Source organism: Microvirga aerophila (genome assembly GCF_003332305.1).
In the GTDB taxonomy this organism is placed as follows: Bacteria; Pseudomonadota; Alphaproteobacteria; order Rhizobiales; family Beijerinckiaceae; genus Microvirga; species Microvirga aerophila.
Genome location: NZ_QOIO01000016.1, coordinates 56,321 through 111,882 on the forward strand (window position 1 = coordinate 56,321; position 55,562 = coordinate 111,882).

Here is a 55,562-nt window from a genome sequence, read left to right on the forward strand (position 1 = left end):
CCTCCATGGTGTGACCCACCACATCGCCCGTCGCGTGAATGGCGGCCGTGGGAGCAAGTTCCGTCAAGGCCACCTGCTCGTCTTCGGTGGTGCCCTTTACGCCGGTCGCACCGGAAATCACCACATCGGGCTTCGCGCCCAGCTTCTCGGCCTGCGCCCGAAGGGCTTTGGCGATGCTGCCGGGCTCGCGGCGGCTGCGGTCGGACGCAACCCCCGCGATGGTGGCGAGGGACTTCGCGCCGCGCGCGGCCGCATGCTCGCGGGATTCCAGAACCAGGAAGCACGCGCCGCTGCCGAGGATCATGCCGCCGCCCTCCGGAATCCGTTCGCGCACGGGCCGGTAGGGCTTCTTCCAGAGGAAGCCGCCCATCTCATAGATGAGCAGCACGTCCGGGCGCTCGGCGTTGTAGGCGCCGCCCACCAGGAAGATGTCGTTCTGGCCCGAGGCGATGCGGCTCTGGGCCACGCGGAGCGCGTCGACACCGCTCGATTCCTCACCCATGAAGGTGCGGGATGCGCCGGTGACCCCGTGCACGATGGAGATGTTGCCCGCGAGCAGGTTGGAGAGCTGGGCAAGAAAGAGCGTCGGGCGGAGGTCGCCCATGAGGCGCTCATTGAGGAAGACGCCCGGGTTCTCGGCTTGGCGCAGGCCGGTGAGGATCTGCCCGTCGACCGCGTAGTCCCGCTCGCCGCCGCCGGCCGCGACGATGAGGTGCATCTGGCCTTTCAGGGCCGCATCATCCTTGACGCCGGCCGCCTCCAGGGCGAGGCCGGCCGCATAGACGCCGAGCTTCTGCCAGGCTTCCATCTGACGCTGGTCGGACTTCTTGGCGATCTGCTTGTCCCAGTCAAGCGCCACCGCCGGATGCACCGGATAGGGCGCGAAGGTCTCGCCATCGGTCTTCGGCGCAGCGCTACCCGATAGGGCCGCCAGATGGGCCTCGACACCCTCGCCCGCGCTCGACACGAGGCCGATGCCGGTAATCACCACGTCACGCATCAGGCCGTCTCCACCAGGAGGCCGATGCGGCGCGCCTGCGCCCGCATCTGGGCATCCATGCCTTCAGGAAACGGCATGATCCTGAACCGCAGTTCCGCATCGCAAATGGCCTTGCCGTCGACGGCGATCCTGGCCTTTGTGACCGCATAGCCCGAGCCCTCGTGCTCCAGCTGCGCCGAGACAGCGAGCACTGTGCCGGGGCCCACGAAGGTGCGAAAGCGCGCCTTGTCGACCGCCATCAGGAACGGCATGTGGGTGAAGTCCATGAGACCCAGCACCAGATAGCCGGAGGCCTGGGCCATGGTCTCGGTCAGCAGAACGCCGGGCACCAGGGGATGGCCTGGGAAGTGACCCTCGAAGACCGGGCTTTCCATGGGCACGGTGGACCGGACCTCGATCCGCTTTGCATCGCGGTCGAGGTGCGTCACCTCGTCGATCATTTCAAAGTATTCGAGGCGCATCCGGGGTTCCGAACCATTCCGACATTCGTCCGGCCGGGCAGAGGGAGGGAGGAAATCCGTCGAGGGCCAGGCTCTTGGCGGATCGCCTCTCCGAACCGGCCCGAAAAGGCCAGCCCGCCGGGAAGCTTTGAGTTTTAGGCGTTCTTTGCAGCCACTAGGCCGTCGATGCGGGCTACCAGGTTCTTGAGCACGAAGTATTCCTCGGCCGGAGCCTTGCCCTCGTTCACTTCCTGGGTCCACTGCTCGAGCGGCAGCTTGATGCCGAAGGCCTTGTCGATCGCGAACGCGATATCCAGGAAGGCGAGCGAGTCGATGCCCAGATCCTCGATGGCGTGGCTTTCCGGCGTGATCTGGTCGCGCGGGATGTCGGCGGTTTCGGAAATGATGCCCGCGACGGTCTCGTAGGTGGACGACATGCGCCGCTCTCCTGAAGTGCTTGGTCCCAACGATGTGGCGCCGCCGGGCCCCTGGCCCGATCCTCAGCCGCTGTTGTCGTCAAGGAGGTTGTATCGAAACGCACCCCTTACACGACCGGCAGCGGGGCGGCAACCGATAGGATTCTTCTGGTTGCGTCTTCCTTAACGTTAGGCTTCCTCGAGGGCGCCTCCTGCCTTGCGGCGGCCGGGCTGCGTCAGCGCGTGCCCCCCGGGAATGTTGATTCTTCGGCCCCGTTCAACCATAAGGGCGGACCGGAAGCCCGCTTTTCCTCCCCATGACCCTATAACTGGACCGACGTGATCAACAGGTTCCTCAAGCCTGAAGTCCGCTATGCGCGGCGCATGGCCCGCATCGCCCGCTGGGACAGGCCCGTCGAGAACGGGGTCGGCCGCCTGCGCGCCTGGGCGCACATGCTCCTGGCCGATCACGGGGTTTTCCGTCTCGTCTATCTCAACAAGCATCGGGTGTCGGAGCGGCTCTGGCGCTCGGCGCAGCCGGCCCCGCACCAGATCGCCCGCCTGAGGGCCGAGGGCGTGCGCACCATCATCAACCTGCGCGGCGGCCGGGAGCACGGCTCCTGGCAGCTCCAGAAGGAGACCTGCGAGCGGCTCGGCATCCATCTGACCGAGTTCATCGTGCGCTCACGAGGCGCGCCCGATCGCGAGACCCTGCTCAACGCCAAGGCGTTCTTCGATCAGGTTGAATTTCCGGCCGTCATGCACTGCAAGTCCGGGGCCGACCGGGCCGGGTTCGTAGCGGCCCTGTACCTCATCGTCCACGAGGGCAAGACCGTGGACGAGGCCCTGCGGCAGCTCTCGGTGCGCTTCGGACACTTCCGCTTCTCAAAGACGGGCATTTTGGACGCGTTCTTCGACCTCTACCGCCGCGAGGGCGAGGCCAAGGGCATCCCGTTCCTCGACTGGGTCGAGCACCACTACGATGCGGAGGCCCTGGAGCGGGACTTCAAGCCGGGCTTCTGGTCCAACATCCTGGTCGACCGGATCATGCGGCGGGAGTAGCGGTCTCGGCATCGTCCGACAGCTGCAGCCGGTGCAGGCGGGCATAGGCGCCCGCCTTGGCGATCAGAGCCTCGTGCGACCCTGTCTCCACGATCCGCCCGGCTTCCATGACGACGATCTTGTCCGCATCGCGCACGGTCGAGAGCCGATGGGCGATGACAAGGGTGGTGCGCCCCTGCATGAGCCGCCTGATGGCGTCCTGCACCAGACGCTCGGATTCCGAATCGAGCGCGCTCGTCGCCTCGTCGAGGAGCAGGATCGGGGCGTCTTTGAGGAACGCGCGGGCCAGCGACACCCGCTGACGCTCGCCACCGGAGAGCCGTCCGCCCCCCGTGCCCACCATCGTGTCGTAGCCCTCGGGCATCCGCATGATGAAGTCGTGCGCAGCGGCCGCCTTGGCGGCGGCGGTGATTTCCTCGTCGGTCGCATCGGGCCGGCCGAACGCAATGTTGGCCCGCACCGTATCGTCGAACAGCACCACGTCCTGGCTCACCACCGCGATGGCGGCGCGCAGGGATGTCAGGGTGACATCGCGCACGTTCTGGCCATCGATCAGAACGGCCCCGCGGGTCACGTCGTAGAGGCGCGGCACCAGGGACATCAGCGTCGATTTGCCCGAGCCCGAGCGTCCGACGAGCGCCGTGGTGCGCCCGGCTTCCGCCACGAGATCGATGTGGTCGAGCGCCACCAGATTCTGGCCGTAGGAAAAGCCGAGATCCTGGAACCGGACTTCGCCGCCTTTGACCGCGAGCGGGAGCGCGTTGGGCCTGTCCTTGATCTGTGGGGCTTCATCCATGACCGCGAAGGTGCGCTGCAAGGCGGCCGCCGCTTCCTGAACGATGGCGTTGAGGTTGCCCAAGGCCCGGATCGGCTGGGCCGCGAGAATGAGCGCGCTGACGAAGCCGGTAAAATCGCCCACCGTGCTGCCCCCGGACACGATGCGCTGGCCGATGAGCACCAGCACGGCCGCCACCGCAAAGCCGCCGCCTGCCTCGAGCAGCGGGTCGAGCCGCCCGCGCGCGTTGGCGGCCTTCATCTTGAGCCGGCGGATCTCGTCGAAGGTGTGGGCTGCCTTGGCCTTGAGGTAGCCCTCCAGATTATATGTCTTGGCGATGCGGGTGCCGGCTAGGCTCTCGGTGATAAGGCTCGCCATCCGGCCGGTCTGCTCCTGGGTCGAGATCGCCACCCGGCGAAGCTTCCGGCCGATCTTCTCGATCGGATAGGCGATGAACGGCACGGTGAGCCCCGCCACGACGGTCAGGACCGGGTCGATCCAGATCATCGCCGCCACAAGGGCGACGATCGTCGTGACCTCGCGCAGGAAGACCGTAGAGAGGCGGGTCAGCGCCTCCTTGATGAACAGGAAGTCGGTGGTGAAGCGCTGCGTCAGGGCAGCCGGGCTTTCACGCCCGATCTGGGCAAGATCGGCGTCGATCAGGTGGCCGTAGAGGGCCGTCTGCATGTCGGCCTCGATCTTGGTCACCACCCGGTTGGTGAGGATCGTCAGGGCCAGCAGGGAGAAGCCTTTCACGGACGTGACCGCGATGACGAAAATCGGACCCAGGTAGATGGCCGTCTGGTCCTTGGCCGAGAAGGCGTCGAAGGCGGCCTTGATCAGCACCGGATAGAGGCCGGTCGCGCCCGACACCAGGACGACGAGAACGAGCACCAGCGCCAGCGCCCGGGCATGCGGACGCATCCAGTCCCGCCACAGGCGGCGGATCAGCGGAGTGGTATCGCCTCTCGACAGGAGGCTCTTGCGGGCCATGGTGCGCTCCAGGATCAGGCGTCCGGGTAGCATGAGGAAGAGAGAGCAGCAAACCACGCAAGCGTAGTGTTACGGTTGCTATATACTATAACAAACTCCACTGAGGTGGTTGAAATGAAGGCTCTGCCCAAGAAGTGGCGTGTTCATCAGGGTCGCGACCCTGAAGCGGAACTGCACAACCTAAAACGACGGTTCCAAGCCGTGTCGGGTCGTTTTCACCGTACGGTGAGACTTCGCCGGATGTATCGGTTGCTCAAAATGGCGGGGATCGCTGCAGTAGCGTCCTTTGCCATCACCTGGATTTCGATGAGCTTCAGCCCGTGGCCTCTGCTCACGACGCTCAGGCACTTAGCAGCTTTTCCCCACTGCAATGCCGCCCGTGCCGTTGATCTAGCCCCGGCAAACAGAGGCGAACCCGGCTATTGGCAACACCACGATAGGGATAAGGACGGCAAGTCCTGCGAGCCATGGACGATGCCTTGAGTTTGACGAGACCCTCGAGCCCCAAACAGCAAAAAGCCGCCCGAAGGCGGCTTTTGCAGATCCAGCGTAATGCTTGGAAATTGGAGCGGGCGAAGGGATTCGAACCCTCGACCCCAACCTTGGCAAGGTTGTGCTCTACCCCTGAGCTACACCCGCGCTCCGCGACGCCGGGGCGTCGTTGCGAGGCCGCTGATGTGCCCCAAAACGATTCGTATTGCAAGCGCTTTTCGCCAGAAGTTTCACCAGAACCGCTTGAGCCCTGCGGGCACGGCCGCTAGAACCCGGACACGATTGGAGTTTTTGAAGAAGCCGTGTCCCATCTCTCTCCGCAAGCACTCCTGGATCATCTGACAAGCCTCGGCATCAGGGCCGAAACCGTCGAGCACGAGCCGGTGTTCACCGTGGCCGAATCGCAGCACGTGAAGGCGAGGATCCCCGGGGCGCACTCGAAAAACCTGTTCCTCAAGGACAAGAAGGGCCGCCTGTTTCTGATCACGGCGAAATCCGAGACGCCGATCGACCTGAAGCGCGCCCACGAGGCGGTCGGCGCCTCGGGCCGCCTGTCCTTCGGGTCCGCTGATCAGCTGCGCATGGTGCTGGGCGTCGAGCCGGGCTCCGTGACGCCCTTTGCGGTGGCCAATGACAAGGCGCGCCAAGTCACCATGATTCTCGACGCCAACCTGATGGAGCACGAACGGGTGAATTTCCATCCGCTCGTCAACTCCATGACCACAGGCGTCTCTCGGGAAGACCTGTTAAAGTTCTTGCGCTTTACCGGTCACGAGCCCCTCATCCTTCGCCTGCCCGAGCCGCCCCAGGAATTGCCAGACGCCTCTGCCAATCCCATGTGATGAGGGACATTCCCTCCCACGCTTTCTTTCGAGGATCGCATGCTTTCCGACACCCCCTCCCCGGCCAATCCGCCCGACGACCTCGTGAAGGACACCACCACCGCAAGCTTCCGCCAGGACGTGCTGGCCGAGTCGATGCAGCAGCCCGTGCTGGTCGATTTCTGGGCTCCTTGGTGCGGACCCTGCAAGCAGCTCACGCCGATCTTGGAAAAGGCCGTGCGCGCCGCCGGCGGCAAGGTGAAGCTCGTCAAGATGAACATCGACGAGCATCCGCAGATCGCAGGCCAGCTCGGGGTGCAATCGATTCCGGCGGTGTTCGCGTTCCAGCGCGGGCAGCCCGTCGACGGCTTCATGGGGGCGCTGCCCGAGGGCCAGATCAAGAGCTTCATCGAGCGCCTCGTCGGGCCTCTGGGTCCCAGCCAGACCGACGAGATTCTGGCCGAGGCCGACCGCTTGGCCGCCGAGGGCGACGCCGGCGGCGCGGCCGAGCTCTATGCGGCCGTCCTGTCGCAGGACCCCGAAAACATTGCGGCGCTGGCCGCCCTGGCCAAGCTCCATGTGGATCTCGGAGACCTGGAGAACGCCCGGCGCCTGCTTGAAATGGCCCCGCCCGCCAAGGCCAACGATCCGGCGATCCTCGGGGCCCGCGCGGCCATCGAGCTCGCCGAGCAGGCCGGCTCCCTTGGCGACGTCGCCGATCTCCAGCGCAAGGTGGAGGCCGACCCGCAGGACCATCAGGCCCGCTTCGATCTCGCCATCGCGTTGAACGCGCGCAACCGGCGTCAAGAAGCTGCGGACCAGCTCCTTGAAATCGTCCGCCGGGACCGCAATTGGAACGAGGACGGCGCACGCAAGCAGCTTGTCCAATTCTTCGAGGCCTGGGGTCCGATGGATGAGATGACCCTCGCGGGACGGCGGAAGCTTTCCTCGATTCTGTTTGCTTGACGCCGCTCCACCGTTGGGAGATCGGCATGGGAATGAACGCGGTTTACCGAGGGCCTGGGGATTGTCCCACGGTCATCCCGGTCTTTCCGCTTCCCGGAGCTCTTCTCCTGCCCCGGGGCCAGATGCCCCTCAACATCTTCGAGCCACGCTATCTGGCCATGGTGGACGAGGCCCTTAAGAGCGACCGCGTCATCGGCATGATCCAGCCGGATGCGGATGGCGGCGGCACCCGCACGGCCCCCAAGCTCTACGAGGTGGGCTGCGCGGGCCGCATCACGCAATTCGCCGAGACGGGAGACGGGCGCTACCTGGTCACCCTGGTGGGCATCGCCCGATTCCGGGTCGAGGAGGAGCTGTCCACCACGACGCCGTATCGCCAGTGCCGAGTCGATTTCGAACCCTATGAGGTCGATTTCACGGCGCGGGCCGGCGAGAATGAGGTCGACCGGGCCGGCGTCGTGCAGGCCCTGCGCGACTTCGTCAAAGCCGCCGACGTGCGGGTCGACTGGCAGGGCATCGAGCAGGCACCCAATGAGGCCCTGGTCAACGCGCTTTGCATGATGAGCCCCTTCGGCGTGCGCGAGAAGCAGGCTCTCTTGGAAGCGTCCGACCTCAAGACCCGCGCCGAGGCCCTGATCGCCCTCACCGAGATCGAACTCGCCCGCGGCGGGACAAGCTCGGATTCCACACTCCAATAGGCACGTTCCATGACCGAAGACACGCCCCAGCCCGTCGAGGCGACCCGGATCGACCCCAAGCTGCTCGAACTGCTGGTCTGCCCCCTGACGAAGGAATCCCTCGACTACGACCCGGTGCGCCAGGAGCTGATCAGCCGGCAGGCGAAACTCGCCTATCCGATCCGCGACGGCATTCCGATCATGCTGCCCGAGGAGGCGCGGCCATTGGGTGATTGAGGCAGTTGGTCGGAGTGAAAGTTTCAACGTGGGAGCGCTGCTGCCAATGGCTGAAGCACGCCGCAGCTCCCGCTTTCGCCTCTCCATGAGGGAAAGTTTGCGCGGAGCACGGGTGTATGCTCGTACCGCACGTGCCGCCGCTGCTCTCCTCCCCCTTGCGGGGAGGAGGTGGAGGTGGGGGTCGGACAGTCAGAGCGCCGTGCTCGACTGTTGAAGCGCGAGGCGGCTACAGCCTAACCTCCCGATCTCTCACCCGGTCGCACCACCCCCACCCGGCTGCTGACGCAGCCACCCTCCCCGCAAGGGGGAGGGAACCCGCGTGGCGCATCGTCAGGCATTGTGCCCGCTCCTCCGGTCGCACTGCCCCTCACCCGGACCTTCGGCCCGATCTCTCCCACCGGAGGTGGAGGACGCGCGTGACTATTCCCGCTCCGCAATTGCCTCCGCCAACGCCACCACACGTTTCGCCATCTCCGCATGCAGCCGCTCGACCATGCGGCCGTTGAGGGGAATGACGCCCTTGTGGGCATTCTCGGGCCGTTCGAACGCCGCGACGATGGCACGGGCGGCCTCCAGTTCGTCCGAGGTCGGCCCGAAGACCTCGTTGGCGGCGGAGATCTGGCTAGGGTGGATCAGGCTCTTGCCGTCGAAACCGCAATCGCGTCCCTGTTCGCACTCGGCCCTAAAGCCCGCCTCGTCGGAGAGGTTGTTGTAGACGCCGTCCAAGATGTCGATCCCATAGGCCCGCGCGGCCGCCACCGCGTTCATGAGCCAGGGGAGCATCGCGGCCCGTCCAGGCAGTAGGCGCGCGCGGGTTTCCTTCGCGAGATCGTTCGTTCCCATGACGAAGCAGGAGAGCCTCGTGTCCACGTCGTAGGCGGCGCTGGCGATGGCCGAGAGGTCGAGCAGCGCGAAAGGAGTCTCGATCATGGCCCAGACCCGGGTTCGCTCCGGCGCGCCGTGCCGCCGCAGGCGCAGGCCCACGGCCGCCAGGGTCTCGGCGGACGAAACCTTCGGGATCAGGACCGCGTCCGGCGCGGCGCCAGCCACCGCCGCGAGATCGTTCTCGCCCCAGGGCGTATCGAGCGCGTTGATGCGGATCACCACCTCGCGGGAGCCATAGCGGCCCTCCCGCACGGCAGCGCAGACCTGGTCGCGCGCAACCGACTTGGCGTCGGGCGCAACCGCATCCTCCAAGTCGAGGATCAGCACATCGGCCGCCAAGGCTTTGGCTTTTTCGAGCGCTCGGGCGTTCGAGCCCGGCATGTAGAGGGCGCTGCGGCGCGGGCGGATGGTGCTCATGGTCTTTCTCATTCTCTGCACGACTTGTAATAGGGCAGCGCTGGCGGCGCTATTCGCAAATGCAGGAGAAGGCGCGTCGTGTGGGTTGCGGGGGTGGATGGTTGCCCGGCGGGGTGGATCGCGGTGCTGATGCGCCGGGACGATCCGCTTGTTCATCACGTGCGTGTTGTTCCGCGTTTCACGGATATCGTCGACGGGACTGAACAGCCTGCTTTCCTTGCCGTCGACATGCCAATCGGTCTGCCCGATCACACGGAGGGCTCGGGCCTGCTGCCTGAAAAACTCGTTCGCTCGCTTCTCGGAGCCCGCCAGTCCTCGGTGTTCGCGATTCCCTCCCGGGCTGCGGTTCATGCGCAAAGCTATGAAGACGCCTGTGCGCTTGCCGCCTCCACGTCCGATCCTCCGCGCAAGGTCTCGCGTCAGGGCTTCAACATCTTTCCGAAGATCGTGGAATTGGATGCGCTTCTGCGCCGGCGGCCCGAGCTCGCGCCGAGGCTGTACGAGGTTCATCCGGAGGTGGCCTTCTGGTCCCTCAACGGCGAGAGCCCCCTTGCCGAACCCAAGAAGGTGAAGAGCCGCCCCTATGAGCCAGGGCTCGCCCTGCGCCGGGATCTCCTGCGACGGGCCGGCCTTCCCGCCGCGCTGATCGATGCCCGTCCGCCTCGGGGCGCGGCGGCGGACGACCTTCTGGATGCTCTGGCGGGGTTGACGGTGGCCCTGGATATCGCGACAGGTGGGGGGCGATCCTTTCCCGAACCGCCCGGTCGTGACGCGCATGGCCTGCCGGTCGCAATCTGGACCTTACGCCGCCGATGACCATCACCCGCGCCGCCATCGAGGCCGCTTACGCCCGCATCGCCCCTTATATCCGCCGCACGCCCTCATGGACCCTGCCCGGCGCCTTCGGGCATGACGGGCCGGTGAGCCTGAAGCTCGAATTCCTGCAACATGCAGGCTCTTTCAAGACCCGGGGCGCCTTCAACACGCTGCTGTCGCATCCCACGCCGCAGGCTGGCGTCGCAGCGGCGTCCGGCGGCAACCACGGGGCGGCAGTGGCCTACGCGGCCAGGCAGCTTGGCGTGAGGGCCCGCATCTTCGTGCCGGAAATCTCGAGCCCGGCTAAGATCGCCGTGATCCGCTCCCATGGAGCCGAAGTGGTGATCGGCGGCGAGCGTTATGCGGACGCGCAGGAGGCCTGCGACCTTTATGTGGCCGAGAGCGGCGCGCTGCGGGTCCATCCCTTCGGGGCCGACACCACGATCATCGGCCAGGGCACCGTCGGCCTCGAATGGGAGCAGGACGCCCCCGCCCTTGATACGGTGCTGGTGGCGGTGGGCGGCGGCGGCCTCATCAGCGGCATCGCGAGCTGGTGGCGGGACCGGGTGAAGGTGGTGGGCGTGGAGCCCGAGGGATCGCGGGCTCTGCACGCGGCGTTGGAAGCGGGCGGCCCGGTGGACGTGATGGTCCATTCGGTGGCGGCCGACTCCCTGGGCGCGCGCAACACGGGCGATCTCGTCTATGCGACCTGCCGGGACGCGGTGGACCACGTGGCGCTCGTCGAGGACGAGGCAATCCAGCACGCGCAGGCGCTGCTCTGGCGCGACTGGCGCATGGCAACTGAGCCCGGCGGCGCGGCGGCTCTAGCCGCGCTCGTGTCGGGAGCCTATAAAGCCCGGCCGGGCGAACGGATCGGCGTGCTCCTGTGCGGAGCCAATGTAGACCTGACCAAGCTGGCTGAGCTTGGCTCCCATGAGTGAAGGGAAAACCATGTTTCCATCGCGTCTGACCGAAGGTTATCGGGCATTTCTGGATGAGCGCTTTGCGCGCGAAAAGACCCGGTACGAAGCGCTGGCCGAACAGGGCCAGTCGCCGGAAGTCATGGTGATCAGCTGCTGCGACAGCCGGGTCTCGCCGGAGGTGATCTTCGACGCCAGCCCAGGCGAGCTTTTCGTGGTGCGCAACGTGGCGAACCTCGTGCCGCCCTACGAGACGGGCGGCGAGTATCACGGCACCTCGGCGGCCCTCGAATTCGCCGTGCAGGCCCTTCGCGTGAAACACATCGTGGTGCTGGGCCATGCGCGCTGCGGCGGCGTGCGGGCCTTCGCGGACGACACCGCGCCCCTGTCGCCGGGCGACTTCATCGGCCGCTGGATGACCCTGATCGCCCCTGCGGCGGAGCGTCTCGGGCCGCGCCAGGGGAGCCTCGACGAGTACGTGGCCAAGCTTGAACTCGCCGCTATCGAGAACAGCCTCAGGAACCTGATGACCTTCCCCTGCGTGCGTATCCTGGTGGAGCGCGGCAAGCTCCAGCTCCACGGAGCCTTTTTTGGGGTGGCATCGGGCGTGCTGATGGTGCGCAATCCGGAGACCGGAGACTTCGAGCCGGCCGTTGCGGAAATGCCGGAGAAGATTTCGCAGCTGCGTTGCAGCTAAGCTTCGAGCATGAAAGGTCGCGTCCTTGCGGCAGATTATGGTCGCAAGGAGAAATGCGGAACGCGCTCTTTTATTGGGTCGTTCGGTTAACTTGCATTTCGAAAAGCGGCGTTTACATCGAGGCAGGCTTTTGACCAATCCGGGTCCATCAATAGCGATTGATTGTAACTAGATAATGTTACATTTTGCCCCTTACTTAAGGTGAAGGGGGCTAACCAATGGCACAATATGTAACAACGCACGTGACAGACGCGGTCGTGGTCGATACGAACACCGCAGTCGATCCGCAGATCATCGTTACAAGCAGCGGATCTATCACCGTCAACGAAGATGCCGCCATCTATCTCCTTGGAAGCAGCGCCGTCTACGCCACGGTCGACGGGACAGTTTACTCCAACAATGTCGGCATTCAGTTCAACGCACTTGAGAGCGCGGTCACACTTTCTGCGTCCGGCATCGTCCATGATTACACTACCGGCGTAGATTTCGGCGAAGGCGCAAATACCCTCAGGAATGCCGGGGAGATCCGATCAGCTCAGACCGGAGATACGTCGGTATTCATTAATTCGGGCGTGCTTCTGGGAGGCACGGACAACTACATCCTGAACACCGGATCCATTTCCGGCTTCTTCGGGATTCGAGCAGAAAACGAAGGGTACAAGAACCAGATCATCAACAAAGGAACCATCTCCGGGACTCATACGGCCATCACGTTGAACCTGGTAGGAACCTTTACCGGCTCCGACCTAGGCGCCTTGGCTCTCGATCCGTCCCGTTATGGCGTCTTCAACGATGGTGAAATTATTGGTGGCACCATCGGCATTGACGGACGAGGTCCGGTGCGGGTTGTGAATACCGGTCTGATCCAGGCCGCCGATGAGGGCGTTTCCCTGGACAGCAGAACCGGCGAATCATCGAGCCTGACCAATTCCGGAATGATTATTTGCGCTCTCGCCTTTGCCGGCGGAAGAGGAAACGACACCGTCCGTAATATAGGGCATATGCAGGGCGATCTTCGATTCGGCACTGGAACCGATCTCTATGATGGGCGCGGCGGCATCGTCACCGGCAGCGTGGATTTGGGAGGAGGAGACGATACGGCCCACGGCGGCAGTGGGATCGACATCTTCAGCGGCGGCAACGATGCCGATGAACTCTTCGGCCACAGCGGCGATGACAGCCTCGACGGAGGCAGCGGCAACGACACGCTGGGCGGAGGCGCTGGTGCCGACGTTCTGATCGGTGGCGCGGACGACGATATGTATGTTGTGGACGATGTCGACGACACTGTCCAAGAGGAAGCCAATCGCGAGGATTATACCGGCGGCACCGATACCGTCAGGGCATCTATCTCCTACGCGCTTGGGGCGAATGTCGAAGACCTCGTCCTGACGGGCGATGCGGATCTCGCCGGCACCGGCAACGAGCTCGTCAACGTCATCACGGGCAATGACGGCGACAACCTGCTCGACGGCGGCAGCAATGCGGACGTTCTGCTGGGCGGCAAGGGCGACGATATCTACATTGTCGACAACACGGCCGACGCGGTAATGGAGAGCGCCGAGGAGGGAACGGATACGGTCCGGGCATCCGCCACGCACTCTCTGTCGCGGAACGTCGAAAACCTCGTTCTGGTCGGTGGAAACAGCATTGACGGCACCGGCAACGAGGTGGCCAACACGATCACGGGCAATGCCGGCAACAACGTGCTTGACGGAGGTGAAGGCGCCGACATCCTGCGCGGCGGCGACGGCCACGACATCTACGTGGTCGATCACCTGGGTGATACGGTGCTCGAGGCCTATGGCCAAGGCGAAGACACCGTTCAGTCATCGGTCGATTTCACCCTGGGAGCCGATCTGGAAAGCCTCGTTCTCACAGGTGCCGCCAACATCAACGGTACCGGCAACACCCTCGCCAATTCGGTCATTGGCAATGACGGGGACAACATTCTCGACGGTGACGCGGGCGCGGACAACCTGCGCGGCGGTATCGGCCACGATACCTATGTGGTGGACGATGCAAATGACACGGTCATGGAAGCCTCCGACGAGGGCACCGATACCGTTCGGGCCTCCATCTCCTACGCGCTGACGAACGATGTGGAGCATCTCGTCCTCACCGGTACGGGAGATCTCAGCGGCACAGGCAATGCGCTTGCCAATGCCATCACGGGCAACAGCGGCGGCAACGTGCTTGTCGGCGGCCAGGGCAACGACACGCTCGACGGTGGAGCCGGTCGCGACACGGCGCGATTTGCCGGAAACAAGCAGAACTACACCATAGTGGAGCAGCCGGACGGCAGCTTCATCGTCACCGACAATGTAGGCGACGATGGCGTGGACGTCGTGCAGAACGTGGAAGTCCTACAGTTCAGGGATCAGTCGGTTTCGCTCACCAACAAGGCACCCACGAAGCCCGTGGTGCAGGGCAGCGTGATCCCAGTCGACGAGAATGCCGCGCCCCATCGGGTCGTCGCCACTGTGCTGTCCACGGATTCGGAAGGTGATGCCCTCACCTATGCCTTCGTGACCAATCCGGGCAACAAGTTCGCCATCGACCCAACGAACGGCGTGATCACCCTGATCGGCACGGTGAACTACGAGGCGACGAGCACCGAGGATCCGGACCTCGAGACCGAAACCGCCGGCTCCCTGGCCGGGCAGAAATTCTACCGCCTCGTCGTCAAGGCGACGGAAACCGTCAGCGGCGTTTCGTCCGGCGAGACGGAGCTGAAGGTCTATGTCAGCGACGTGAACGAGGCGCCGACCGGCCTTTCGTTCTCAGGGGGCGGGATCACGGCGACTATCAGCGAGAACGCGAATGATGGCGATCTCGTTGGTGTCGGCACGCTCCATGCTTTGGATCCGGAAGGGCTCAACCAATTCATCTACGCTTTTGACACAAGCGGAAACGGCGGCTCCAGCGGCAGCGGCAATGCGGGCGGACGCTTCAAGATCGAGGGCGGGCAGCTCAAGGTCGCGGCCCTCACCGACATCACCCATCGTGAGACCTACACGGTCACCATCAAGGTCACGGACCGCAATGGCGGCCCCGGCGCCGTCTCCACCTATCAGGACTTCCTGATCACCGTAAATCCGGTCGATACGGGCAATACAGCCCCGACCAACGTGCGTTTGGCCTCGGGCGGCACGGTGGCGGAAAAATCCGGCTTCAACGCGACTGTCGGTACCGTGACGGCGACGGACAATGGTGGCGCGGCCAACCTTCGCTACGCCATCGCGGATAATGCGGAGTTCGACATCGACGCCGCGACGGGCCGCATCTTCGTCAAAGACGGCGCAATGCTCGACTATGAGGGCGCCCGCACCTACACGGTTCAGGTCACGGCCACCGACACGAACGGCACCGGCCTGTCTTCGGACCCGCAGGACATCGTCATCACCCTATCGGACGTCAACGAAGCCGCAACGGGCCTGGACTTCACCGGTGGCACGACCCTTCGGGCGGGCGCAGGGCTGGGCGCGGCCGTGGCCGTGGCCGCGGCGGTCGATCCGGATACCGGCACCGCCGCGTTCCGCAACAACAAGTACCGGTTCGCCAACGGCACCCTTGAGGACGGGCTATTCCGGATCAACGCTGATACGGGCGCGATCACGACGGCCAGGGCCGTCACGGCCGATGATGTCGGCGAAAAGACCCTCACGGTCGTGGCCCATGACGGCACGCTGGTAGGGCCGGCGGTGACATACACCTTCGAGATCCTCCCGGCGCTCCCGAACGCCGCTCCGACGGCCCCGGTGGTGCAGAGCAGCGTCTCGGCCATCGATGAGAACTCGGCTCCGCATAAGGTCATTGCAACCGTCAAGGCCACAGACGCGGAAGGCGATGCCTTCACGTACGCGCTGGCCGTCAATCCAGGCAACAAGTTCGCCATCAATGCCGCCACGGGCGTAATTACCCTGGTGGGTGCGGTGAACTACGAGCAGGACCCCAATCTCCAGGTCGAGGACGAGGGCACTCCCCTGGAACGGAAGTTCTACGAACTCGTGGTCAAGGCAACGCAGACCTCCGGCAATGCTTCGTCCGGCGAGACCACTGTCAGGATCTACGTCAACGACGTGAACGAGGCGCCAACCAACCTGTCCTTCGTGAATAACGCGACGACCGCTGCCATCAGCGAGGCGGATGCGGTCGACGGCTACGAAATCGGCACTCTCCAAGCCTTCGACCCCGAGGGAGACGCCAATCTCATCTACGCCTTTGATACGAGCGGCCGTGGCGGCTCCAGCGGCAGCGGAAACGCGGGCGGGCGGTTCAAGATCGAAGACGGCAAGCTCAAGATCGCGGCGTTTTCCGACATCACGAAGGCCGAGACGTACACCGTCACCATTAAAGTTACGGACCAAAACGGCGATGAAGGATCGACCTCTACCTACCGCGACTTCCTGATCCGCGTGATCCCGGCAACGGAGACCCCCACCCCGGCTCTGTCGATCGCAGCGACAGCTTCATCGACCCAGGCGGAGGGTGATGACGGTTTCAAGGAATTCGTCTTCATGGTGAGCCGGACGAATGCTTCCGGCGACACTCAAGCGGATTGGAGGATTACTGGAACCGGCATCACCGATGCGGACTTCGAGGCTCTGACAGGGACTGTGAGTTTCACAGGCGGCCAGACTACGCAGGAGATCCGGGTCAAGGTCCGTGGCGACACCAGCTTCGAGTCCAACGAGACCTTCACCATCACGCTTTCGAACGCGACCAATGGCCAGATCGTCGGCTCAAGCGCGACGGGTCGGATCGACAATGACGACCCGGCGCCGGCGGTCCCGACCGTGCAGTTCGACACCGCCAATCCGGTGGTGGAGCACGCCGAGGGCGCGGCCGGCACAACGGTGACATACACCTATACGCTCACCCGCGACAGCGATGTGGGTCGGTCGTGGCCTGGGCAGTGACGGGCAGCGGGGTCACTGAGGCCGACTTTGGCGGCACGCTGCCGAATGGCACGGCGACATTCGAGGCGGGCGAGACCAGCACAATGTTCACCGTGACGGTGTCGGGCGATGCTGAATTTGAACCCACGGAAGGTTTCGTCGTGACGCTGTCGCAGGCGGCTAACGGCAACGCCGCAATCGGCCCCAACCGCACCGCCACCGGCACCATTACCAACGACGATGCCGAGCCGATCCCACAGGCGAACCGCGCGCCGGACAACATAGCCCCGAACACCTTCCTGGTTCAGGAGTTGGCGGGCGCGGGGACGAAGGTGGGCAGCGTCAGCACAACCGATCCGGACGGCGACCAGCTCTCCTACGAGCTGATCGGCAATGCCGAGGGCCGGTTCAAGCTGGTCGGCACCGACCTGCTGGTCGATGACGGCTTCCGCCTCGATCACGAGCAAGCCAGTTCGCATCAGGTCACAGTCCGGGTGCGGGACACGGCTGGACACGTGGTGGATCAGACCCTCACGGTCGGCGTCACGGACTGGGTCAGCGAGAGCACGGGTGGCAGCGTGGCCAATGACGTGTTCAAGGGCGGGCGCGGCAACGACCTGCTCTCGGGCGGTCTCGGCAACGATCGCCTCTTCGGCGGGATCGACAACGACACGCTGCGGGGTGACGCCGGCAACGACATCATCGGCGGCGGCGAGGGCAAGGACAAGCTCTATGGGCTGAAGGGCGCAGCGAGCAAGGATGCGTTCCTGTTCGACACCAAGCTCACCAGCAAGTCTGTCGCCAACAAGCACAAGGACACGGTGTACGACTTCGGCTCGAAGTACGACTCGATCTACCTGGATGACGCGGCCTTCACCAACACGACCATCGCTAGGTACCTCAAGAACAAGGGCGCGTCGCTGGACAAAGCGATCAAGATGAAGGCCGGCTTCTTCAAGGTCGGCACCAAGGCCACCGATAAGGATGACTTCTTCATCTACAACGACAAAAGCAAGAAGCTGTACTGGGACGTGGACGGCTCCGGCTCCAAGGCCATGGTCGAGATTGCTAGCCTCAGGTTCCAGAAGGGCGAGGGCACCACTCTCACCCACAAGGACTTCTTCTTCGTCTAAGCTGTCGACAAACGTGGTGAATGCAAAAGGGGATGCGGCATTGCCGCATCCCCTTTTCGTTTCAAGCCATCTGTTCTGAGGGTCTGCCGATATATCCGGCCTCATCCCGAGGAGCCACGCAGTGGCGCCTCGAAGGAGGCTCACGACAACACTGGAGACGCTTCCTTATGAGCGCGTCTTTCAGGCCGCCTGCTTCTTCGAGTTCAGCAAACCCCGGTTCACCAGCGCCTCGGCGATCTGAATGGCATTCAGCGCCGCGCCCTTGCGCAGGTTGTCCGACACGCACCAGAACGACAGACCGTTCTCAACCGTAATGTCCTCGCGGATGCGGGAGATGTAGGTGGCGTCTTCGCCAGCTGCTTCGTGCGGCGTGATGTAGCCGCCGGGCTCGCGCTTATCGATCACCATGACGCCGGGAGCGGAGCGCAGGATGGCTTGCGCCTCCTCGGCCGAGATCGGCTTCTCGAACTCCACGTTCACGGCTTCCGAGTGGCCGATGAAGACCGGCACGCGCACGCAAGTGGCCGTGAGCTTGATCTTGGGATCCAGGATCTTCTTGGTCTCCGCCATCATCTTCCACTCTTCCTTCGTGAACCCGTCCTCCATGAACACGTCGATCTGGGGGATCAGGTTGAAGGCGATGCGCTTGGGAAACTTCTTTTCCTGCACGTCCTGCAGCGAATAGAGCGCCTTGGTCTGGCGGTCGAGCTCGTCCATGCCGTCCTTGCCGGCGCCGGATACCGACTGGTAGGTGGCAACAACGACGCGCTTGATGGTGGCATGGTCATGAAGGGGCTTGAGGGCCACCACGAGCTGCGCCGTGGAGCAGTTCGGGTTGGCGATGATGCCCTTCTTCATCTCGCGGACGGCGTCCGCGTTGACCTCGGGCACCACCAGCGGCACATCCTGGTCGTAGCGCCAAGCCGAGGAGTTGTCGATCACGATGGCGCCTTGCGCTGCGATCTTGGGGGCCCACTCCTTCGAGATGTCACCACCGGCCGACATGAGGACCAGATCGACGTCCGAGAAATCGTAGGTGTCGAGGGTCTTGGCCTTCAGCGTCTTATCGCCGTAGGAAATCTCCGTTCCCTGGCTGCGGCGGGAGGCCAAAGCCACCACCTCATCGGCCGGGAAGGCCCGCTCGGCGAGGATGTCGAGGAGCTCGCGCCCCACATTGCCTGTCGCGCCCACGACGGCGACCTTGTAACCCATTGAACTTCTCCTGTTGTGGCTCTCCCCGGAAATCTTAAAACCCTTTTCGGGTGTCGCCTCTCACCCCGACGGGAGAGAGGACCGGGGACGACGAGGCTACTCGGCCGTTTTCACGGCCGTCGTGACGGTTTTCGTTTTGCTCGTCGTCAGGGTGAGCATCGTCATGCCATCGTCCACTCAAGAGCCCGTTTCGGACTCATGCGCTCAGCAACACACCAAAGGTGCCGCCGCGTCAAGGGATCTGTTGGCCAAAAAGGCGTTTCAGGCCCCGGTCAGCGTGCTGCCGGAAAGGCTGAAGCGGTAGAAGACCTTGTCGGCCCGATCGGCCCCGAGGCGTTCGTAGAAGGCCCGGGCTTCCGCGTTACCGCTGTCGGTCGTGAGATCGATGCGGGTGAGCCCGAGCGACCGGGCGTGGGCAGCGAGCCAGACCATGAGAGCTTCTCCCACGGCTTGGCCGCGAGCGTGCTTTTCGACGAAGAGTTCTTTCAGGAACACGAGGCCCGTCAAGGAAAAGCCGGGCCTCAGGATGGCGAAGCACGTCAGGCCGACCGGCTCGCCCTCCATGAACGCAAGGGCGTAGCGCGTTCCCTCCTGCGAAGTCATGGAGGCTTCGACCATGGCGATGGCGTCCGTGAGCGGGGCCACCTCGCCGTCCGGGGCGTAATGACGTTCCAAGGCGCAGACCAGGGCCGCGATGGCGGGCGCGTCCGGCAGATCGGCAAGACGGATGGTGGGTTGTTCATGCACGTGGAATCGCTCCGGCAAGTCTTACGGCAGGTAAGCTTCTGTTAACGTTGCTTAGCGAAACCTTTCGATGGATCGCAAGTGATACGGTAGAACATCTTGGTCAGGGCAGATCAGCTGACGAAGATGAGCGATGCCAGAGCCTGTTTTCGACGATCATGACGCGGACGATGCGGCGGACCTGTGGGACGGGCGGCCCCATGCACGCGTGCGCGGCAGGCCCCTGCCCTGGCTGCGGATGGCCGCTCTTTCGTGCGCGATCGTGGCAGGCCTCGCCTATCTGGCCCAGCACGCCGAGACCGAAGCGCCTTCGGACGATCCCAAAGCCATCCCGGCCTCCGTGCTGGTCGCGCCTGCTCCCGTGTGGAAGTCTGTCGCGTCCTCCCGTCCTCTCTTCGGCATCGAGAAAAGCACCGCGCCAGTTGCCTCGGAGGCGCGCGAGCATGCCAGCGGTGGGCGCGAGGACACGCTGGTTCTGGGCTCGTTCGGCCGGCCGGGGCACGGCCGGATCAGCCTGATCCAGGGCTTCACCGAGCCGGTTCGTACCTTTTATGTGGATCTCGTGCGGAGGGCGGCGGCGGCGGGCCTGTCGGTCAACCGCACGAGCCAGAGCCAGCTTCTGCGCACGAAGTTCGGTCCGGTGGAAGCCGCCGCCGTTACCCTTGCGGGAGCCGCGGAACAGAACTGCCTGGCGTTTCGCTTCGAGGATCCTCAGGCGAGCTTCGGGTTCCAGGGCTGGCTCTGCGGGCTCAGCCCTCAGGCGGTGGATGAGACTCAGGCCGCCTGCCTCATCGAGCGCATCGCCCTCGTGAGCGAGGATAATCCCTCCGTCAGCGCGGTCTTCGCCCGGGCCGAGCGCAACCGGACGGAGGCCTGCTCCCCGGGAGCCCGCACGGCCTCGATCAGCCTCAGGTCTCCCGACCGACCGTGACCGCTATGCGGTGCATGACGTTGCAGCCGTAGCCGTTGGGATTCCAGGAGGCGGCGCGGAAGGGTTGAGCGCGGCCCTGTCCATCGATCGCCCGGGCGAAAATTTCGTAAGCGCCGTCTCCGGGCACGGACAGAACGGCGCGCCAGCGCACCCAATCGTACCGATTGCGCGGCTGCGTCAGCGCCGCCGGAACCCAGGTCGCGCCTCCATCGAGGGTCAGGTCCACCGACGCCACAGCGTCGTCGCCCGCCCAGGCCGCGCCCCGAACGTCGATTTCCCTCGTGCCCGCGGGCAAGCGGCTCTCGTCGGCCGGATTCGAGATGATGCTGCGCACCGGCATCGATTCGAGGATGCGGGTCTCGGCCCGCTCCAGCGTCGCCCCGGGGGCGATGGGAGTGATCGGAACCCGGTAGGAGATGCCCGTCATGCCCGGGCCGTCATGCTCCCGGTCGCGGATCCAGATTCGGGTCAGCCATTTCTGACTCAAGGATCCAGGCCAGCCCGGAACGACGAGGCGAAGCGGCCAGCCATGGAGGAAGGGCAGTGGCTCCCCGTTCATGGCCCAAACCAGGAGCGTGTGATCCTCGAGCGCCTTGGCGATCGGCATGCCGCGCGACATGGCCTGAGCGTCATGGCTGCCAGTCTTGTCGGGATCAGCCCCGAAATGCGCCGTGTAGACGGCGGTGTCCTTCAGTCCTGCGGCGCGCAGCACGTCGCCAAGAGACACGCCGGTCCACTCCGCGCAGCCCGCGCCGCCGTTCGTCCAGGGATTGCCCTCGGCCTTCGGCTCCAGGAAGGAGCGGCCATTGCCGCCGCATTCCAGCACCATGCGGAACGTTTTTTGTGCAAAGCCACGCTTCAGCTCGGACAGGGTCAGCCGGAGCGGCCGCTCCACCTCGCCGTCGATCGTGAAGGTCCACGCCTCCGGGTCCGCCGCCGGCTCGGGCAGCAGGCCGTTGTTGCGAACGAAGAAGCGGGAGACCGGCGTGGTGTCGTCGTCGAGCAGCTCCTCGGGCGTCTCGGCCACGAGGGGCGTTTCACCCAGAACCGAGAGGCGATCCTTGCCCGGCAGCCTCAGATCTTTCGAGGGACGATCCATGGTCGGCGCTACTCCCGTGGGTGCTGCATCGGAACAAATTAACCGAAGCCGTTTTGTTCTGACAGTCGCTTGTTCTGACGGGCGCCCTCGCCAGCCACGACAGGCGCGTCTCATTCTGGAGGTTTTCACATGCGCCGCTTCGCCGTCATCGGTTTGGCTTCGCTAGCTGCGGTCTCGGCTCTTTCCGTCGCGGCCGAAGCGCAGTCGGAGCGCCCCCTCGTTCTCCGGGTCCAGCCCCGGAGCTTCCTCGACCCCGGAAACGTCGCACCGGTGGGATCGCTCAACCGCTACGCCACGCAGCCGCAACTGTCGTACATGACGAATCCGCCGTGGAGCAATCAACGCGAGCGGTTCGGCGAAAGCAATCTGCCGGATCCGATCGGCGGCCCATTCGTGGGCGCACGCAGTCCGTTCCCGCTGGATATCGACACCACCGGCTCGATCCGCTGAAGCAGCCCGGACGTTACTAAAAAGCCCCGGCATGGCCGGGGCTTTTTCGCTTTACGAGAGAGCGTTCAGCTCCTTGACGATCTGGTCGCCGATTTCCTGTGTGCCCACCGCGTTCATGCCGGGAGCCGCAATGTCCTTCGTGCGGGTGCCCGAGGCCAGCACGTTGGCGATGGCCTGGTCGAGGCGGTCCGCCTCGTCGCTCAGTCCGAAGGAATAGCGCAGGGCCATGCCGAAGGAGCCGATCATGGCGATCGGATTCGCTAAGCCCTTGCCGGCGATGTCGGGCGCGGAGCCATGCACCGGCTCGTAGAGAGCCTTGCGCCGGCCGGTCTTGGGATCCTCCGCGCCAAGCGATGCGGAGGGCAGCATGCCGAGGGAGCCGGTGAGCATGGCGGCGATATCCGACAGGATGTCGCCGAACAGGTTGTCGGTGACGATCACGTCGAACTGCTTGGGCCAGCGCACGAGCTGCATGGCGCAGTTGTCGGCCAGCACATGCTCGAGCTGCACGTCGGAGAATTCCGCTTTGTGGATGCGCGACACGACCTGGCGCCAGAACACGCCGGTCTTCATGACGTTGCTCTTCTCAGCCGACGATACCTTGTTGCGGCGCGCCTTGGCGAGATCGAACGCCACGCGGGTGATGCGCTCGACTTCCGCCGTGGTGTAGAGCTGCGTGTCGACAGCACGCTGCGAACCGTCCTCGAGGGTGACGATTTCCTTGGGCTCGCCGAAATAGACGCCGCCGGTGAGCTCGCGCACGATCATGATGTCGAGGCCCTCGACGACTTCGCGCTTGAGCGAGGAAGCGTCGGCGAGCGCCGGATAGCAGATGGCCGGGCGAAGGTTGGCGAACAGTCCGAGATCCTTGCGCAGGCGCAGGAGGCCCGCCTCAGGGCGCACCGCGTAAGGCACGCCGTCCCATTTCGGGCCGCCGACCGCGCCGAACAGAACCGCATCGGCGGCCTGGGCCAGATCCATGGCCTTCTCGGAGATGGCCGCCCCATGAGCGTCATAGGCCGAGCCGCCGACGAGATCCGTCTCGGTCTCGAAGCCGACGCCACGCTGGCGGAACCAGCCCACAATCTTCTCGACCTCGCGCGTGACCTCCGGACCGATGCCGTCGCCGGGGAGAAGGAGAAGCTTGTGCGTTGCCATGGGTGTGGTTTCCTCGCTCGAAAATGCTTCGTCTGCCCGGGCGCCGGGAGACGGCTCTGACGCGAGGGTTTAGGCGCGACAGCCCAGGCTTGGCAAGCATTTGTCGCGTGGGACATGAGGCGAGGGCCGCACCCTCGTCCTCATTCGAGTCTGGAGCGGGCAAGAGCCCTCGCAGGAGGAAGGGCCAAGCTCACAGCGCAGCGCCGCGCCTCCCCCTTCCGCTTCTACGTGTCACCGGGGATGTCACGGGACGGCGTGGCATCAGCCTCGCAGCGCTTGGAGCACCTTGCCGCCCGGGCGGCCGCGCGGCTGGAGCCCGATCTGGCGCTCCACTTCCTTGATGGCCTCGCGGGTCTTGGCGCCGATCTTGCCGTCGGGCTCGCCCACATCGAAGCCGCGGGCAGTGAGAAGCTGCTGCAACTCCCGACGCTGGGCGCGGGACAGGGGCGGATCGTCGGTCGGCCAAGCGGTGCGAATGCCCGGAAGGCCCTTGAGACGATCACCCAGGAGCGCGATGGCGAGGCCATAAGATTCGGCGGCGTTGTAGGAATAGACCGCGTCGAAGTTCTTGGTGACGACGAAGGCGGGGCCGTTAACGCCGGCCGGGATGAGGATGCCGGCCGGATAATTGCCCGAGAGCGGACGCCCGTCGATGCGGGTCACGCCCATGGCGGCCCAGGTGGAGAGCGGACGCTTGTTCTTGCGGCCGGCGAGGCCTGCATTGAAGCTTGCCGGCAGACGGACCTCGTAACCCCAGGGAATGCTGTTGTTCCAGCCGGCCTTTTTCAGAAAGTTCGCCGTGGACGCGACCGCGTCCGGCACGGAATTCACCACGTCGCGGCGTCCGTCGCCGTCGCCGTCGACAGCCAAGCGCTGGAAGGTGGACGGCATGAACTGGGTATGCCCGAAGGCCCCGGCCCAGGAGCCGCGCAGATAGCTTGGATCGATGTCCCCGTCCTGGACGATCTTGAGCGTCGCCATCAACTCGCCGGCGAAGTATTCGCGGCGCCGGGGCGCATAGCAGGACAGGGTGGAAAGAGACTGAACCAGGGGCCGGTCGCCGAAATTCTTGCCAAAATCCGACTCGACGCCCCAGACGCCGGCGATCACGTGCCGGTCGACCCCGAAGCGCGCCTCGGCATTGGCGAGCGCCCTGCCCCATTGGCGCAGAGCAGCCGCGCCGTCCTCGACGCGCTGGTCATCCACGAGGGCCGAGAGATAGTCCCAAATCTCCGTCTTGAACTCAGGCTGGCTCTGCATGAGTTCGAGGATCTTGAGGTCTGGCGCGATGCCGCGGGTCGCGGCATCGAAAGCTTGGGCTGAGATGCCTTTGGCAGCGGCTTGGCTGCGCAGGCCGGACAGGCAGGAGCCGAAATCAGCCTGGGCGGAGGCCGGCGTCGCGGCAGCCAGCCCGGCGAGTGCGAGAATCGCGGGAGCAATGAAACGAATCATGCCCCGCAATGTGCAGGCAAATTGGTTAATATTGAGAAACCGGGGCAGGAAGATCCACGAAGCCGCCACCGCAGCTCATCGCGAGGGGAGCGGCTTCTCGAATGGTCGACGCTCAGGCCCAGGGACGCTCGGCGAGCTTCTTCTCGAAGGTGTCGATGGACGAGGCCTTTTCCATGGTGAGGCCGATACCGTCGAGACCGTTGAGGAGGCAGTGCTTGCGGAACGGGTCAATGTCGAACTTGACCGTGCCGCCGTCGGGGCCGCGGATCTCTTGCTTCTCCAGATCGACGGTCAGGGTCGCATTGGCGCCGCGCTCGGCGTCGTCGAAGAGCTTTTCCAGGTCTTCCGGGCTCACCTGGATGGGCAGAATGCCATTCTGGAAGCAGTTGTTGTAGAAGATGTCCGCGAAGCTCGTGGAGATCACGCAGCGGATGCCGAAATCGAGGAGCGCCCAAGGGGCGTGCTCGCGGGACGAACCGCAGCCGAAATTGTCGCCTGCTACGAGGATCTTGGCGTTCCGGTAGGCCGGCTGGTTGAGGGTGAAATCCGGGTTCTCCGAACCGTCCTCCCGATAGCGCATCTCGGAGAAGAGGCCCCTGCCCAGCCCCGTGCGCTTGATCGTCTTCAGGTACTGCTTCGGAATGATCATATCGGTGTCGATATTGATGATCCGCAGCGGCGCCGCGACGCTCTCCAACACAGTGAACTTGTCCATGGTCTTCTCATCCCGAAAAAGGCGTCATGACCGCCATGGCTGTGCTCATATCAAAGCGCCGCGCGGACGACTAGGCCAATGATGGTCGCGGGAGGCGGGAGCGCCGGTTCGATCGCGCCCGCATTCTCTCGGCGAAGCCATCTTCCTCTTGGGCATTAGGCCAATGGAATTCGCGTTATACTGTATAGATTAAATGTTACATGCGCGGATTAGCGCAATGTTAAGAAAAACTTCTTAGAAAGTAGTTCCCATAGCCGGGGGCCACTATGAAGTTCGCGCTGTCTGCACGCCGTTCCAATACCGACTCATTGCTGTTTGCGCTTGAGCGCTCCCTGGCAACGGCGGAGTTTGGGATCGACGGTACCCTTCTGGACGCGAACGAGAACTTCCTGTCCCTGACCGGCTATGCCCTGGCCGAGATCCGGGGCCAGCATCATCGGGTCCTGGTCGAGGAAAGCCAAGGCCTCAGCGAGGACTATAGGGCGTTGTGGGCCGCGCTGAACCGCGGCGAACGCCAAACCTGCGAACATCGCCAAGTGGCCAAAGGCGGGCGGATCAACTGGATTCGAGCAACCTACACGCCGATCCTGGATCGGCGCGGCAATCCGGTCCGCATCGTGGCGCTTGCCATGGATGTCACGGCCGAGAAACGGCAGAGCGCCCATGCGGCAGAGCAGGCCGCCGCCCTCAATCGCTCCCAAGCGGTGGTTCGATTCGGCCTCGACGGAACCGTCCTCGACGCCAACCCGGCGATTCTCGACGCCATGGGCTACCGCCTCGAGGAGGTCAAAGGGCAGCAGCATTGGATGTTCGCAGCGCCGGCCGAGGCGCAGAGCCACACTTACGAGGATTTTTGGAAATCCCTCACGCGCGGCGAAGACCGGTCGGCCGATTACATGGTGTTGGGCCGGGGGGCGCGGGAGGTCTGGTTCCGGGCTACCTACGCCCCGGTCTCCGATGAAAGCGGCCGCCCCTGCGAGATCGTGATGTTCGGAACGGTCATCACGCAGGAGAAAAAGATCGCGACAGATTACGGCGGGCAGGTCGCGGCGATCGACCGGTTGCAGGCCGTAGTCCAGTTCGATCTCTCCGGCAACATCGAGGATGTCAACGACAACTTCCTCAAGGCGGTCGGGTACAGGGCCGAGGAGGTCAAAGGCCAGCACCATTTCATGTTCGTGGACGAAGCCTATGCGGTCAGTCCGGAATACAAGGAGTTCTGGGAAAGGCTCAAGCGAGGCGAGCATTTCTCGGCCGTCTACCAGCGGATCGGCAAAGGCGGCCGCAGCGTCTGGCTCCACGCCTCCTACAATCCGATTCTCGACGCCGGCGGCCAACCGTACAAGGTGGTGAAATACGCCACCGACGTAACGACCAGCATGGAGGCGCGCGCCCGCGCCATCGACGCGGCCGAACAGACCCTCAGCAATGTCTGGACCGCGTCGGCGGCCGCCGAGGAGATGAATGCCTCGATTGCCGAAATCACGGCCCGCATGGGCAGGTCGAAGGCCGCCGTCGACGACATTCATAACCAGGCCCTGACGGCAGACAAATCCACCGGGCAGCTGCGCCAGTCGACGCAGTCCATGGACGACGTCATCCAGCTCATCGCCAAGATCTCCCAGCAGATCAACCTTCTGGCGCTGAACGCGACCATCGAGGCGGCGCGCGCGGGCGAGGCCGGCCGGGGCTTTGCGGTAGTGGCCACCGAAGTCAAGAACCTTGCCAACCAGGCCCATTCAGCCACCACGCGAATTTCCGAACAGATCGCCGCGATGCAGGCGGCGTCGGACGATGTGATCGGAACCCTGGCCTCCATCAGCCAGGGCATCGGGACGGTTCAGACCTTCGTGTCGGAGGCGGCCGGCGCCATCCAGGATCAGAGCCTCGCCACCCAGGACATCGCCGCCAACATGCAGAATGCGGCTGACAAGGTCGCCAACATCAACCGCAGCCTCGACGAGTGGGTGGTTAGTCTGGAGGAGCGTCGTCGCGACCCGCGCCTGCGCACGTTCCAGCAGGCGAAGATCATCCTTCAGGGCGCCGTCGACCCGATCGATTGCATCCTGAGGGACATCTCGGCGGCGGGCGCAAGGGTGGAACTCAAGGGAGACGAGCCGCTGCCCGACCGGTTCAAGTTGCGCATATCAGGCACACGCGGCGAAAAGGACTGCGCGCTCGTTCGCCGAGCCGGCGGAATGGTCAGCATGCGCTTCGTCCAAGATTGACGAGCTTCGCCACACGTTTCACATTCATCGAACGTCTCTGCTGGGGGTTGCAGTTGGATATGTCACTTCGAACGATTCGCTTGTCCTTGGCTGCGATGGCCTTGAGCGTCGCGCTGACGCCGGCCGCGTCCTTCGCGCAGGAAGCTCCTGTCCCTCAGGCGGGCCAGAGCACCGCCGCGGAGCAGGAGCAAACCTCAACGCGGATCGTCCTCGTGGAGTGGCGCATTAAGAAGGGGCGCGAAGCGGAGTTTCTGGAATACTGGTCGAAACGCGCCACCATTGCGGACCGGTCCGGCCTCGTCGGCGAGTTCCTCAGCCGCGTGGACGATCAGAAGCAGTTTCCCTGGATGGTCTGGAACCTCGATCGCCGCTGGACGACTTACGTGAATGTGGGCTTCTGGCGCAGCGGTGCCGACTTCCAAGAGCAGATCGGCCGCTTCATCGACAACTCGAAGCCCCCGCAGGCCTTCGAGGCGCAGCGGCGGCGCCGCGTGCTCGTGGCGCCTGAACGTTGGCGCGTCGGCGCGTCCCCGTTGCTGCTCTCCGATCACCCGAGCGTTCGTTGACCCCGACGGACCGCTGATCACTTACGCGCCGGCCGGGCAGCTTCGGGCGGCGCATTTCGCGGATGTGGAATCAGCCCTCGCCGGTCGCAGCCTCGATGGCCTCCATGTCGTCGTCCGACAGACCGAAATGGTGGCCGATCTCGTGGACGAGCACGTGGGTGATGATGTGCCCGAGGCTTTCCTCGTGCTCGGCCCAATAATCGAGGATGGGTCGGCGGTAGAGCCAGACCATGTTGGGGAATTGTCCGGTCTGCATCATGCCTCCCCCTTGCGCCAGGCCGATGCCGCGAAACAGCCCGAGTAGGTCGAATGGCGTCTCGCAATCCATCTCCCGCAGGGTGTCGTCGTCGGGAAAGTCATCGATTTTGATGACCACGCCGTCGCAGAGCCGGCGGAAGTCCTCCGGCAGGCGCTCGTAAGCCTCGCCGGCCAGCATTTCGAAATCGGCGAGCGTCGGGGCCTGTAGGTTGGCCAAGTCCGTCGCGTTCTTGTCGGTCAGGGTCTTGTCTCTCATGGGCTCACAAAAGGCGCAGTTGCACCGCGAGCCATAGGGCGAGGACCACCACGCCCACAAGGGAAAGCGCGCGGCCGATGCGCCGTCCCCACAACTCGATGGGATCCGTGCCGCCATGCTCATCTTGGCCGATCGCGTCCTTGCCGGCAAAATGATCCTGAACCCGGTGGCTCATGCGCGCGAGCGACGAGGAACCCACCGTTTCCGCATCGCGCCGGACGCCTTCCAGCGCCTCGCGGGCTTCCCGGTCCTGTTCGCTCATCATCGGATCTCCTGGCGCATGGCGCTTCGAAAGGGGCGCGGGTTTTTCAGGCGCAAACGATGCGCTGGTGTCTGTTTAATCCTGCTTAACCACGGAGCGCAAACTGAACGGACCATTCGGAACGGGTTCAGGTTCCTAGCGTTAAGCTCCGGACATTCATTCTCACGATGAGGCTATGATGCGTAAGTTTCTGACGATCCTGGCGACAGCCGGGCTGGTGGCTTTCGGTTCGGGCGCGGCTTCGGCCCAAGAGTTCAATGTGCGTATAGGCGGCAGCGATCATGGCCGTCACCATGTGGTTCGCGAAGTCCGCGAGCGCCCCTCTGTGTCCCGTCATGTGATCGAGCGCCGGATCGTGCGCCCCGCCCGCACCCGCACCGTATGCCGGACCGTGATCCGCGAGCGCGTGCGCGGCAACGGCGTTGTGGTCCGTCGTCCGACCGAGGTCTGCCGTCAGGTTGTGGCCGGGCGTCGCGTCTACGTCGACTAAGTTTGGAAGACCCCAAGTAGAAAGGGCGGCGACCTCACCGGTCGCCGCCCTTTTTCATTTCGTTCCGGGAGGGCTTACTTCCAGGTGCGAATGTCCACGAAGTGGCCGGCAATCGCGGCGGCCGCCGCCATGGCGGGCGAGACCAGATGGGTGCGGCCCTTGAAGCCCTGACGGCCCTCGAAGTTGCGGTTCGACGTGGAGGCGCAGCGCTCGCCGGGAGCGAGACGGTCCGCGTTCATGGCCAGGCACATGGAGCAGCCGGGCTCGCGCCAGTCGAAGCCGGCTTCCTTGAAGATCTTGTCGAGACCCTCGGCCTCCGCCTGCATCTTCACGATGCCGGAGCCAGGCACGATCATGGCATTGACCGATGGATTCACCGTGCGGCCCTCGACGATCTTTGCGACTTCGCGCAGGTCCTCGATGCGGCCGTTGGTGCACGAGCCGATGAAGACGCGGTCGAGGGTGATGTCGGTGATCTTGGTGCCGGGCTGGAGACCCATGTATTCCAGCGCGCGCCACTTGGAGCGACGCTTGTTCTCGTCCTGGATGTCGTCCGGGTTCGGCACCGCGCCCGCCACCGAGATCACGTCCTCGGGGCTCGTGCCCCAGGTGACGATGGGCGGCAGGTTGGCGGCATCGAGCCGGATCTCCGAGTCGAAATAAGCGCCGTCGTCCGACTTCAGGCTTTCCCAGTAGCGCACCGCCGCGTCCCAGGCCTCGCCCTTGGGCGATTTGGGACGATTCTTGAGATACGCATAGGTCTTCTCGTCGGGAGCCACCATGCCGGCGCGGGCACCGCCCTCGATGGACATGTTGCAGATGGTCATCCGGCCTTCCATCGACAGGGAGCGAATGGCCTCGCCCGCATATTCGATCACGTGGCCGGTGCCGCCCGCGGTGCCGATCTCGCCGATGATGGCCAGGATGATGTCCTTGGCGGTGACGCCGGCGGGCAGCTGCCCGTCCACGGTCACGCGCATGTTCTTGGCCTTCTTCTGGATCAGCGTCTGCGTCGCGAGCACGTGCTCGACCTCCGACGTGCCGATGCCGTGGGCGAGCGCCCCGAAGGCCCCGTGGGTCGAGGTGTGGCTGTCGCCGCACACGATGGTCATGCCCGGCAGCGTAAAGCCCTGCTCGGGACCCACCACGTGGACGATGCCCTGGCGGGTGTCGAGTTCGTTGTAGTACTCGACGCCGAAGTCACGGGCGTTCTGGGCCAGGGTCTCGACCTGCACGGCCGATTCCGGATCCTCGATGCCGTGGGAGCGGTCGGTGGTGGGAACGTTGTGATCGACCACCGCCAGGGTCTTGTTGGGCTGGCGCACCTTGCGGCCGGTGAGGCGCAGGCCTTCGAAAGCCTGCGGGCTCGTGACCTCATGGACGAGGTGGCGGTCGATATAGAGAAGGCACGTCCCGTCCGCCTGCTGATCGACGACGTGGTCGTCCCAGATCTTGTCGTAGAGAGTACGGGCGTTGGCCATTGTTCCAATCCGATGATGAAAGGGTTGTCTGGTGTTTAGCGGGTCTCAAACGTCATGAAAAGATGTCCTGACGGCGCACAGGTTTGAAAGCATCGCATAGCTGGCAGGCCCGGACGCCCAACAAACGACTGTGCCGGCTAGCGCGAAGCTTGCCCTGATATGCAAAAAGCGCGGCCGGGACCGCGCTTTCCAAACTGCCGTGCAGGCGGGACGCCTTACTCGGCGGCGGCCGGAGCCTTCTCCTGGCGGTCAGCGCGCTCGGCGATACGGGCGGACTTACCGCGACGGTCGCGCAGGTAGTAGAGCTTCGCGCGGCGGACGGCGCCACGGCGCACGACCTTGATGGAATCGATGTTCGGGGAGTGGACCGGGAACACGCGCTCGACGCCTTCGCCGTAGGAGATCTTGCGGACCGTGAAGCTCTCCTGGAGGCCGCCGCCGGACCGGGCGATGCAGACGCCTTCATAGGCCTGCACGCGGGAGCGCTCGCCTTCCTTGACCTTCACGTTGACGATCACGGTGTCGCCGGGCTGAAAATCGGGAATCGTCTTGCCGAGCTTGGCGATCTGTTCCTGCTCGAGCTGCTGAATGATGTTCATGGTCAATACTCCTGCCGTTGCGTGGCCCTGAGCAATCTCAAAACCCGCGGGATTTCGGCGTCCTGTTGTGATTTAGACGGCGGCCTATATCCGAATTCGCGGCCTTTGTCGAGCGGGGTTTGGCGTTTGATCAGCGCCCGCGCCCTGCTTCCTGTCATCCCGGACGCTGCAGGCGAGCCGGGATCGCCTGCAGGATAAAGCGCCGATCTCGTCGAGCGATCCCGCGTTCCGCTACGCAGCCCCGGGATGACGAGGGAGGATCAAGGCTCCAGCAGATCCGGCCTTCTTTCCCGCGTGATGCGCTCCGACTCCTCCCGCCGCCACCGGTCGATGGCCGCATGGTTGCCGTTGAGGAGCACCTCGGGGATGGTGCGCCCCTCCCATTCGCGGGGGCGCGTGTAATGCGGGTATTCGAGGCGGTTCGACTCGAAGCTCTCCTCCGTGCCGGAGGCCTCCTTGCCCATGACTCCCGGCAGAAGCCGCACGCAGGCATCCAGCAGCACGAAGGCCGCCATCTCGCCGCCCGAGAGCACGTAGTCGCCGATGGAGACTTCCTCCAGCCCCCTGCCCTCGATCACCCGCTCGTCCACGCCCTCGAACCGGCCGCAGACGATGACGACGCCAGGACCCGCCGCAAGCTCACGCACCCGATCCTGGCGAAGCGGCTTGCCGCGCGGGGTCATGAGAAGCTTCGGGCGCGGATCGCCTTCGGGCACGTTGGCGTCGATGGCTTGGCTGAGCACATCGCAGCGGAGCACCATGCCGGGACCACCCCCGGCCGGCGTGTCGTCAACGGTGCGATGACGGCCCAGGCCATGGTCGCGGATGTTCTTCGCCGTCAGGCTCCACACGCCCCGCGCGAGCGCATCGCCCGACAAGGACATGCCGAGAGGGCCTGGAAACATGTCGGGATAGAGCGTGAGGATCGTGGTCGCAAAGGTCACGCCTCGTCCTCGGGATTCGGCTCGGGCTTGGCAGGCTCAAAGAAACCCTCGGGCAGCGCGACCACGACGCGCTTTTGCCCGACATCCACCACCGGCACGAAGTCCTTGGTGAAGGGCAGGAGTGCGGTCGCTCCATGCGGCAGGGGGGCGATTTCCAACAGGTCGCCGCCGCCGTAATTGGGCACGTTCACGATGGTGCCGATCGCCCGGCCGGTCTCGTTCTGGACCGGCAGCCCGATCAGGTCGGCGAGCAGGAACTCGTCCTCGTCCTCGGGAGGCGGGAGCTTGTCGCGTTCAAGGTAGAGTTCGACCCGGTTGAGGGCCTCGGCGGCCTCCCGGGAAATGACGCCCTCGACCTGTGCGATGAGGATGTCGGGCGCGCCGCCAGGGGCCTGGCGGACGTTTCTCTTGATCTGAAATTTTCGGCCATTCGCCGCCGTGAGCGGGCCGTAAGCGGCGATCGCGAGCGGATCGCCCGTATGGGATTTCAGCCGCACCTCGCCTTTGAGGCCATGGGCGCGGCCGAACTCGCCGACGAGGACGAGATCGTCCCGCACCGACGTGGTTAACCCTCCTCCCCCTTGTGGGGAAGAGATGGGGGACGGTGTGTCAGCACCACGGTCTGAAGTCTTGGTGCTCACACCCCCACCCGCCGCTGGCGCGGACGCCCTCCCCGCAAGGGGGAGGGAGGAAGGGGAGCGCCGGTTGGAGCGCTCCTTCTTCATGGTGTTTACGCAGCCTCGCCTTCGGCCGAAGCAGCAGCCTTGGCGGCAGCGCGCTCCTGGGCCTTCTTGCCCGGGACGGCCTTCTGCGGGTTGTTGCGCGGCGAGCGCTTGATGAGGCCGGCGGCGTCCAGGAAGCGCAGGACGCGATCGGTCGGCTGGGCGCCCTTGGCGAGCCAGGCCTGGATCTTGTCGGTCTCGAGGGTGACGCGGGTGGCGTCATCCTTCGGCTTCATCGGGTCGTAGGTGCCGACCTTCTCAATGAAGCGGCCATCGCGCGGGGAACGCGCGTCGGCAACGACGATGCGGTAGTAGGGACGCTTCTTGGCGCCACCACGGGTCAGACGGATCTTCAGGGACATTCGGTTTCTCCTTTAAACTGTCCTTCGATCGAAACTCTCATCGTCACTCCCAAGAAAGCGGGAACCCATAACCACCGCCGGCGCCAAACCTGGAACCACCGTGGTCATGGATCCCGGGCTGCGCTGCCGCGGTCCCGGGATGACGGCGAACTTTAAAAATTCACTTCTTCTTGCCTCCGAACGGGAAGCCGCCGATCCCGGGCAGACCCGGGATCTTGCCGCCGCCGAGGCCCGGAAGGCCCGGCACGCCCTTGGGCATCTGCGGCAGGCCGCCGCCGGCGCCGCCGGGGAAGTCGGGCAGCTTGCCGCCCATCTGCTTCTGCAGGGCCTCGATCTGCTCCGGGGTCGGCTGGGGCATGCCGCCCGCGCCGCCGCCAAGGCCGAACATCTTGCCGAGCGCGCCGGCCATGCCCTTGCCCTTGCCGCCGCCCATCACCCTCATGACGTCGGCCATCTGCCGGTGCATCTTGAGGAGCTTGTTGACCTCCTCGACCTTGGCGCCCGCGCCCGAGGCGATGCGCTTCTTGCGCGACGCCTTGAGGATGTCGGGATTGCGGCGCTCGGCCGGGGTCATGGAATCGATGATGGCGCGCTGGCGCTTGATGATGCGGTCGTCAATGTTGGCGTTTTCGAGCTGTGCCTTCATCTTGGCCACGCCCGGCAGCATGCCGAGCATGCCCCCGATGCCGCCGATCTTTTCCATTTGACTGAGCTGGTCGCGCAGGTCCTCGAGATCGAACTTGCCCTTGCGCATCTTGTCGGCCATGCGCTGGGCCTGCGCCTGGTCGAAGTTCTCGGCCGCCTTCTCGACGAGCGACACGATATCGCCCATGCCGAGGATGCGGTTGGCCACGCGCGAGGGGTGGAACTCCTCGAGCGCATCGACCTTCTCGCCCGTGCCGATGAGCTTGATCGGCTTGCCCGTCACAGCGCGCATGGAGAGCGCCGCCCCGCCGCGGGCATCGCCGTCCATGCGGGTGAGCACGATGCCGGTGACGCCCAACCGCTGATCGAAGGCGCGCGCGGTATTGACCGCGTCCTGGCCGGTGAGCGCATCGGCCACCAGCAGCACCTCGTGCGGGCCGGTGGCGGCCTTCACCTCGGCGGCCTCGGTCATCATGGCTTCGTCCACGGTGACGCGGCCGGCGGTGTCGAGCATCACTACGTCGTAACCGCCCAGGCGCGCCGCATCCATGGCGCGCCGGGCGATCTGCACGGCGGACTGGCCTGCCATGATGGGAAGCGTGTCGACGCCCACCTGCTTGCCGAGCACCGCCAGCTGCTCCATGGCGGCAGGCCGGCGAGTGTCGAGGGAGGCGAGCAGCACCCGGCGCTTGTCCCGGTCGGTCAGGCGCTTGGCGATCTTGGCCGTGGTGGTGGTCTTGCCAGAGCCCTGGAGGCCGACCATGAGGATCGGCACCGGCGGGGCGGCGTTGAGGTCGATGACCTCCGCATCGGCGCCCAGCATCTCGACGAGTTGGTCGTGAACGATCTTGACCACCTGCTGGCCGGGCGAGACCGATTTCACAACCTCGGCGCCGACCGCACGGGCCCGCACCTTATCGGTGAAGGAGCGCACCACCTCGAGGGCCACGTCCGCCTCGAGCAGGGCGCGTCGCACTTCGCGCAGGGCTGCGTTCACGTCCTCCTCGGTCAGCGCGCCGCGGCGCGTGAGACCATTGAGGATGTTGGAAAGTTTATCGGAAAGGCCCTCGAACATGATTATTCAATTCCTTTCGCGAGGAGCGGCACGTCGCGATCCGCGATGGCCTTGTCGAAATGAGCGGTGGCGGCCTCGAACTTGTCGCGGCAGCCCGGATTACAGAAGCCGACGACCTCGCCGCGATAGCGGGTGAGCGAATCCGCCGCGATCGGCTTTGCCGACCACGGGCAGGTCTCGTTGACCGCGTCTTCTATGCGCAAGGTGTCTTTCGACATTCGTTTCATCCTCTTCCGTCATGGCCGCACTTGGTTCACGGCCATCCACGTCTTTCAAGCTCAAGGGCAAAGGCGTGGACGACCGGGACAAGCCCGGTCATGACCCGTAGGGAAAGCTCCAAATGGAAGCGCGCCCGAGGGCGCATCGCGCTGTCGGGCGTTGACCTCCAGCCTCTCAGGGCTGGGCGGCGGCTCACATGGGCTCGCTCTACAGATTTACGGGCAGGACGTAAGAGTAAAACGCGGCGAAGTCAAGGAAAGAGCAAGCAATGAGGACTTGCAGGTTGGGCCCCGACCCTTGCCGATTGGATTTCGACACCCCACGCTTAAGGTCTCTCCGGGAAGATTTTTCATGAACCGCCGTACTCTTCTCAAAGCCTTGAGCCTCCCTGCCTTGGCCGCCGCCGGCACGTTCGGCTGGATCGCCGCCGCGCGGGCAAAGAACGCCTATTACGAGGGCCCGGTCTCGGATCATTTCGACGGGGTGCGGTTCTTCTCCCCCGGTCAGCCGCAGGACAAGGGGCTCACCGAGCTCCTGCGCTGGCAGCTCGGCGGGGGCCGCAAGGACTGGCCGGAGAGTTTTCCGAGCCCCTTTCGCGACAAGCCCCCGGCATCGGTGGAAGGCCTGCGTGTCGCGCTGATCGGCCACGCCTCCTTCTTGATTCAGGTGGCCGGCATCAACATCCTGACCGATCCGGTCTTCGCCGAGCGGGCAAGCCCCGTCTCCTTCGCGGGACCCAAGCGCGTCAACGAGCCAGGCATCGCCTTCGACGACCTGCCGCCGATCCACGTGGTGCTGATCACCCACAACCACTACGACCACCTCGATCTCGGCACGATCGACAGGCTGTGGCGGCGCAACCGTCCGCGCGTCATCGCGCCGCTCGGCAATGATGCGATCATCCGGGCCGAGTATCCCGACATCGCGGTCGAGACCCGGGACTGGGGCCAGTCCGTCGATCTCGGCGACGGCGTTACGGCCCATCTGGAGCCCGCCTATCACTGGTCGGCGCGGGGCATGAACGACCGGCGCATGGCGCTCTGGTGCGCCTATGTGCTCACCACGCCCGCAGGCGTCATCTACCACATCGGCGATACGGGCTTCGGCGACGGCCAGATCTTCCACCGGGTCAAGGAGCGCTTCGGCCAGCCTCGCCTCGCGCACCTGCCCATCGGGGCTTATGAGCCGCGCTGGTTCATGAAGCCCCAGCACATGAACCCGGACGACGCGGTGCGGGCGCTTACGATTCTCGGAGCCGAGCAGGCGCTGGGCCACCACTGGGGCACGTTCCGCCTCACCAACGAGGGTGTCGAGGAGCCGGTGCAGGAGTTGGAGACGGCGCTCAGGGCTGCGGATGTTTCACCTGAACGCTTCCGGGCGCTGCGGCCGGGAGAGGCTTGGGACGCCGCGCCTCAATCCTGAGGCGGCCCTTACTCCTTTGGCTGAACGTAGATGTTCACCTTGAGATTGGTGTCCTGTGCATCCGTGAGATCGGTTACGTATTCCTCGATGAACACATCCTTTGAGACGATGTCCTTCGCATCGAGATAGGCGGTAATCGTCTCATAGGTGCCGTCGATCTCGTCGTAGGCGTCCTCGTGGATGAAGCGGAAGGACTTGCCCTCGGGGGTCTTCCCGAATTTGATCTCAGGCGTGAGCTCGCTCTTTCCCTCAGGGGCCTGGGCGATGGGAATCATCGCCTCGTAGCGGAAGCCTGCGTCGTCCGTATGGACGAAGACCGTCAGCGGCCGGCCGGTGGGCGCGATGCCGGCTTTCTTGAGCTCGGTCTCGATCTTGGCGAAGGCGTTCTTCAGGTTGGTGAAACCATCATCCCATGTGCTCGTGCCCTGGAGCACCACGGTGGGCTTCGCTACGAGCACGCCCTCGTCCACGTTGGTGGGATCGCCCGGATTGGGAAACAGCGTCGAGCGTCCGGCCGCCACGGGAGCCGGAGCCGTTTGCGCCGGGGCGGGAGTCGCCGGGGTTTCAGCCTGGGGAGCAGGCGTGGGGCTCGGCACCTGAGCCTGCGGCGCGGGTTGATCGTTCGAGGGCGCCGGGGGCGTGACGGGAGCCGGCGCAGGCGTCTCTACGCCCGCCGGAGGCGCAGCAGGCGCGGGCGGCGTCTGCGCCAGGGCTAAAGCCGGAACGAAAGCGAGGAGGACGAACAGACAAGAAGGCACTCGCATGAAGAGCTCACCGGCGAATCAGGAGGGAGGTTGTTGTGTAACAGCATAGGAGGCTTTTTTCGGGGCCGCGAGATTGTCCTGTGCGGAATTCACGCAGCGCAACCGGCCGGCATTTGACCGGAAAGTGGGTGGCATGGAAAGTCCTGTTGAAACGGCCGCAATCCTTGCCGATCCTCGATCGCGGCAGGTCTTCAGGATGTTCCCGAAACAGCGTCAGGCCCAAGGCCGGTCAGGACAGATGGACGACTTTTTGATCTTCGCCTTGATCGGCTTCATGGCCCAGCTGGTGGATGGGGCGCTGGGAATGGCGTTCGGAGTCCTGTCGACCACGAGCCTGCTTGCCTTCGGTGTGCCGCCCGCCACCGCCAGCGCCGTCACCCACGTGACCGAGATCTTCACCACGGCGGCCTCCGGCACATCTCATATCGTCCACCGCAACGTGAACTGGCGCCTCGTGGCGCGCCTGGCTCCCGCCGGGATGATCGGCGGCGCGGCAGGCGCGTTCATCCTGTCCAACGTCGATGGCAAATTCATCGAGCCTTTCGTGTCGGCCTATCTGGCGGGCATCGGGTTCTACATCCTGTTCAAGGCCATCGGCCCCTTGTGGCCTCGCGAGGTCAAGGACCGGATCGTGCCCTGGATCGGAGCCGGTGGAGGCCTCCTGGACGCCATGGGCGGCGGCGGATGGGGCCCCATCGTGACCGGCTCGCTGATCGGGCGGGGCCACGCCCCCCGGCAGGTGATCGGCTCCACCAACCTGACGGAATTTCTCGTCACCAGCGTCATCTCGGCCACCTTCATCCTGTCCTTAGGGTGGTCGGAGCTGAGCTCGGCCTCCGGCCTGATCCTCGGCGGCGTGATCGCCGCGCCCCTGGGCGGGTTTCTGGTGAGCCGGATCCCGACGCGCCCTCTCATGATCGGGGTTGGGATCATCATCGTGGTGACCAGCATCCCGCGGATCTTCTAGGATTGCCGCGAAGGTCGCACGGCACCCCCCTCGCGGAACGGCTAGTTTTGGGCCATATAGCCCCCATGAGCGCCCTATCGAACAGCCGTTTCCTGAAGATGAACGGTCTCGGCAACGAGATCACCGTGCTTGACCTGCGCGGCACCTCCCTGCTGGTCAGCGCGGAGGAAGCGCGCGCCATCGCGGCCGATCCGCGTTCGCGCTTCGACCAGCTGATGGTGCTGCACGATCCGGTCACGCCCGGCACGGATGCCTTCATGCGCATCTACAACACGGACGGCTCGGAATCGGGCGCCTGCGGCAATGGCACCCGCTGCGTGGCCTGGGCCATGGTGGCGGACCCTGTCATGAGCCGCCTGGTCGGGAACGGCCTCGTGCTGGAAACGAAGGCAGGCCTTCTGCCGGTGGAGCGCGTCTCGGATACGGTGTTCACCGTCGACATGGGTCCGCCGCGCCTCGCCTGGAACGAAATCCCCCTTCGCGATCCCTATCCGGACACGCGAGCCATCGCGGTGGAAACCCGCCTTGCGGAAGCGCCCGAGCTTCAACGGCCGTCCGCGGTCAGCATGGGCAATCCGCACGCGATCTTCTGGGTCAAGGACGCGCAGGCCTATGACCTGAGGGCCATCGGTCCCAAGCTCGAGCACGACCCGGTATTTCCCGAGCGCGCCAACATTTCGCTCGCTCAAGTTGTCGATCCCGGACACGTGGTGCTGCGGGTCTGGGAGCGCGGCGCGGGCCTGACGCGCGCCTGCGGCTCCGCCGCCTGCGCCACTCTCGTAGCAGGCGTCCGCAAGGGCCTGACCGACCGGCGCGCCACCCTCTCGCTGCCTGGCGGCGATCTCCTGATCGAATGGCGCGAGACCGACGATCACGTGCTCATGACCGGGCCGACCGAGCTGGAGCATGAGGGCGCCTTCTCGCCCGCCCTGTTCAAGGGCGCTGCCTGATGGGAGTCGAAGTCGTCACCTTTGGCTGTCGGCTCAACATTGTCGAGTCCGAGACCATGCAGCGCCACGCGGAGGAGGCGGGGCTGGGTGACGTGGTCATCGTCAACACCTGCGCGGTGACGGCGGAGGCGACTCGGCAGGCGCGCCAGTCCATCCGCCGCATCGCCCGCGATAAGCCGGGCGCCCGCATTGTTGTGACGGGCTGCGCCGCGCAGGTGGAGCCCGAGACCTTCGCGGCCATGCCCGAGGTAGCCAAGGTTCTGGGCAACGACGACAAGATGAAGGCCCAGACCTGGGGCTCTCTGCGCGATTTCGGCATTGGCGTGAGCGAAAAGATCCTCGTCAACGACATCATGGCCGTAAAGGAAACCGCGCAGCATCTCATCGATGGCCTGCGCGGCCATACCCGCGCCTTCGTACAGGTGCAGAATGGCTGCGACCACCGCTGCACCTTCTGCATCATCCCGTATGGTCGGGGCAATTCCCGCTCGGTCCCCATGGGCGCGGTGGTCGATCAGGTGCGTACCCTCGTGGAACATGGCTCCCGGGAGGTGGTGCTGACCGGCGTCGACATCACGAGCTATGGCAAGGATTTACCAGGCGAGCCCAAGCTCGGCGCGCTAGTGAAAGGCATCCTGCGACATGTGCCCGAGCTGGAGCGGCTTCGCATATCGTCCATCGATTCGGTGGAGGCCGATGACGATCTTTTGGACTCCATCGCGGGCGAGCATCGGCTGATGCCGCACCTGCACCTCTCGCTGCAGGCCGGCGACGACATGATCCTCAAGCGCATGAAGCGCCGGCACCTGCGCGACGACGCGATCCGCTTCTGCGAGGAGGTGCGCCGTTTGCGTCCCGACATGGTGTTCGGCGCGGACATCATCGCGGGCTTTCCCACCGAGACCGAGGAGATGTTTTCCCGCTCCCTCGACATCGTCGAGGAATGCGGCCTGACGCATCTTCACGTCTTCCCCTTCTCGCCCCGTCCCGGCACCCCCGCCGCGCGCATGCCGCAGGTTTCCCGCGACGTAGTCAAGGACAGGGCGCGCCGCCTGCGTGAAAAGGGCGAAGCCGCGCTGGTGAAGCATCTCGATGCGGAGGTTGGCGCGCGCCGCAACGTGCTGATCGAACTGAACCAGATCGGCCGCACGGAAGCTTTTACGCCGGTTCGTTTCACATCGCCCGTGAAGCGCGGCGATCTGCGGCCCGTAACCATCGCCGGGCATAACGGGCGCGAGCTTTTGGCAGCGTGACGCTCTTACACCCTCTCCCGGATGGGAGAGGGCAAAACCCTCACCCCTGCCCTCTCCCATCCGGGAGAGGGAGGTCCATTCCGCAGGCCGCCACGCGCTCCCGCATATGCTCCGGCACGGGCGCCTCCACGGCGATCGGTGCCTTCTTCGGATAGAGCGGCACCGTCACGCTTCTGGCGTGCAGGTGGAGTCCCGGGCCGCCGAACCGGGGAGCGGTGCCGTAGATAGGATCGCCGAGGATCGGCCAGCCGGAGGCCTGGCAATGGACACGCAGCTGGTGGGTGCGCCCTGTGACGGGGCGCAGTTCGAGGAGCGTGAGGCCCTCGTTGCGTCCCAGCGCCCGCCATTTCGTCAGGGACGGCTGCCCCTTTGGGTCGACCTTCATCCACCAGCCGCGATCCGGCGATTTCGGCGCGAGGGCCAGATCAATCTCCCCCTCGTCCCCGGCTGGTCCGCCCTCGACCACGGCCCAGTAGACCTTGTCGACCTCGTTTTTCTTGAAAAGCTCGTTGAGCCGGGCGATGGCCTTGGGGTGGCGGCCTAGGATGAGACAGCCGGACGTGTCCTTGTCGAGGCGGTGCGCGGTTTCCGGGCGGCGCGGGAGGCCGAACCGCAGGGCGTCGAGATAATGGGTCAGGGTCTCGCCGCCTTTCGGCCCCGGATGCACCGGCAGACCGGCGGGTTTGTCGATCACGAGCATCAGGGCATCGCGATACAGCACCTTCGACACTATCTCTTCCGCATTCATGAAGCCTCGGCTATCGAGGCCGGACGCTCAAGGCAAGCAGCAAACAAGAGGCGAGACGGAAAAACCCATGGCAGAGACAAAGCCCGACAAGCCCGGATTCCTGTCCCGCCTCTTCGGACGCAAGGCCGAGCCTGCCCCGCTGGCAGAGCCGGCCCCGCTGGTCGAACCGACCGCGCCGATCGAGCAGGCCACACCGGCGGAGCAGCCCGCAAGCGCTGAACCTGCATCTGCGAGTGAGTCGGCCCCTCAGCCCGAGCAAGCTGCCCCGGCGGCGGTGCAGCGCGCCCATGGCGAGCCGGAGGCCATGCCCTCCCCGCCCGTGAGCGCGGCCGACGATCTGGTGGCCGCGCCTCCAACGGTGACGACTGCGTCTCCCGATACGCCTGACGAGCGCAAGACCCCGGTGGAGCTCGCCGGAGCCGATCTTCAGCCGATCGAAGGGCTTGATCCCGAGGGCGGTGGGCCGAAGGAGCCCATTCCACGACCCGCGCCCGAACCGGAGCCGACGCCTCCTCCTGCGGAGCCTCTCCCGGCCACAGCCGCGCCCTCCGAGAATCGCGGCTGGTGGCAGCGGCTTACCGAGGGCATGCGCCGCACCTCGTCGTCCCTGTCGGAGAGCGTCACAGGCCTGTTCACCAAGCGCAAGCTGGATGACGCGACCCTGGAGGAGCTGGAGGATGCGCTGATCCGAGCCGATCTCGGCGTGCCGACCGCCATGCGGATCACCGAGGCGATCTCGTCGGGCCGCTACAACAAGGAGGTTTCGCCCGCCGAGGTGAAGGCCATCCTGGCCGGCGAGGTAGAAAAGACCCTTGCGCCCGTTGCCCGCTCCCTCACCATCGACCGCGGGAAAAAGCCCTTCGTGATCCTCATGGTCGGCGTCAACGGCGCAGGAAAAACCACGACCATCGGCAAGTTGACTCAGAAGTTCCGCAGCCAGGGCCTGAAGGTGATGCTGGCCGCCGGCGACACCTTCCGGGCCGCCGCCATCGAACAGCTCAAAGTCTGGGGCGAACGCGTAGGCGCGCCGGTCATCACCCGACCGCAGGGGTCCGACGCGGCGGGCTTGGCGTTCGACGCGCTCCAGGAAGCCAGGGCCAACGGCACGGACGTGCTCCTCATCGACACCGCGGGCCGCCTCCAGAACAAGGCAGGCCTCATGGCCGAGCTGGAAAAGATCGTGCGCGTCCTGAAGAAGCAGGACGAGACCGCGCCCCACGCGACCCTTCTGGTGCTCGACGCCACCGTGGGCCAGAACGCACTGAGCCAAGTAGAGCTGTTCCAGAAGGTCGCCGGCATCACGGGCCTCGTCATGACCAAGCTCGACGGCACGGCGCGCGGCGGCATCCTGGTGGCGCTCGCGGCCAAGTTCGGCCTGCCGGTTCACTTCATCGGCGTGGGCGAAGGCGTGGACGATCTGGAGCCTTTTGCCGCCCGGGATTTCGCTCGGGCGATCGCCGGGCTAGAAGAGACCGCATGACACAACAAAAGCGCCTCCCGCCCCTCCTGAAGCTCGCCCTCGAACTCGGACCCCTGGTCCTGTTCTTCCTGACCAACGCCTATGCGGATCGGTTCGGATACGCGGACAACCAGCGCATCTATGCGGCCACGGGCCTCTTCGTGATCGCGACCCTTGCGGCGCTCACCGTGAACTATGCGCTGATCCGCAAGCTGCCGATCATGCCCATGGTGTCGGCCGTGGTGGTCGTGGTGTTCGGCGGGCTGACGCTGGCGCTGCAGAATGACGTGTTCATCAAGCTCAAGCCCACCATCGTGAACACGATGTTCGGCATCATCCTGCTCGGCGGCCTCTATTTCCGCAAGCCGCTCTTGGCCATCGTGCTCGACAGCATGTTCGAGCTGACGGAAGAGGGCTGGCGAAAGCTCACCTTCCGCTGGGCCCTGTTCTTCTTCGCGCTCGCGATTCTCAACGAGATCGTCTGGCGCACTCAGACCACGGATTTCTGGGTGAGCTTCAAGGTCTTCGGCATCATGCCGCTCACGATCCTCTTCGCGCTGGCCCAGACGCCGCTGCTGCTGCGCCACGACATGAGCAAGAAGGACGAGGAGACGGCCGGCAGCGGGGCTTGAGAGCCCGTCTCATCCCTCCGACCTCATCCCGAGGAAGGCCGTAGGGCCTGTCTCGAAGGATGTTCCAGAGAGCAATGGAAACACCCTCGTGCTTCGAGGCGGTTCGCCCCTCAGCATGAGGGCTGTGGAAGCCGATCCATCTTGAGCCGCACAGAGGGACGGCGCGACCTATTCGGCGGCGGCTTTCGGGTGTGGCCGCATCAGCACGATCTTGCGGGTGACGCCGCGAAGGGGCTCGTGCTCCACTTCGGCCCAGAACGCGTCCTCGCCCGCCGCCGTGATGGCGTCCCACGAGGCGAGCATGTCGCAATTGGCTGTTTTCGTCGCCTGCTCGATGCGGGCCGCCGTGTTGACGGTCTCCCCCAGCACGGTGAATTCCAGCCGGTCCTCGTCGCCCACCACGCCGCAGAACACCTCGCCCCGGTGAATGCCGATCCCGATCCGCACTGGCGGATCGAACTCGCGCTTGGCGTTCCACCGGTCGATGAGGTCGAGGAGGGTGCGGCCGCAGGCGAGCGCCCGTGCCGTGTCGTCGGGCTTTTCCGTCGGCACCCCGAACAGGATGAGCGCGCCGTCGCCGGTGAACTTGTCGATGATGCCCCCGTGCTTGGCGGCGGCCTGCAGCACCCGGCGGCGGAACGACGTGATGAAGATGGCGAGCCGGGTCGGGTCGATGTTCTCGCCGAAGCCGGACGATGCCCGGATGTCCACGAACATCAGCGTCACCGGGATGCGCCGTCCGGTGCGCAGGGACGTGAAGGCCCGCTCTGACAGGATGGGCGCAAGCTCGCGCGGCAGATAACGGGTGAGGTTGAGCCGCAGGGTGGTCTCCCGCACGGCGCGCTCGAGCATGAGCCGGCCCTGACGCACCACGAGGTACAGGATCAGCGACACGGTCAGCACCATGACGATGCGCACCATGTTGGTCTGCCAGGTGAAGGCTCCGAGCATGCCGGAGATGTGCTGTCTCACTTCGTCGGGGCTGGGCTCGCCTCCCGAAAAGGCGATGATCGAGAGCCCGATCACATAAACCCCACCCACGAAGGCCTGCAGTCGCGGCTGGTAGTGGATCGCCGTCGCCGCCATGATGATGGGCATCACCCAGACCACCGGATACACGGCGAACAGGCTGCCGGGGATGTCCAAACTCCAGCGGTTGAACGCCAGGGTGCCCAGGATCAGCAGAGCGTCGAGAACCGCCGTGATGGCCGGCAATTTATCGACGAACATGCGCCGGGACGCCATCCAGGTGGTGGCCCATCCCACCGCGCCGAACACCAGCAGGGCGGCTTTCGCGGCCTGAATCTGCTTCAACGCGAACGGACTCGTGATCGTGTCGCTGAGCTGCACCGCCAGAACGGCCAGGAACAGAATGGCCGCAATGGCGATTCGCGCCTGGCCGGCCCGCCGCAGGGCCGCTATGTCCGCCTCGCGGATGAGGCGATGCGTGGCGTCGCTGATCAGATATCGGGACCGCAATTGGCGGATCGACGTCAGGGCGGTTGACAGGCGGGGGCGAAGGAGCACGGGTTCTTTTCGCGTTGGAGCCGGTTTAAAGAAGGCGGGACGAAGCCCGCGCCGAAAGATGTAATATCGATGACCGTGATGTCTCAAGCCATCGAAATCTACGTGGACGCCGATGCCTGCCCGGTCAAAGCCGAGGTGTACCGGGTGGCGGAGCGCCACCGGGTCAAGGTTTTCGTGGTGGCCAACAGCTTCATGGCGGTTCCAAACGATCCCCTGATCGAGCGCGTGGTGGTGAGCGCCGGCTTCGACGCGGCCGACGACTGGATCGCCGAGCGGGCAAAGCGGGGCTGCATTGTCATCACGGCCGACATTCCCCTGGCCCACCGCTGCGTGAGCGCGGGCGCGGACGTGATCGGCCCCACGGGCCGCCCCTTCACGGAAGCCTCCATCGGCATGGCGCTCGCCACCCGCAACCTCATGGAGGACCTGCGCGCCATGGGCGACGTGTCAGGCGGCCCGAAGCCGTTCTCGGCCAAGGACCGTTCGGCCTTTCTCTCCGCGCTCGATCTGGCGATCGTGCGGCTCAAGCGGGCGGGGTTTGGTCAACCTGAATAGATGATGCTTGGGAAACCCCAATCCAGAGATCAGGCCGGTAGTATCTAATCGCGCTCAGAATTTCTGAGTGGGGTGCTTTGAAGAAGGCTCTCGTGTAGAGAAACATGACTCGTTCACCAGCAATCCAGCGGATGAGCCAGTGCGCTTCTCGTTGTTGTTCATAAATGCGAATGGCAACACGGCTCACATCAATACAAAACAGATCGGACCATGGCATGCTGCAATAGCCGAGTTCATCCAAGCCGCTAATGCCTTCCGGACCAATCGCCAGATCTGGCACATTATCGAATGCGTGCCGAATTCGGTGGAATCCCAATCGAATGAAGTAGCCAACGAATCCGAACAACAGCGGCACCCGAGCCCAGACCGGAAGAATGGTAACCAGTAGCAAGAGCAGAGCTCCCTTTCCGGAGCCATAAGCGTGATAACTTCCCTTCTTTGACGGAAAATTCGGGTCCAGCGCCAACCATGTCAGCCACAGGAACATAGCAGCCATAAAGCCGAACGCGAAGGGAGCTACCGTTAGGGCACGAAAGCGACATAGATGATATTCTTGAACTGGCTCGTTGCCAGGATCAGCGTCATGCGATGTGGAACAGGGCATCAGTGAGTCTCTATTAAGATTCACTGTAACATCGTTATATTTATCCCATTATTCCCGAATTTCATTTTGCCAATACGGCGTGGAGCTTCTCCCTCAACGCCGGCAGCGTCTCCGGCGTCAGCGGGCCGATATGCTTGTGGCGGATCATCCCGTCCGGGCCGACGATGAAGGTCTCGGGCACGCCGTAGACGCCCCAATCGATGGAGGCGCGGCCGTTGGAATCGGCGCCGACAGCCGCGAAAGGATTGCCGTAGGTGCCTAGAAAACGCCGGGCGTTGTCGGGATCGTCCTTCTGGTTGATGCCGACCAGCCGGATCGACGGGTCCTTGGCGAGATCGACCAGGAGCGGATGCTCCTGGCGGCAGGGGGCGCACCAGGACGCCCATACGTTCACCACCGTGACCTTGCCCTTGAGGTCCTCGGTCGAGAAGCCCGGCACCGGCTTGCCGCCGGCCACGAGTCCCTCCAGCGGCGGCAGCGCGAAGGCGGGCGCGGGCTTGTTGAGGAGCGCGGAGGGCACCCGGGAGGGGTCGTCGCCTCCGAGCCGCACCACGAAGAGCCCCGCCAGCACCACGAAGACGATGACGGGCAGCAGGAACAGGACGCGGCTGCGGGTCGGTGCCTGGACGCCTGCCTCAGCCACGACGCGACCTCCGGCCGACGCCCCGCGCCTCGAGCTCTGCGAGAGCCCTGGTCTGGATGCGATGGTCGATGACCGCGCGCAGGATCAGGCCGGCGACCACCAGAGCGGTGACCGCGTAAGAGGTGACGATGAAGAAACCGTGGGTCATCAGGCGGCCTGTGCGTCGAGGCGCTCGGCCTCCAAGATGGTGAGGGTGCGCACCCGGCGGCGCAGAATTTCGGTGCGCATGCCCGAGAGATGCAGCGACACGCCAATGAGCGTGAAGGCCACGGCCATCACCAGGAGCGGAACCAGCATGGAGGAATGGATCGTCGGCCCGCCGAGGCGGAACACGGAGGCCGGCTGGTGCAGGGTGTTCCACCAATCGACCGAGAACTTCACGATTGGCACGTTGACGGCCCCCACCAGGGTGAGGATCGATACCGCACGCGCCGCGCGGTTCGGCTCCTCGATGGCGCGCCAGAGCGCCAGGATTCCCGCATAGATGAGAAACATCACCAGCATGGAGGTAAGCCGAGCGTCCCACTGCCAATAGGTGCCCCACATGGGCTTGCCCCAGAGCGAGCCGGTCACGAGGCAGATCAGCGTGAAGGCGGCCCCGATGGGAGCGGCGGCCTTCTGCGACACATCCGCCAGGGGATGGCGCCAGACTAGGGTGCCCAGCGCCGACGCCGCCATGGTCACGTAGAAGAACAGGGACAGCCACGCGGCCGGGACATGGAGATACATGATCTTGACCGTCTCGCCCTGCTGATAGTCAGCAGGCGCCACGAACCAGACCATGGCGAGGCCGATTCCGAGAAGAACCACCGACGCGCCGATGAGCCAGGGCAGCAGGCGGCCGCTGAAGCTCATGAAACGGGTCGGGTTGGCAAGGTCGAGGATCATGGATGTCGATTTAGCGGTCTCAAGGCCCGCCTGCAACGCACGGATAGCCACAGGCTGAATAACGATTTCGCTAAGTCGGAGGGCGTCGCATCCGGGAGACCCTTCGACGATCCGGCATTCGGACGTGGCACCCCGGGTGTTCCATCGCGTTCGGCGGAACGGCTGGCCTATCATCCGGCGCGGAAAGCTGCGTATCATCCGCACCATTGGATGGAGTTGCCATGAGTTTCAGGCTTAGCCTTCTGGCCTTCGCGGCCGCCGCTTTGCCCTTGGGCGCTTCAGCGCAGGACATCTCCTTGCGACTGCCGGTCGCCTGCGAAATCGGCCGCACCTGCTTCATCCAGCATTACGTGGATCGGGACCCCGGACCGGCGGCTCAGGACTATCAATGCGGCACGCTCACCTACGAGGGCCATAACGGCACCGATATCCGGGTTCCCACAACAGCGGCCCAAAGGGCGGGTGTGGACGTTGTCGCGGCCGCCGACGGCAAGGTGCTGAGAACCCGCGACAGCGTCGAGGACGTGTCCATTGCGGACCGGGGCCGCGCGAGCGTCCAGAACACCGAATGCGGCAACGGCGCAGTAGTCGATCACGGCCAGGGATGGGAAACGCAATACTGCCACATGGCGAAGGGCAGCTTGGCCGTGAAGCCAGGCGACTCCGTGAAGGCCGGGGACCGGATCGGTCGGATCGGGCTGTCGGGCATGACCGAGTTTCCGCATCTCCACTTCACGGTGCGCCGGGACGGCAAGGTGGTCGATCCCTTTGCGGCCGGGGCCCCCGACAAATCCTGCAGCGGCGGCACGCCCCTGTGGGATCAGGCCACCAGACAGGCGCTGGCCTATCAGGCGGGCAGCGTCCTCAACAAGGGCTTCGCGACGGGTCCCGTGTCGATGGAGGCGATCGAGACAGGCGCGGCCGGGCGGGAGGCCCCCACCACCCAGTCTTCCGCGCTGGTGGCCTATGTGCGCGCCATAGGCCTCAAGGGCGGCGACGTACAGACCCTGACCCTGTTCGATCCGGACGGAAAGCCCATCGCCCAGAACAAGGCTCCGCCGCTCGACCGCGACAAGGCCCAGTGGATGGCCTTCGCCGGAATCAAACGGCCCGCCGAGGGCTTTCAGCCCGGCCTATACCGGGCCGTATATCGGGTCGAACGGGACGGCAGGCCTGCGATCGAGCAGGCGTTCGGGATGAACTTGAGGCCTTAGTCTCCCCTATAGGCCTCAATCGTCCGCATGCCGTGCTGGCCATAGAGGCGGACCGCGCCCGTGGGGTTGTCAGCCTCCACCTTCAGGTCAAGACACTTCGCACCGCGCTCCCGGAAGGCCTGGAATACGGTGAGAAGCAGCGCCGAACCCAATTCGCGCTTTCGAAAGGCGGGGCTTACGGCAAGATCCTTGAGGAAGGCGCTCGTCCAGCATTGCGCGACACCAATGATTTGGTCCTGGTCGTCGACCGCGATGAAGCAGAGGGCCGGATCGTACTCGGCGTCGCTCTTCAAGCCGCGCCACCAGACCCGGAAGGGATCCACGGCACCGCCGCCGGCGCAGGCCTCGTCCAGAAGCGCGTGCACCTGTTTTGCATGCCGCTCCGGCTCAAAAGCCGTGAGCCGCGCTCCCTCGGGCCAGACCAGCGGCGGGACCGGGTCGGCGAGGGAGCGGCGCAGGCGAAGAACAGGTTGTTTCGTCAGTGTCCCTACTCCCCCGACCGCAGCGCCGCCGCAGCGCCCACCGTGCCGACCACGGCGGCGAAGAGCGAGAGCGCCACGAGGATCAGGAACGGCGTCGCAAACGGCACGGTGCCGCCCAACGCCGCGTTGGCGGCCGAGACCCCGAAGATCAGGGTCGGGATCATGAAGGGCAACACTAGAATCGCCAGGATCAGCCCGCCGCGCCGCAAGGAGGCGGTGAGCGCTGCCCCCACGGCCCCGACGAAGGTGAGCGCCGGGGTGCCGACCAGGAGGGTCGCGACCATCGCGCCTATGGCCTCCGGCGAGAGGGCCACGAGGAGGCCGAGGAACGGAGCCGCAATCGCCAGCGGCAATCCGGTGACGAGCCAATGAGCCGTCACCTTCGCGACCACCACCACCTCCATGGGCACGGGGGCGAGGCGCAGCAGGTCGAGCGACCCGTCTTCCTGATCGGCCTGGAACAGCCGGTCGAGCCCGATCAGGGTCGCGAGCAGGGCCGCGATCCACAGGATGGCCGGGCCGATCCGCGACAGGAGGTTGAGGTCGGGCCCGAGCGCGAAGGGCATGAGGGTCACAATAGCGAGAAAGAAGACCAACCCCATCATGCCCGAGCCGCCCACACGGGCGGCGAGCTTGAGGTCGCGAATCAGGAGCGCCCTGAAGGAGCGGATCATGCCGGGCGCTCCGCGGGTGTGGGGCGCTCGATCCGGATTTCCTTCGCGTCCCGCAAGGGCAGCGGCGAATGAGTCGTGGCGATCACCAAGCCGCCGCCCTCCCGATGCTGCTCCATCATTTTCCGGAGGGTTTCCTGGGAGGCCGTGTCCAGCGCCGCGGTCGGCTCGTCGAGGAGCCATAAGGGTCGGTGGGCGACCAGCAGGCGGGCGATCGCGATGCGGCGGCGCTGGCCGGCGGACAGATAGGCCACGGGAAGAGCCGCCGCATGGGCGAGCCCGACTGCCTCCAGGGCGTCCGGCGGCGACAGGGCCGGGCTGCCGAGGAAATCGCGGGCGAATTCCAGGTTCTCGCGGGCGGTAAGCGCCGATTTCAGGGCGTCCCGGTGGCCCACGTAATGCAGGCTTTCGGGCAGTGTTCTGTCACCGGCTTCGAAGACCCGGACGGCGCCTGCGGCGGGCGTGAGCCAGCCGGCCAGAAGGTCGAGGAGCGTCGACTTTCCGGCCCCGTTGCGGCCCGTGACCAGGAGCGCCTCCCCGGGCCCGAGCGCGAAGGACAGATCGCTGAAGATCCGGCGCTCCCCCCGGATGCAGGCCAGATTCTCGACATCCAGACGCAAAACTTTGAGACCCCTGCCCTAAACGCACCCCAGAATGGTTCTAAACCGTGTAGCCGGGCCGATGGAAATGATCTATAGCACCCCTGGCTGCGCCGCGCGCCAAGGCGTCCAATCCGCCTCGCGCGCTTCTTTACCCTATCCGGGCGCCCCCGGAGCGGCGCGCGCTTATCGCGCTTTCGGCCGAACAGACAGTTCGTAACCCAATGCACGCGAGGATTCGCCGTGACGCTTCCCAATAGCTTCAATGCCCTCCAGACCCTTCAGGTGGGCGACAAGACTTACACCTACTACTCTCTCGCCGAGGCCGAAAAGAATGGCCTCAAGGGCATCTCGAAGCTCCCCTTCTCCATGAAGGTGCTGCTCGAGAACCTGCTCCGCTACGAGGATGGCCGCACGGTCACCAAGGCCGACATCCAGGCTGTGGCCGAGTGGCTCGACAACCGGGGCAAGGCCGAGAAGGAAATCGCCTACCGTCCCGCCCGCGTCCTCATGCAGGACTTCACGGGCGTGCCGGCGGTGGTGGACCTCGCGGCCATGCGCGACGCCATGAAGAACCTCGGCGGCGACCCGCGCAAGATCAACCCGCTGGTGCCCGTCGACCTGGTCATCGACCACTCGGTGATCGTGGACGAGTTCGGCACTCCCCGCGCCTTCGACCGCAACGTGGAGCTCGAATACGAGCGCAACGGCGAGCGCTACCGCTTCCTCAAGTGGGGCCAGACCGCGTTCGAGAACTTCTCCGTCGTGCCCCCGGGCACCGGCATCTGCCACCAGGTGAACCTGGAGTTCCTGTCGCAGACGGTCTGGACCCGCAAGGACATCGCGAGCGGCACCGAGATCGCCTATCCGGACACCCTGGTGGGCACCGATTCGCACACCACTATGGTCAACGGCCTCGCGGTCCTCGGCTGGGGCGTGGGCGGCATCGAGGCTGAGGCCGCCATGCTGGGCCAGCCGGTCTCCATGCTCATCCCCGAGGTCATCGGCTTCAAGCTCACGGGCAAGCTGAAGGAAGGCGTGACCGCCACCGACCTGGTGCTCACCGTCACCCAGATGCTGCGCAAGAAGGGCGTGGTCGGCAAGTTCGTGGAATTCTATGGCCCCGGCCTCACCGACATGACCGTGGCGGACCGTTCCACCATCGGCAACATGGCGCCCGAATACGGCGCGACCTGCGGCTTCTTCCCCATCGACCAGCGCACGGTCGAATACCTCACGACCACGAGCCGCACGGCCGAGCGCGTCGCTCTCGTCGAGGCTTACGCCAAGGCGCAGGGCATGTGGCGCACGGCCGACACTCCGGACCCGGTCTTCACCGACACGCTGGAGCTCGAACTCGCCGACGTGGTGCCGTCCCTTGCGGGACCGAAGCGCCCGCAGGACCGCGTGACTCTCGACACCGCCAAGCCCGAATTCGTCGGCGCCATGGAGAAGGAGTTCCGCAAGGCCCAGGAGCTCGGCAAGCGCGTGAAGGTGGACGACGCCAACTACGATCTCGGCCACGGCGACGTGGTGATCGCGGCGATCACCTCCTGCACCAACACGTCGAACCCCAGCGTGATGATCGGCGCAGGCCTGCTTGCCCGCAACGCGGTCAGGAAGGGCCTCAAGACCAAGCCGTGGGTGAAGACCTCCCTGGCGCCCGGATCGCAGATCGTGGCCGAGTACTTCGCCAAGGCCGACCTGCAGAAGGACCTCGACGCGCTCGGCTTCAACCTGGTGGGCTTCGGCTGCACCACCTGCATCGGCAATTCGGGCCCGCTGCCGGAGAACGTCTCGAAGGCGATCAACGACAACGACCTCGTGGCCGTGTCGGTGCTCTCGGGCAACCGCAACTTCGAGGGCCGCGTGAACCCGGACGTGCGGGCGAACTACCTCGCCTCTCCCCCGCTGGTGGTCGCCTATGCGCTCGCCGGCTCCATGCTGGTGGACCTGGCCACTGAGCCCCTGGGCATGGGATCGGACGGGAAGCCGGTCTACCTCAAGGACATCTGGCCGTCCTCCGCCGAGGTGCAGGATTTCATCGACCGCACGATCACCAGCGAGCTGTTCAAGACTCGCTACGCGGACGTGTTCACGGGCGACGAGAACTGGCGCAAGGTCACGTTCGAGCCGGGCCTCACCTATGAGTGGCCCCCCGGTTCGACCTATGTGCAGAACCCGCCTTACTTCGAGGGCATGACCAAGGATCCCAAGCCCGTCACGGACATCGTGAACGCGCGCATCCTCGGCCTGTTCCAGGACTCGATCACCACCGACCACATCTCGCCCGCCGGCAACATCCGGGCCAACTCGCCCGCCGGTGAATACCTGCAGTCGCATCAGGTGCGCGTCGCCGACTTCAACCAGTACGGCACCCGTCGCGGCAACCACGAGGTCATGATGCGCGGCACCTTTGCCAACATCCGCATCAAGAACCAGATGGTGAAGGACGAGAGCGGCCACGTGGTCGAGGGCGGCTACACCATTCACCACCCCTCGGGCGAGCGGATGTTCATATACGACGCCGCCATGCGCTACCAGGAAGAGGGCGTTCCGCTCGTGGTCCTGGCCGGCAAGGAATACGGCACCGGCTCGTCCCGCGACTGGGCCGCGAAGGGCACTAACCTGCTCGGCGTTCGCGCCGTGGTGGCCGAGAGCTTCGAGCGCATCCACCGCTCGAACCTGGTCGGCATGGGCGTTGCTCCCTTCGTGTTCGAGGGCGACACCTCCTGGGCGTCGCTGGGCCTCAAGGGCGACGAGACGGTGACGATCCGGGGCCTCGCCCAGGACCTGAAGCCCCGTCAGCGCATGGAGCTGGAAATCACCTCCGCGTCCGGCTCGGTGCAGCGCGTTCCGGTGGTGTGCCGGATCGATACGCTCGACGAGCTGGAATACTTCCGCAACGGCGGCATCCTGCACTACGTGCTGCGCCAGCTCGCGGCGTAAGCCGACAACAAAACGCCCGCTCTTCGGTGAGGAGCGGGCGCTCAGGACCGAAAGCGGGGCGATCCACAAGGATCGCCCCGCTTTCGTTTTGTCAGATGAGGAAGAAGTCGTCCTTGGTCAGGCGCGCCTTGTTGGAGACCTTGGCGATCTCCACCGCACCGCCCGCGGCCGAGCCGTTGCTGTCGTAGTACAGCTCACCCTTGCTCTTGTTGTAGACCAGGTAGTCGTTGGCGTCCTTGGCCTTGTCATAGGCGAAGTTCTGCGCCTTCACCTTGGTCGGATTGCCCTCTGAGCCGCTGCGGCCGAGCTTGGAGAAGATGCGGTTCTCGAGCCAGATCGCGTCGTCGGCCACATTGAAGTCGGTGATCGTGTCCATGTGGGACTTGCTGGCCCTCGTGTCGAACACGAACTTGTCCTGGCCCGTGCCACCGGTGAGCGCGTCCTTGCCGCCACCGCCCCAGAGCTGGTCGTTGCCGTTCAGGCCCACGAGGGTGTTGCGGCCCGAGGTGCCGCGCAGCACCAGGTGCTCGGCCACGTCGGTGGCCGTGACCGTGAAGGTGCGGGTGGTGGCCGCTCCGTAAGCGTCCGTCACCGTCACGTCCACCGCGTACTGCGCCTTGGCCTCATGGTCGAGCGGGCGGGCGAGCACAAGATAGTCGCCGCTGAGCGCAAAGGCGCCGTCCGGGTTCGAGGTCAGGCTGTAGCTGAGGCCGTCGCCATCCGCATCGGAGGCCAAGAGGCGACCCACCACCGTAAAGGCTGGGGCGTTCTCAGCCACGCTGGCGCTGGAGAGCGACAGGCTAGCAGGCGTGGCGTTGACCACGGCCACGGTCTGGTCGCTGAACTTGGCGAAGCGGATGTCCTTGAGGGTGTCGGAGCCGTCCTGATTGGCGCGGCGGTCGGTAACGGTGATGGTGCCGTCGGGGTTGGTGACGATGTCGTAGTTGGCGCGGGCGCCGGAGAACACGGCCGTGTCCGTGCCTGCGCCGCCTTCCAGCGTGTCGTCGCCTTTGCCGCCCGTGAAGGTGTTGGCCTCGGCATTGCCGATGAAGGTGTCGTTATAAGAGGTGCCGACCAGCGCCTCGATGCTGATGTAGGTGTCCGCGCCGTAGGTGTTGCGCGCATCGGCCGAGTTCGCCATGTTGACGAACACGGCTTCTTCACTTTCCTCTGCGTCGGTAAACAAGACGGTATCGAAACGGTATCGAACCCGTCACCGCCGCTCAGGATGTCATTGCCGTAACCGCCATCGAGCGTGTCATTACCATCACCGCCAAGAAGAGAGTCGGCTCCACTACCACTGTAGAGATGATCATTCCCCCGCCCGCCGTCCAACGTGTCAGTACCGAAGCGCGTTGTGAAAACATTATCAACATCGTTGCCGATGAAACTCGTACGGGCGCCGCCAGCCCCATTTATAGCAAGGTTTTCGATATTGCGGAGTGTTTCCAAACCCCCGCCTGTCTGCTGCTGACCAGTAAGGCGCAGATCGACTGTTAGGTTGGACTCGCCGCTGAACTTGGCAGTATCTAGTCCTGCTCCGCCATCGATAAAGTCGTCTCCTCCGCCACCATAAAAGGTTTCTGCGCCCGACCCGCCATAAGCTTTGTCGTTAAGTGATCCAAGCGAGATTGTTCCGCTTATAGTGCCGCTCCGTCCGTCATACAGACTGGCAGCTGCACTTGCCGTTAGGTCGACGTGACCAATAACTGAGCCGTT

General features: G+C 65.0%; 56 protein-coding genes, 1 tRNA gene and 1 pseudogene (2 of these 58 running past the window's edge). 25 read left to right on the top strand and 33 right to left on the bottom strand.

Annotation, left to right across the window (positions count from 1 at the left end):
- The 3 genes from DRB19_RS10840 to DRB19_RS10850 form a co-directional block, all read right to left on the bottom strand.
- On the bottom strand, positions 1–1,000 hold the 5' portion of the coding sequence (locus tag DRB19_RS10840; protein ID WP_114186058.1) for a beta-ketoacyl-ACP synthase. Its footprint begins 125 nt before the window's first position; the window shows 1,000 of its 1,125 coding nt (coding positions 1–1,000); it begins with the start codon at positions 998–1,000; its stop codon lies off the left edge, out of view.
- On the bottom strand, positions 1,000–1,461 hold the full coding sequence (locus tag DRB19_RS10845) for a 3-hydroxyacyl-ACP dehydratase FabZ family protein (protein ID WP_114186059.1): 462 nt from the start codon (positions 1,459–1,461) through the stop codon (positions 1,000–1,002). The genes DRB19_RS10840 and DRB19_RS10845 overlap by 1 nt, the downstream gene beginning before the upstream one ends.
- Before the next feature lie 134 nt (positions 1,462–1,595).
- On the bottom strand, positions 1,596–1,877 hold the full coding sequence (locus tag DRB19_RS10850; RefSeq protein ID WP_114186060.1) for an acyl carrier protein: 282 nt from the start codon (positions 1,875–1,877) through the stop codon (positions 1,596–1,598).
- 318 nt (positions 1,878–2,195) lie between these two features.
- Here DRB19_RS10850 and DRB19_RS10855 point away from each other — a divergent pair, with 318 nt between their 5' ends.
- A complete protein-coding gene (locus DRB19_RS10855) occupies positions 2,196–2,918 on the top strand; it encodes a fused DSP-PTPase phosphatase/NAD kinase-like protein (protein ID WP_114186061.1) in 723 nt (240 codons plus the stop codon).
- Here the strand turns inward: DRB19_RS10855 and DRB19_RS10860 are convergent.
- Positions 2,902–4,686: an ABC transporter ATP-binding protein gene (locus DRB19_RS10860; protein ID WP_114186062.1), complete on the bottom strand. Its 1,785-nt coding sequence runs from the start codon at positions 4,684–4,686 to the stop codon at positions 2,902–2,904. The genes DRB19_RS10855 and DRB19_RS10860 overlap by 17 nt on opposite strands.
- A 114-nt stretch (positions 4,687–4,800) precedes the next feature.
- Here DRB19_RS10860 and DRB19_RS10865 point away from each other — a divergent pair, with 114 nt between their 5' ends.
- On the top strand, positions 4,801–5,169 hold the full coding sequence (locus DRB19_RS10865) for an excalibur calcium-binding domain-containing protein (protein WP_245439404.1): 369 nt from the start codon (positions 4,801–4,803) through the stop codon (positions 5,167–5,169).
- A gap of 81 nt (positions 5,170–5,250) precedes the next feature.
- Here DRB19_RS10865 and DRB19_RS10870 read toward each other — a convergent pair.
- Positions 5,251–5,325, bottom strand: a tRNA-Gly gene (locus tag DRB19_RS10870).
- Between the two features lie 155 nt (positions 5,326–5,480).
- Between DRB19_RS10870 and DRB19_RS10875 the strand changes: the two genes are divergently transcribed.
- From DRB19_RS10875 to DRB19_RS10890, 4 genes are read left to right on the top strand one after another with little or no spacing between them, the layout of a single operon-like run.
- Positions 5,481–6,020, top strand: a complete 540-nt coding sequence (locus DRB19_RS10875; protein WP_114186064.1) for a prolyl-tRNA synthetase associated domain-containing protein — start codon at positions 5,481–5,483, stop codon at positions 6,018–6,020.
- 39 nt (positions 6,021–6,059) lie between these two features.
- Complete coding sequence (trxA, locus tag DRB19_RS10880; protein WP_114186065.1) at positions 6,060–6,965, top strand: thioredoxin; 906 nt, start codon at positions 6,060–6,062, stop codon at positions 6,963–6,965.
- Between the two features lie 26 nt (positions 6,966–6,991).
- The gene (locus tag DRB19_RS10885; RefSeq protein WP_114186066.1) at positions 6,992–7,663 is read left to right on the top strand and encodes an LON peptidase substrate-binding domain-containing protein; all 672 of its coding nucleotides are present in this window, start codon (positions 6,992–6,994) and stop codon (positions 7,661–7,663) included.
- A gap of 9 nt (positions 7,664–7,672) precedes the next feature.
- The gene (locus DRB19_RS10890; protein ID WP_114186067.1) at positions 7,673–7,879 is read left to right on the top strand and encodes a Trm112 family protein; all 207 of its coding nucleotides are present in this window, start codon (positions 7,673–7,675) and stop codon (positions 7,877–7,879) included.
- A 420-nt stretch (positions 7,880–8,299) separates the two neighbouring features.
- Here DRB19_RS10890 and DRB19_RS10895 read toward each other — a convergent pair whose 3' ends face one another.
- Positions 8,300–9,181 (bottom strand): HpcH/HpaI aldolase/citrate lyase family protein, encoded by an 882-nt coding sequence (locus DRB19_RS10895; RefSeq protein WP_114186068.1) that lies wholly within the window; start codon positions 9,179–9,181, stop codon positions 8,300–8,302.
- Between the two features lie 78 nt (positions 9,182–9,259).
- Here DRB19_RS10895 and DRB19_RS10900 point away from each other — a divergent pair, with 78 nt between their 5' ends.
- The 5 genes from DRB19_RS10900 to DRB19_RS10930 all read left to right on the top strand — a co-directional run bounded on the left by DRB19_RS10900 (position 9,260) and on the right by DRB19_RS10930 (position 17,648).
- Positions 9,260–9,997: a DUF429 domain-containing protein gene (locus DRB19_RS10900; RefSeq protein WP_114186069.1), complete on the top strand. Its 738-nt coding sequence runs from the start codon at positions 9,260–9,262 to the stop codon at positions 9,995–9,997.
- Positions 9,994–10,938, top strand: coding sequence for a threonine/serine dehydratase (locus DRB19_RS10905; RefSeq protein WP_114186070.1), 945 nt, complete (start codon positions 9,994–9,996; stop codon positions 10,936–10,938). Before DRB19_RS10900 ends, DRB19_RS10905 begins: the two co-directional genes overlap by 4 nt.
- 10 nt (positions 10,939–10,948) lie before the next feature.
- Positions 10,949–11,614 carry a carbonic anhydrase gene (locus DRB19_RS10910; protein WP_114186071.1) on the top strand — a complete coding sequence of 222 codons (666 nt, stop codon included), beginning with the start codon at positions 10,949–10,951 and terminating at the stop codon, positions 11,612–11,614.
- Between the two features lie 218 nt (positions 11,615–11,832).
- Positions 11,833–16,536: a cadherin domain-containing protein gene (locus tag DRB19_RS29870; protein WP_147021919.1), complete on the top strand. Its 4,704-nt coding sequence runs from the start codon at positions 11,833–11,835 to the stop codon at positions 16,534–16,536.
- Positions 16,521–17,648 (top strand): hypothetical protein, encoded by a 1,128-nt coding sequence (locus DRB19_RS10930; RefSeq protein ID WP_114186075.1) that lies wholly within the window; start codon positions 16,521–16,523, stop codon positions 17,646–17,648. Before DRB19_RS29870 ends, DRB19_RS10930 begins: the two co-directional genes overlap by 16 nt.
- Before the next feature lie 180 nt (positions 17,649–17,828).
- On the opposite strand, the gene DRB19_RS10935 is transcribed toward DRB19_RS10930, so the two are convergent.
- The gene (locus DRB19_RS10935) at positions 17,829–18,860 is read right to left on the bottom strand and encodes an aspartate-semialdehyde dehydrogenase (RefSeq protein ID WP_114186076.1); all 1,032 of its coding nucleotides are present in this window, start codon (positions 18,858–18,860) and stop codon (positions 17,829–17,831) included.
- A 261-nt stretch (positions 18,861–19,121) separates the two neighbouring features.
- A complete protein-coding gene (locus tag DRB19_RS10940; protein WP_245439406.1) occupies positions 19,122–19,607 on the bottom strand; it encodes a GNAT family N-acetyltransferase in 486 nt (161 codons plus the stop codon).
- Positions 19,608–19,737: 130 nt separating this feature from the next.
- Here DRB19_RS10940 and DRB19_RS10945 point away from each other — a divergent pair, with 130 nt between their 5' ends.
- A complete protein-coding gene (locus tag DRB19_RS10945; RefSeq protein WP_114186077.1) occupies positions 19,738–20,535 on the top strand; it encodes a hypothetical protein in 798 nt (265 codons plus the stop codon).
- Here the strand turns inward: DRB19_RS10945 and DRB19_RS10950 are convergent.
- Positions 20,513–21,634: a sulfite oxidase gene (locus DRB19_RS10950; RefSeq protein ID WP_114186078.1), complete on the bottom strand. Its 1,122-nt coding sequence runs from the start codon at positions 21,632–21,634 to the stop codon at positions 20,513–20,515. The genes DRB19_RS10945 and DRB19_RS10950 overlap by 23 nt on opposite strands.
- A 129-nt stretch (positions 21,635–21,763) precedes the next feature.
- Between DRB19_RS10950 and DRB19_RS10955 the strand changes: the two genes are divergently transcribed.
- Positions 21,764–22,084, top strand: a complete 321-nt coding sequence (locus DRB19_RS10955; RefSeq protein ID WP_114186079.1) for a hypothetical protein — start codon at positions 21,764–21,766, stop codon at positions 22,082–22,084.
- 51 nt (positions 22,085–22,135) lie between these two features.
- On the opposite strand, the gene leuB is transcribed toward DRB19_RS10955, so the two are convergent.
- From leuB to leuD, 3 genes are all read right to left on the bottom strand, one after another.
- Positions 22,136–23,242: a 3-isopropylmalate dehydrogenase gene (leuB, locus tag DRB19_RS10960; RefSeq protein ID WP_114186080.1), complete on the bottom strand. Its 1,107-nt coding sequence runs from the start codon at positions 23,240–23,242 to the stop codon at positions 22,136–22,138.
- Positions 23,243–23,503: 261 nt separating this feature from the next.
- Positions 23,504–24,694, bottom strand: coding sequence for a lytic murein transglycosylase (locus DRB19_RS10965; protein WP_114186114.1), 1,191 nt, complete (start codon positions 24,692–24,694; stop codon positions 23,504–23,506).
- Positions 24,695–24,806: 112 nt separating this feature from the next.
- The gene (gene leuD / locus DRB19_RS10970; protein ID WP_114186081.1) at positions 24,807–25,409 is read right to left on the bottom strand and encodes a 3-isopropylmalate dehydratase small subunit; all 603 of its coding nucleotides are present in this window, start codon (positions 25,407–25,409) and stop codon (positions 24,807–24,809) included.
- A 266-nt stretch (positions 25,410–25,675) separates the two neighbouring features.
- Between leuD and DRB19_RS10975 the strand changes: the two genes are divergently transcribed.
- On the top strand, positions 25,676–27,637 hold the full coding sequence (locus DRB19_RS10975) for a methyl-accepting chemotaxis protein (protein WP_114186082.1): 1,962 nt from the start codon (positions 25,676–25,678) through the stop codon (positions 27,635–27,637).
- A gap of 59 nt (positions 27,638–27,696) precedes the next feature.
- The gene (locus DRB19_RS10980) at positions 27,697–28,203 is read left to right on the top strand and encodes a hypothetical protein (RefSeq protein WP_147022012.1); all 507 of its coding nucleotides are present in this window, start codon (positions 27,697–27,699) and stop codon (positions 28,201–28,203) included.
- Positions 28,204–28,273: 70 nt separating this feature from the next.
- Here DRB19_RS10980 and DRB19_RS10985 read toward each other — a convergent pair whose 3' ends face one another.
- A complete protein-coding gene (locus tag DRB19_RS10985; RefSeq protein WP_114186084.1) occupies positions 28,274–28,717 on the bottom strand; it encodes a metallopeptidase family protein in 444 nt (147 codons plus the stop codon).
- Positions 28,718–28,721: 4 nt separating this feature from the next.
- Entirely contained in the window at positions 28,722–28,982 is a 261-nt protein-coding gene (locus DRB19_RS10990) for a hypothetical protein (protein WP_245439408.1), read from the bottom strand.
- A gap of 175 nt (positions 28,983–29,157) precedes the next feature.
- Between DRB19_RS10990 and DRB19_RS10995 the strand changes: the two genes are divergently transcribed.
- On the top strand, positions 29,158–29,469 hold the full coding sequence (locus DRB19_RS10995; RefSeq protein WP_114186085.1) for a hypothetical protein: 312 nt from the start codon (positions 29,158–29,160) through the stop codon (positions 29,467–29,469).
- A gap of 74 nt (positions 29,470–29,543) precedes the next feature.
- Here the strand turns inward: DRB19_RS10995 and leuC are convergent, their stop codons facing one another.
- The 7 genes from leuC to DRB19_RS11030 all read right to left on the bottom strand — a co-directional run bounded on the left by leuC (position 29,544) and on the right by DRB19_RS11030 (position 35,515).
- The gene (leuC, locus tag DRB19_RS11000) at positions 29,544–30,950 is read right to left on the bottom strand and encodes a 3-isopropylmalate dehydratase large subunit (protein WP_114186086.1); all 1,407 of its coding nucleotides are present in this window, start codon (positions 30,948–30,950) and stop codon (positions 29,544–29,546) included.
- Positions 30,951–31,165: 215 nt separating this feature from the next.
- Positions 31,166–31,549 carry a 50S ribosomal protein L19 gene (gene rplS, locus DRB19_RS11005; protein ID WP_114186116.1) on the bottom strand — a complete coding sequence of 128 codons (384 nt, stop codon included), beginning with the start codon at positions 31,547–31,549 and terminating at the stop codon, positions 31,166–31,168.
- A gap of 260 nt (positions 31,550–31,809) precedes the next feature.
- On the bottom strand, positions 31,810–32,493 hold the full coding sequence (gene trmD / locus DRB19_RS11010; RefSeq protein ID WP_114186087.1) for a tRNA (guanosine(37)-N1)-methyltransferase TrmD: 684 nt from the start codon (positions 32,491–32,493) through the stop codon (positions 31,810–31,812).
- Positions 32,490–33,050: a ribosome maturation factor RimM gene (gene rimM / locus DRB19_RS11015; protein WP_308494322.1), complete on the bottom strand. Its 561-nt coding sequence runs from the start codon at positions 33,048–33,050 to the stop codon at positions 32,490–32,492. The genes trmD and rimM overlap by 4 nt, the downstream gene beginning before the upstream one ends.
- Positions 33,051–33,223: 173 nt before the next feature.
- Complete coding sequence (rpsP, locus tag DRB19_RS11020) at positions 33,224–33,577, bottom strand: 30S ribosomal protein S16 (RefSeq protein ID WP_114186089.1); 354 nt, start codon at positions 33,575–33,577, stop codon at positions 33,224–33,226.
- Positions 33,578–33,737: 160 nt separating this feature from the next.
- Positions 33,738–35,297 carry a signal recognition particle protein gene (ffh, locus tag DRB19_RS11025; protein WP_114186090.1) on the bottom strand — a complete coding sequence of 520 codons (1,560 nt, stop codon included), beginning with the start codon at positions 35,295–35,297 and terminating at the stop codon, positions 33,738–33,740.
- 2 nt (positions 35,298–35,299) lie between these two features.
- Entirely contained in the window at positions 35,300–35,515 is a 216-nt protein-coding gene (locus tag DRB19_RS11030) for an eL24 family ribosomal protein (RefSeq protein ID WP_114186091.1), read from the bottom strand.
- 352 nt (positions 35,516–35,867) lie between these two features.
- Here DRB19_RS11030 and DRB19_RS11035 point away from each other — a divergent pair, with 352 nt between their 5' ends.
- Entirely contained in the window at positions 35,868–36,938 is a 1,071-nt protein-coding gene (locus DRB19_RS11035) for an MBL fold metallo-hydrolase (protein ID WP_114186092.1), read from the top strand.
- Between the two features lie 8 nt (positions 36,939–36,946).
- Here the strand turns inward: DRB19_RS11035 and DRB19_RS11040 are convergent, their stop codons facing one another.
- A complete protein-coding gene (locus DRB19_RS11040) occupies positions 36,947–37,702 on the bottom strand; it encodes a GyrI-like domain-containing protein (protein ID WP_114186093.1) in 756 nt (251 codons plus the stop codon).
- A 238-nt stretch (positions 37,703–37,940) separates the two neighbouring features.
- On the opposite strand from DRB19_RS11040, the gene DRB19_RS11045 reads away from it, so the two are divergent.
- From DRB19_RS11045 to mtaB, 3 genes are all read left to right on the top strand, one after another.
- On the top strand, positions 37,941–38,669 hold the full coding sequence (locus tag DRB19_RS11045) for a sulfite exporter TauE/SafE family protein (protein ID WP_114186117.1): 729 nt from the start codon (positions 37,941–37,943) through the stop codon (positions 38,667–38,669).
- A 65-nt stretch (positions 38,670–38,734) separates the two neighbouring features.
- Positions 38,735–39,619: a diaminopimelate epimerase gene (gene dapF / locus DRB19_RS11050; RefSeq protein ID WP_114186094.1), complete on the top strand. Its 885-nt coding sequence runs from the start codon at positions 38,735–38,737 to the stop codon at positions 39,617–39,619.
- Positions 39,619–40,872, top strand: coding sequence for a tRNA (N(6)-L-threonylcarbamoyladenosine(37)-C(2))-methylthiotransferase MtaB (gene mtaB / locus DRB19_RS11055; RefSeq protein WP_114186095.1), 1,254 nt, complete (start codon positions 39,619–39,621; stop codon positions 40,870–40,872). The genes dapF and mtaB overlap by 1 nt, the downstream gene beginning before the upstream one ends.
- Before the next feature lie 40 nt (positions 40,873–40,912).
- Here mtaB and DRB19_RS11060 read toward each other — a convergent pair whose 3' ends face one another.
- Positions 40,913–41,620, bottom strand: coding sequence for an RluA family pseudouridine synthase (locus tag DRB19_RS11060; RefSeq protein WP_114186096.1), 708 nt, complete (start codon positions 41,618–41,620; stop codon positions 40,913–40,915).
- 67 nt (positions 41,621–41,687) lie between these two features.
- Here DRB19_RS11060 and ftsY point away from each other — a divergent pair, with 67 nt between their 5' ends.
- Positions 41,688–43,100, top strand: a complete 1,413-nt coding sequence (gene ftsY / locus DRB19_RS11065) for a signal recognition particle-docking protein FtsY (protein ID WP_210207463.1) — start codon at positions 41,688–41,690, stop codon at positions 43,098–43,100.
- Positions 43,097–43,711, top strand: a complete 615-nt coding sequence (locus DRB19_RS11070; RefSeq protein WP_114186098.1) for a septation protein A — start codon at positions 43,097–43,099, stop codon at positions 43,709–43,711. Before ftsY ends, DRB19_RS11070 begins: the two co-directional genes overlap by 4 nt.
- A 168-nt stretch (positions 43,712–43,879) precedes the next feature.
- Here DRB19_RS11070 and DRB19_RS11075 read toward each other — a convergent pair whose 3' ends face one another.
- Entirely contained in the window at positions 43,880–45,238 is a 1,359-nt protein-coding gene (locus DRB19_RS11075; protein WP_114186099.1) for an adenylate/guanylate cyclase domain-containing protein, read from the bottom strand.
- A 78-nt stretch (positions 45,239–45,316) separates the two neighbouring features.
- On the opposite strand from DRB19_RS11075, the gene DRB19_RS11080 reads away from it, so the two are divergent.
- The gene (locus DRB19_RS11080) at positions 45,317–45,793 is read left to right on the top strand and encodes a YaiI/YqxD family protein (RefSeq protein WP_373867390.1); all 477 of its coding nucleotides are present in this window, start codon (positions 45,317–45,319) and stop codon (positions 45,791–45,793) included.
- Here the strand turns inward: DRB19_RS11080 and DRB19_RS29875 are convergent.
- The 4 genes from DRB19_RS29875 to DRB19_RS11095 all read right to left on the bottom strand — a co-directional run bounded on the left by DRB19_RS29875 (position 45,762) and on the right by DRB19_RS11095 (position 47,928).
- Positions 45,762–46,397 carry a hypothetical protein gene (locus DRB19_RS29875; RefSeq protein ID WP_147022013.1) on the bottom strand — a complete coding sequence of 212 codons (636 nt, stop codon included), beginning with the start codon at positions 46,395–46,397 and terminating at the stop codon, positions 45,762–45,764. The two genes, DRB19_RS11080 and DRB19_RS29875, sit on opposite strands and share 32 nt — an antisense overlap.
- Positions 46,398–46,458: 61 nt before the next feature.
- Complete coding sequence (locus DRB19_RS11085) at positions 46,459–47,040, bottom strand: DsbE family thiol:disulfide interchange protein (RefSeq protein WP_114186101.1); 582 nt, start codon at positions 47,038–47,040, stop codon at positions 46,459–46,461.
- Positions 47,033–47,188 carry a heme exporter protein CcmD gene (gene ccmD, locus DRB19_RS11090; RefSeq protein ID WP_114186102.1) on the bottom strand — a complete coding sequence of 52 codons (156 nt, stop codon included), beginning with the start codon at positions 47,186–47,188 and terminating at the stop codon, positions 47,033–47,035. The genes DRB19_RS11085 and ccmD overlap by 8 nt, the downstream gene beginning before the upstream one ends.
- Complete coding sequence (locus DRB19_RS11095; RefSeq protein ID WP_114186103.1) at positions 47,188–47,928, bottom strand: heme ABC transporter permease; 741 nt, start codon at positions 47,926–47,928, stop codon at positions 47,188–47,190. Before DRB19_RS11095 ends, ccmD begins: the two co-directional genes overlap by 1 nt.
- Positions 47,929–48,149: 221 nt before the next feature.
- Here DRB19_RS11095 and DRB19_RS11100 point away from each other — a divergent pair, with 221 nt between their 5' ends.
- Positions 48,150–49,142 (top strand): M23 family metallopeptidase, encoded by a 993-nt coding sequence (locus tag DRB19_RS11100; protein ID WP_114186104.1) that lies wholly within the window; start codon positions 48,150–48,152, stop codon positions 49,140–49,142.
- Here the strand turns inward: DRB19_RS11100 and DRB19_RS11105 are convergent.
- The 3 genes from DRB19_RS11105 to ccmA form a co-directional block, all read right to left on the bottom strand.
- Complete coding sequence (locus DRB19_RS11105) at positions 49,139–49,507, bottom strand: GNAT family N-acetyltransferase (RefSeq protein WP_210207464.1); 369 nt, start codon at positions 49,505–49,507, stop codon at positions 49,139–49,141. The two genes, DRB19_RS11100 and DRB19_RS11105, sit on opposite strands and share 4 nt — an antisense overlap.
- Positions 49,508–49,629: 122 nt before the next feature.
- The gene (ccmB, locus tag DRB19_RS11110) at positions 49,630–50,298 is read right to left on the bottom strand and encodes a heme exporter protein CcmB (RefSeq protein WP_114186105.1); all 669 of its coding nucleotides are present in this window, start codon (positions 50,296–50,298) and stop codon (positions 49,630–49,632) included.
- On the bottom strand, positions 50,295–50,915 hold the full coding sequence (ccmA, locus tag DRB19_RS11115) for a heme ABC exporter ATP-binding protein CcmA (protein WP_114186106.1): 621 nt from the start codon (positions 50,913–50,915) through the stop codon (positions 50,295–50,297). The genes ccmB and ccmA overlap by 4 nt, the downstream gene beginning before the upstream one ends.
- Before the next feature lie 222 nt (positions 50,916–51,137).
- Here ccmA and acnA point away from each other — a divergent pair, with 222 nt between their 5' ends.
- A complete protein-coding gene (gene acnA, locus DRB19_RS11120; protein ID WP_114186107.1) occupies positions 51,138–53,843 on the top strand; it encodes an aconitate hydratase AcnA in 2,706 nt (901 codons plus the stop codon).
- Between the two features lie 91 nt (positions 53,844–53,934).
- On the opposite strand, the gene DRB19_RS11125 is transcribed toward acnA, so the two are convergent.
- Entirely contained in the window at positions 53,935–55,029 is a 1,095-nt protein-coding gene (locus tag DRB19_RS11125) for a cadherin domain-containing protein (RefSeq protein WP_162815651.1), read from the bottom strand.
- A 23-nt stretch (positions 55,030–55,052) separates the two neighbouring features.
- Positions 55,053–55,562 (bottom strand): annotated as a pseudogene (locus DRB19_RS31850) (calcium-binding protein); its annotated part runs 228 nt beyond the window's last position; the annotation flags it as partial.

Excerpts from the sequence above, each read along its gene's own strand:
- DRB19_RS10985 (WP_114186084.1), bottom strand. The coding sequence starts at position 28,717 with ATGAGAGACAAGACCCTGACCGACAAGAACGCGACGGACTTGGCCAAC.
- DRB19_RS10860 (WP_114186062.1), bottom strand. The coding sequence starts at position 4,686 with ATGGCCCGCAAGAGCCTCCTGTCGAGAGGCGATACCACTCCGCTGATC.
- DRB19_RS10995 (WP_114186085.1), top strand. The coding sequence starts at position 29,158 with ATGCGTAAGTTTCTGACGATCCTGGCGACAGCCGGGCTGGTGGCTTTC.
- DRB19_RS10895 (WP_114186068.1), bottom strand. The coding sequence starts at position 9,181 with ATGAGCACCATCCGCCCGCGCCGCAGCGCCCTCTACATGCCGGGCTCG.
- rplS (WP_114186116.1), bottom strand. The coding sequence starts at position 31,549 with ATGAACATCATTCAGCAGCTCGAGCAGGAACAGATCGCCAAGCTCGGC.
- DRB19_RS10935 (WP_114186076.1), bottom strand. The coding sequence starts at position 18,860 with ATGGGTTACAAGGTCGCCGTCGTGGGCGCGACAGGCAATGTGGGGCGC.
- DRB19_RS11070 (WP_114186098.1), top strand. The coding sequence starts at position 43,097 with ATGACACAACAAAAGCGCCTCCCGCCCCTCCTGAAGCTCGCCCTCGAA.
- DRB19_RS10885 (WP_114186066.1), top strand. The coding sequence starts at position 6,992 with ATGGGAATGAACGCGGTTTACCGAGGGCCTGGGGATTGTCCCACGGTC.
- DRB19_RS29875 (WP_147022013.1), bottom strand. The coding sequence starts at position 46,397 with ATGCCCTGTTCCACATCGCATGACGCTGATCCTGGCAACGAGCCAGTT.
- leuB (WP_114186080.1), bottom strand. The coding sequence starts at position 23,242 with ATGGCAACGCACAAGCTTCTCCTTCTCCCCGGCGACGGCATCGGTCCG.
- rpsP (WP_114186089.1), bottom strand. The coding sequence starts at position 33,577 with ATGTCCCTGAAGATCCGTCTGACCCGTGGTGGCGCCAAGAAGCGTCCC.
- DRB19_RS11060 (WP_114186096.1), bottom strand. The coding sequence starts at position 41,620 with ATGAATGCGGAAGAGATAGTGTCGAAGGTGCTGTATCGCGATGCCCTG.
- DRB19_RS10975 (WP_114186082.1), top strand. The coding sequence starts at position 25,676 with ATGAAGTTCGCGCTGTCTGCACGCCGTTCCAATACCGACTCATTGCTG.
- trxA (WP_114186065.1), top strand. The coding sequence starts at position 6,060 with ATGCTTTCCGACACCCCCTCCCCGGCCAATCCGCCCGACGACCTCGTG.
- DRB19_RS10945 (WP_114186077.1), top strand. The coding sequence starts at position 19,738 with ATGCCAGAGCCTGTTTTCGACGATCATGACGCGGACGATGCGGCGGAC.
- DRB19_RS29870 (WP_147021919.1), top strand. The coding sequence starts at position 11,833 with ATGGCACAATATGTAACAACGCACGTGACAGACGCGGTCGTGGTCGAT.
- DRB19_RS10845 (WP_114186059.1), bottom strand. The coding sequence starts at position 1,461 with ATGCGCCTCGAATACTTTGAAATGATCGACGAGGTGACGCACCTCGAC.
- ffh (WP_114186090.1), bottom strand. The coding sequence starts at position 35,297 with ATGTTCGAGGGCCTTTCCGATAAACTTTCCAACATCCTCAATGGTCTC.
- DRB19_RS11040 (WP_114186093.1), bottom strand. The coding sequence starts at position 37,702 with ATGCGAGTGCCTTCTTGTCTGTTCGTCCTCCTCGCTTTCGTTCCGGCT.
- DRB19_RS11095 (WP_114186103.1), bottom strand. The coding sequence starts at position 47,928 with ATGATCCTCGACCTTGCCAACCCGACCCGTTTCATGAGCTTCAGCGGC.
- DRB19_RS10890 (WP_114186067.1), top strand. The coding sequence starts at position 7,673 with ATGACCGAAGACACGCCCCAGCCCGTCGAGGCGACCCGGATCGACCCC.
- leuC (WP_114186086.1), bottom strand. The coding sequence starts at position 30,950 with ATGGCCAACGCCCGTACTCTCTACGACAAGATCTGGGACGACCACGTC.
- DRB19_RS11035 (WP_114186092.1), top strand. The coding sequence starts at position 35,868 with ATGAACCGCCGTACTCTTCTCAAAGCCTTGAGCCTCCCTGCCTTGGCC.
- ccmD (WP_114186102.1), bottom strand. The coding sequence starts at position 47,188 with ATGACCCACGGTTTCTTCATCGTCACCTCTTACGCGGTCACCGCTCTG.
- leuD (WP_114186081.1), bottom strand. The coding sequence starts at position 25,409 with ATGGACAAGTTCACTGTGTTGGAGAGCGTCGCGGCGCCGCTGCGGATC.
- DRB19_RS11030 (WP_114186091.1), bottom strand. The coding sequence starts at position 35,515 with ATGTCGAAAGACACCTTGCGCATAGAAGACGCGGTCAACGAGACCTGC.
- ccmB (WP_114186105.1), bottom strand. The coding sequence starts at position 50,298 with ATGATCCGCTCCTTCAGGGCGCTCCTGATTCGCGACCTCAAGCTCGCC.
- ftsY (WP_210207463.1), top strand. The coding sequence starts at position 41,688 with ATGGCAGAGACAAAGCCCGACAAGCCCGGATTCCTGTCCCGCCTCTTC.
- DRB19_RS10965 (WP_114186114.1), bottom strand. The coding sequence starts at position 24,694 with ATGATTCGTTTCATTGCTCCCGCGATTCTCGCACTCGCCGGGCTGGCT.
- DRB19_RS11080 (WP_373867390.1), top strand. The coding sequence starts at position 45,317 with ATGTCTCAAGCCATCGAAATCTACGTGGACGCCGATGCCTGCCCGGTC.
- DRB19_RS10905 (WP_114186070.1), top strand. The coding sequence starts at position 9,994 with ATGACCATCACCCGCGCCGCCATCGAGGCCGCTTACGCCCGCATCGCC.
- DRB19_RS11100 (WP_114186104.1), top strand. The coding sequence starts at position 48,150 with ATGAGTTTCAGGCTTAGCCTTCTGGCCTTCGCGGCCGCCGCTTTGCCC.
- DRB19_RS10865 (WP_245439404.1), top strand. The coding sequence starts at position 4,801 with ATGAAGGCTCTGCCCAAGAAGTGGCGTGTTCATCAGGGTCGCGACCCT.
- DRB19_RS10980 (WP_147022012.1), top strand. The coding sequence starts at position 27,697 with ATGTCACTTCGAACGATTCGCTTGTCCTTGGCTGCGATGGCCTTGAGC.
- DRB19_RS10950 (WP_114186078.1), bottom strand. The coding sequence starts at position 21,634 with ATGGATCGTCCCTCGAAAGATCTGAGGCTGCCGGGCAAGGATCGCCTC.
- DRB19_RS10990 (WP_245439408.1), bottom strand. The coding sequence starts at position 28,982 with ATGATGAGCGAACAGGACCGGGAAGCCCGCGAGGCGCTGGAAGGCGTC.
- DRB19_RS11045 (WP_114186117.1), top strand. The coding sequence starts at position 37,941 with ATGGACGACTTTTTGATCTTCGCCTTGATCGGCTTCATGGCCCAGCTG.
- DRB19_RS10910 (WP_114186071.1), top strand. The coding sequence starts at position 10,949 with ATGTTTCCATCGCGTCTGACCGAAGGTTATCGGGCATTTCTGGATGAG.
- dapF (WP_114186094.1), top strand. The coding sequence starts at position 38,735 with ATGAGCGCCCTATCGAACAGCCGTTTCCTGAAGATGAACGGTCTCGGC.
- DRB19_RS10955 (WP_114186079.1), top strand. The coding sequence starts at position 21,764 with ATGCGCCGCTTCGCCGTCATCGGTTTGGCTTCGCTAGCTGCGGTCTCG.
- DRB19_RS10850 (WP_114186060.1), bottom strand. The coding sequence starts at position 1,877 with ATGTCGTCCACCTACGAGACCGTCGCGGGCATCATTTCCGAAACCGCC.
- mtaB (WP_114186095.1), top strand. The coding sequence starts at position 39,619 with ATGGGAGTCGAAGTCGTCACCTTTGGCTGTCGGCTCAACATTGTCGAG.